This window comes from Monoglobus pectinilyticus (assembly GCF_002874775.1).
GTDB lineage: Bacteria > Bacillota > Clostridia > Monoglobales > Monoglobaceae > Monoglobus > Monoglobus pectinilyticus.
In genome coordinates this window covers 1,170,238-1,227,908 of the sequence record NZ_CP020991.1, presented here as the reverse complement: position 1 = coordinate 1,227,908, position 57,671 = coordinate 1,170,238, and the positions used below count along the sequence as shown (strand labels likewise).

60 protein-coding genes, 4 tRNA genes, 1 pseudogene and 1 other annotated feature (2 of these 66 only partly in view) are annotated in these 57,671 nt (G+C 35.0%); of the genes and pseudogenes, 37 read left to right on the top strand and 28 right to left on the bottom strand.

All coding sequences use genetic code 11. The annotated features are described in order from the left end of the window. The 3 genes from B9O19_RS05515 to B9O19_RS05505 all read left to right on the top strand — a co-directional run. Nucleotides 1-97 carry the 3' end of a PolC-type DNA polymerase III gene (locus tag B9O19_RS05515; protein ID WP_102365470.1) on the top strand. 4,157 nt of this gene lie to the left of the window's left edge, so 97 of the gene's 4,254 nt are visible here — the last part of the coding sequence; its start codon lies beyond the left edge, outside the window; its stop codon occupies nucleotides 95-97. Between the two features lie 28 nt (nucleotides 98-125). Then, nucleotides 126-2,270: a Tex family protein gene (locus tag B9O19_RS05510; RefSeq protein WP_102365469.1), complete on the top strand. Its 2,145-nt coding sequence runs from the start codon at nucleotides 126-128 to the stop codon at nucleotides 2,268-2,270. Between the two features lie 147 nt (nucleotides 2,271-2,417). Continuing rightward, entirely contained in the window at nucleotides 2,418-2,825 is a 408-nt protein-coding gene (locus B9O19_RS05505) for a VOC family protein (protein WP_102365468.1), read from the top strand. Between the two features lie 488 nt (nucleotides 2,826-3,313). Here B9O19_RS05505 and B9O19_RS05500 read toward each other — a convergent pair whose 3' ends face one another. Together B9O19_RS05500 and B9O19_RS05485 are read right to left on the bottom strand one after the other, a co-directional pair. After that, nucleotides 3,314-5,203: a sensor domain-containing diguanylate cyclase gene (locus B9O19_RS05500; protein ID WP_102366619.1), complete on the bottom strand. Its 1,890-nt coding sequence runs from the start codon at nucleotides 5,201-5,203 to the stop codon at nucleotides 3,314-3,316. 947 nt (nucleotides 5,204-6,150) lie between these two features. Next, complete coding sequence (locus tag B9O19_RS05485; protein ID WP_102365466.1) at nucleotides 6,151-6,474, bottom strand: helix-turn-helix domain-containing protein; 324 nt, start codon at nucleotides 6,472-6,474, stop codon at nucleotides 6,151-6,153. 1,829 nt (nucleotides 6,475-8,303) lie between these two features. Between B9O19_RS05485 and B9O19_RS05480 the strand changes: the two genes are divergently transcribed. From B9O19_RS05480 to B9O19_RS12270, 6 genes are all read left to right on the top strand, one after another. After that, entirely contained in the window at nucleotides 8,304-9,665 is a 1,362-nt protein-coding gene (locus B9O19_RS05480) for a vWA domain-containing protein (protein WP_102365465.1), read from the top strand. A 67-nt stretch (nucleotides 9,666-9,732) separates the two neighbouring features. Continuing rightward, nucleotides 9,733-11,142 carry a DUF11 domain-containing protein gene (locus B9O19_RS05475; protein WP_158648922.1) on the top strand — a complete coding sequence of 470 codons (1,410 nt, stop codon included), beginning with the start codon at nucleotides 9,733-9,735 and terminating at the stop codon, nucleotides 11,140-11,142. 848 nt (nucleotides 11,143-11,990) lie between these two features. Continuing rightward, nucleotides 11,991-12,119, top strand: a complete 129-nt coding sequence (locus tag B9O19_RS12275; RefSeq protein ID WP_102365463.1) for a hypothetical protein — start codon at nucleotides 11,991-11,993, stop codon at nucleotides 12,117-12,119. Between the two features lie 17 nt (nucleotides 12,120-12,136). Next, on the top strand, nucleotides 12,137-13,420 hold the full coding sequence (locus tag B9O19_RS05465) for a M16 family metallopeptidase (protein WP_102365462.1): 1,284 nt from the start codon (nucleotides 12,137-12,139) through the stop codon (nucleotides 13,418-13,420). A gap of 2 nt (nucleotides 13,421-13,422) precedes the next feature. Then, entirely contained in the window at nucleotides 13,423-13,566 is a 144-nt protein-coding gene (locus B9O19_RS11645; protein ID WP_154058629.1) for a DUF4176 domain-containing protein, read from the top strand. Further along, on the top strand, nucleotides 13,520-13,684 hold the full coding sequence (locus B9O19_RS12270) for a DUF4176 domain-containing protein (protein WP_102366618.1): 165 nt from the start codon (nucleotides 13,520-13,522) through the stop codon (nucleotides 13,682-13,684). Before B9O19_RS11645 ends, B9O19_RS12270 begins: the two co-directional genes overlap by 47 nt. Nucleotides 13,685-13,724: 40 nt before the next feature. Here B9O19_RS12270 and B9O19_RS05455 read toward each other — a convergent pair. After that, nucleotides 13,725-13,801 (bottom strand) — tRNA-Arg (locus tag B9O19_RS05455). A 231-nt stretch (nucleotides 13,802-14,032) separates the two neighbouring features. Here B9O19_RS05455 and B9O19_RS05450 point away from each other — a divergent pair. Both B9O19_RS05450 and B9O19_RS05445 read left to right on the top strand, forming a co-directional pair. Next, nucleotides 14,033-14,287, top strand: a complete 255-nt coding sequence (locus B9O19_RS05450) for a hypothetical protein (RefSeq protein ID WP_102365461.1) — start codon at nucleotides 14,033-14,035, stop codon at nucleotides 14,285-14,287. Between the two features lie 112 nt (nucleotides 14,288-14,399). Then, entirely contained in the window at nucleotides 14,400-15,014 is a 615-nt protein-coding gene (locus B9O19_RS05445) for an epoxyqueuosine reductase QueH (RefSeq protein WP_102365460.1), read from the top strand. Nucleotides 15,015-15,198: 184 nt separating this feature from the next. Here B9O19_RS05445 and serS read toward each other — a convergent pair whose 3' ends face one another. The 6 genes from serS to rsmA form a co-directional block, all read right to left on the bottom strand. Next, entirely contained in the window at nucleotides 15,199-16,473 is a 1,275-nt protein-coding gene (gene serS, locus B9O19_RS05440) for a serine--tRNA ligase (protein ID WP_102365459.1), read from the bottom strand. Between the two features lie 23 nt (nucleotides 16,474-16,496). Beyond that, the gene (locus B9O19_RS05435; protein ID WP_102365458.1) at nucleotides 16,497-17,024 is read right to left on the bottom strand and encodes a hypothetical protein; all 528 of its coding nucleotides are present in this window, start codon (nucleotides 17,022-17,024) and stop codon (nucleotides 16,497-16,499) included. Nucleotides 17,025-17,193: 169 nt separating this feature from the next. Further along, nucleotides 17,194-18,108, bottom strand: coding sequence for a ParB/RepB/Spo0J family partition protein (locus B9O19_RS05430; RefSeq protein WP_102365457.1), 915 nt, complete (start codon nucleotides 18,106-18,108; stop codon nucleotides 17,194-17,196). Between the two features lie 44 nt (nucleotides 18,109-18,152). After that, nucleotides 18,153-18,920 (bottom strand): ParA family protein, encoded by a 768-nt coding sequence (locus tag B9O19_RS05425; RefSeq protein ID WP_102365456.1) that lies wholly within the window; start codon nucleotides 18,918-18,920, stop codon nucleotides 18,153-18,155. Between the two features lie 138 nt (nucleotides 18,921-19,058). Next, the gene (locus B9O19_RS05420) at nucleotides 19,059-19,646 is read right to left on the bottom strand and encodes an XTP/dITP diphosphatase (RefSeq protein WP_102365455.1); all 588 of its coding nucleotides are present in this window, start codon (nucleotides 19,644-19,646) and stop codon (nucleotides 19,059-19,061) included. A 6-nt stretch (nucleotides 19,647-19,652) separates the two neighbouring features. Next, entirely contained in the window at nucleotides 19,653-20,519 is an 867-nt protein-coding gene (gene rsmA / locus B9O19_RS05415; protein ID WP_102365454.1) for a 16S rRNA (adenine(1518)-N(6)/adenine(1519)-N(6))-dimethyltransferase RsmA, read from the bottom strand. Between the two features lie 271 nt (nucleotides 20,520-20,790). Between rsmA and B9O19_RS05410 the strand changes: the two genes are divergently transcribed. The 5 genes from B9O19_RS05410 (at nucleotide 20,791) to B9O19_RS05390 (ending at nucleotide 23,408) form a co-directional block, all read left to right on the top strand. Continuing rightward, nucleotides 20,791-21,477: an amino acid ABC transporter permease gene (locus B9O19_RS05410; RefSeq protein ID WP_102365453.1), complete on the top strand. Its 687-nt coding sequence runs from the start codon at nucleotides 20,791-20,793 to the stop codon at nucleotides 21,475-21,477. Nucleotides 21,478-21,491: 14 nt separating this feature from the next. Then, nucleotides 21,492-22,214 carry an amino acid ABC transporter ATP-binding protein gene (locus B9O19_RS05405; protein ID WP_102365452.1) on the top strand — a complete coding sequence of 241 codons (723 nt, stop codon included), beginning with the start codon at nucleotides 21,492-21,494 and terminating at the stop codon, nucleotides 22,212-22,214. Between the two features lie 33 nt (nucleotides 22,215-22,247). After that, on the top strand, nucleotides 22,248-23,018 hold the full coding sequence (locus tag B9O19_RS05400; protein ID WP_102365451.1) for a basic amino acid ABC transporter substrate-binding protein: 771 nt from the start codon (nucleotides 22,248-22,250) through the stop codon (nucleotides 23,016-23,018). Nucleotides 23,019-23,226: 208 nt separating this feature from the next. Further along, nucleotides 23,227-23,315, top strand: a tRNA-Leu gene (locus B9O19_RS05395). Between the two features lie 16 nt (nucleotides 23,316-23,331). After that, nucleotides 23,332-23,408: transfer RNA gene (locus B9O19_RS05390), tRNA-Met, on the top strand. A gap of 81 nt (nucleotides 23,409-23,489) precedes the next feature. Here B9O19_RS05390 and B9O19_RS05385 read toward each other — a convergent pair. The 3 genes from B9O19_RS05385 to B9O19_RS05375 form a co-directional block, all read right to left on the bottom strand. After that, complete coding sequence (locus B9O19_RS05385; protein WP_154058627.1) at nucleotides 23,490-23,714, bottom strand: hypothetical protein; 225 nt, start codon at nucleotides 23,712-23,714, stop codon at nucleotides 23,490-23,492. Between the two features lie 629 nt (nucleotides 23,715-24,343). Next, complete coding sequence (locus B9O19_RS05380) at nucleotides 24,344-24,823, bottom strand: hypothetical protein (RefSeq protein WP_102365449.1); 480 nt, start codon at nucleotides 24,821-24,823, stop codon at nucleotides 24,344-24,346. A 326-nt stretch (nucleotides 24,824-25,149) separates the two neighbouring features. Then, nucleotides 25,150-26,004, bottom strand: coding sequence for a tyrosine-type recombinase/integrase (locus B9O19_RS05375; protein WP_102365448.1), 855 nt, complete (start codon nucleotides 26,002-26,004; stop codon nucleotides 25,150-25,152). A gap of 340 nt (nucleotides 26,005-26,344) precedes the next feature. On the opposite strand from B9O19_RS05375, the gene B9O19_RS05370 reads away from it, so the two are divergent. The 4 genes from B9O19_RS05370 to B9O19_RS05355 all read left to right on the top strand — a co-directional run bounded on the left by B9O19_RS05370 (nucleotide 26,345) and on the right by B9O19_RS05355 (nucleotide 29,887). Beyond that, nucleotides 26,345-26,755: an RrF2 family transcriptional regulator gene (locus B9O19_RS05370; protein ID WP_102365447.1), complete on the top strand. Its 411-nt coding sequence runs from the start codon at nucleotides 26,345-26,347 to the stop codon at nucleotides 26,753-26,755. A gap of 113 nt (nucleotides 26,756-26,868) precedes the next feature. Further along, nucleotides 26,869-28,164: a cytochrome c biogenesis protein/redoxin gene (locus B9O19_RS05365; RefSeq protein WP_102365446.1), complete on the top strand. Its 1,296-nt coding sequence runs from the start codon at nucleotides 26,869-26,871 to the stop codon at nucleotides 28,162-28,164. Between the two features lie 78 nt (nucleotides 28,165-28,242). After that, a complete protein-coding gene (locus B9O19_RS05360; RefSeq protein ID WP_102365445.1) occupies nucleotides 28,243-28,974 on the top strand; it encodes an ABC transporter ATP-binding protein in 732 nt (243 codons plus the stop codon). Further along, nucleotides 28,967-29,887 carry a SufB/SufD family protein gene (locus tag B9O19_RS05355; RefSeq protein ID WP_245863030.1) on the top strand — a complete coding sequence of 307 codons (921 nt, stop codon included), beginning with the start codon at nucleotides 28,967-28,969 and terminating at the stop codon, nucleotides 29,885-29,887. Before B9O19_RS05360 ends, B9O19_RS05355 begins: the two co-directional genes overlap by 8 nt. A 310-nt stretch (nucleotides 29,888-30,197) precedes the next feature. Here the strand turns inward: B9O19_RS05355 and B9O19_RS05350 are convergent, their stop codons facing one another. After that, entirely contained in the window at nucleotides 30,198-31,241 is a 1,044-nt protein-coding gene (locus B9O19_RS05350) for a YkvI family membrane protein (RefSeq protein ID WP_102365443.1), read from the bottom strand. A 205-nt stretch (nucleotides 31,242-31,446) separates the two neighbouring features. On the opposite strand from B9O19_RS05350, the gene rpmG reads away from it, so the two are divergent. The 7 genes from rpmG (at nucleotide 31,447) to rplL (ending at nucleotide 34,882) form a co-directional block, all read left to right on the top strand. Continuing rightward, nucleotides 31,447-31,596: a 50S ribosomal protein L33 gene (rpmG, locus tag B9O19_RS05345; protein ID WP_102365442.1), complete on the top strand. Its 150-nt coding sequence runs from the start codon at nucleotides 31,447-31,449 to the stop codon at nucleotides 31,594-31,596. Between the two features lie 16 nt (nucleotides 31,597-31,612). Next, on the top strand, nucleotides 31,613-31,822 hold the full coding sequence (gene secE, locus B9O19_RS05340) for a preprotein translocase subunit SecE (protein WP_102365441.1): 210 nt from the start codon (nucleotides 31,613-31,615) through the stop codon (nucleotides 31,820-31,822). A gap of 15 nt (nucleotides 31,823-31,837) precedes the next feature. Further along, a complete protein-coding gene (nusG, locus tag B9O19_RS05335) occupies nucleotides 31,838-32,365 on the top strand; it encodes a transcription termination/antitermination protein NusG (protein WP_102365440.1) in 528 nt (175 codons plus the stop codon). 111 nt (nucleotides 32,366-32,476) lie between these two features. Next, the gene (rplK, locus tag B9O19_RS05330; protein WP_102365439.1) at nucleotides 32,477-32,902 is read left to right on the top strand and encodes a 50S ribosomal protein L11; all 426 of its coding nucleotides are present in this window, start codon (nucleotides 32,477-32,479) and stop codon (nucleotides 32,900-32,902) included. A gap of 79 nt (nucleotides 32,903-32,981) precedes the next feature. Beyond that, entirely contained in the window at nucleotides 32,982-33,677 is a 696-nt protein-coding gene (rplA, locus tag B9O19_RS05325) for a 50S ribosomal protein L1 (protein WP_102365438.1), read from the top strand. 67 nt (nucleotides 33,678-33,744) lie between these two features. After that, nucleotides 33,745-33,864: a sequence feature (ribosomal protein L10 leader region), on the top strand. Nucleotides 33,865-33,875: 11 nt separating this feature from the next. Further along, the gene (gene rplJ / locus B9O19_RS05320; protein WP_245863028.1) at nucleotides 33,876-34,454 is read left to right on the top strand and encodes a 50S ribosomal protein L10; all 579 of its coding nucleotides are present in this window, start codon (nucleotides 33,876-33,878) and stop codon (nucleotides 34,452-34,454) included. Nucleotides 34,455-34,510: 56 nt separating this feature from the next. Then, nucleotides 34,511-34,882 carry a 50S ribosomal protein L7/L12 gene (gene rplL, locus B9O19_RS05315; protein WP_330400573.1) on the top strand — a complete coding sequence of 124 codons (372 nt, stop codon included), beginning with the start codon at nucleotides 34,511-34,513 and terminating at the stop codon, nucleotides 34,880-34,882. A gap of 476 nt (nucleotides 34,883-35,358) precedes the next feature. On the opposite strand, the gene dtd is transcribed toward rplL, so the two are convergent. The 10 genes and pseudogenes from dtd to B9O19_RS12260 all read right to left on the bottom strand — a co-directional run. Further along, nucleotides 35,359-35,808 carry a D-aminoacyl-tRNA deacylase gene (gene dtd / locus B9O19_RS05310; protein WP_102365436.1) on the bottom strand — a complete coding sequence of 150 codons (450 nt, stop codon included), beginning with the start codon at nucleotides 35,806-35,808 and terminating at the stop codon, nucleotides 35,359-35,361. 17 nt (nucleotides 35,809-35,825) lie between these two features. Then, nucleotides 35,826-36,152 carry a cupin domain-containing protein gene (locus B9O19_RS05305; RefSeq protein ID WP_102365435.1) on the bottom strand — a complete coding sequence of 109 codons (327 nt, stop codon included), beginning with the start codon at nucleotides 36,150-36,152 and terminating at the stop codon, nucleotides 35,826-35,828. A 1,494-nt stretch (nucleotides 36,153-37,646) separates the two neighbouring features. Beyond that, nucleotides 37,647-39,080 carry a glycogen synthase GlgA gene (glgA, locus tag B9O19_RS05300; RefSeq protein ID WP_102365434.1) on the bottom strand — a complete coding sequence of 478 codons (1,434 nt, stop codon included), beginning with the start codon at nucleotides 39,078-39,080 and terminating at the stop codon, nucleotides 37,647-37,649. A 71-nt stretch (nucleotides 39,081-39,151) separates the two neighbouring features. Beyond that, nucleotides 39,152-40,285 (bottom strand): glucose-1-phosphate adenylyltransferase subunit GlgD, encoded by a 1,134-nt coding sequence (gene glgD / locus B9O19_RS05295; protein ID WP_102365433.1) that lies wholly within the window; start codon nucleotides 40,283-40,285, stop codon nucleotides 39,152-39,154. A 49-nt stretch (nucleotides 40,286-40,334) separates the two neighbouring features. After that, nucleotides 40,335-41,552 carry a glucose-1-phosphate adenylyltransferase gene (locus B9O19_RS05290; RefSeq protein ID WP_102365432.1) on the bottom strand — a complete coding sequence of 406 codons (1,218 nt, stop codon included), beginning with the start codon at nucleotides 41,550-41,552 and terminating at the stop codon, nucleotides 40,335-40,337. Nucleotides 41,553-41,610: 58 nt separating this feature from the next. Further along, the gene (gene glgB, locus B9O19_RS05285) at nucleotides 41,611-43,671 is read right to left on the bottom strand and encodes a 1,4-alpha-glucan branching protein GlgB (protein ID WP_102365431.1); all 2,061 of its coding nucleotides are present in this window, start codon (nucleotides 43,669-43,671) and stop codon (nucleotides 41,611-41,613) included. Nucleotides 43,672-44,052: 381 nt separating this feature from the next. Beyond that, nucleotides 44,053-45,033 (bottom strand): glycosyltransferase family 2 protein, encoded by a 981-nt coding sequence (locus tag B9O19_RS05280; protein WP_102365430.1) that lies wholly within the window; start codon nucleotides 45,031-45,033, stop codon nucleotides 44,053-44,055. Then, entirely contained in the window at nucleotides 44,996-46,057 is a 1,062-nt protein-coding gene (locus tag B9O19_RS05275) for a glycosyltransferase family 2 protein (protein WP_102365429.1), read from the bottom strand. Before B9O19_RS05275 ends, B9O19_RS05280 begins: the two co-directional genes overlap by 38 nt. 4 nt (nucleotides 46,058-46,061) lie before the next feature. Continuing rightward, a complete protein-coding gene (locus B9O19_RS12265) occupies nucleotides 46,062-46,532 on the bottom strand; it encodes a Wzt carbohydrate-binding domain-containing protein (RefSeq protein ID WP_407937703.1) in 471 nt (156 codons plus the stop codon). Nucleotides 46,533-46,733: 201 nt separating this feature from the next. After that, nucleotides 46,734-47,180 (bottom strand): annotated as a pseudogene (locus tag B9O19_RS12260) (ABC transporter ATP-binding protein); the annotation flags it as partial. Between the two features lie 248 nt (nucleotides 47,181-47,428). Here B9O19_RS12260 and B9O19_RS05265 point away from each other — a divergent pair. Next, nucleotides 47,429-47,504: transfer RNA gene (locus B9O19_RS05265), tRNA-Thr, on the top strand. A 109-nt stretch (nucleotides 47,505-47,613) separates the two neighbouring features. On the opposite strand, the gene B9O19_RS05260 is transcribed toward B9O19_RS05265, so the two are convergent. Next, nucleotides 47,614-48,834 carry a copper amine oxidase N-terminal domain-containing protein gene (locus B9O19_RS05260; protein WP_102365427.1) on the bottom strand — a complete coding sequence of 407 codons (1,221 nt, stop codon included), beginning with the start codon at nucleotides 48,832-48,834 and terminating at the stop codon, nucleotides 47,614-47,616. A gap of 335 nt (nucleotides 48,835-49,169) precedes the next feature. On the opposite strand from B9O19_RS05260, the gene rplM reads away from it, so the two are divergent. Both rplM and rpsI read left to right on the top strand, forming a co-directional pair. Beyond that, entirely contained in the window at nucleotides 49,170-49,604 is a 435-nt protein-coding gene (rplM, locus tag B9O19_RS05255) for a 50S ribosomal protein L13 (RefSeq protein WP_102365426.1), read from the top strand. A gap of 20 nt (nucleotides 49,605-49,624) precedes the next feature. Further along, entirely contained in the window at nucleotides 49,625-50,020 is a 396-nt protein-coding gene (rpsI, locus tag B9O19_RS05250) for a 30S ribosomal protein S9 (protein WP_102365425.1), read from the top strand. Nucleotides 50,021-50,212: 192 nt separating this feature from the next. Here rpsI and B9O19_RS05245 read toward each other — a convergent pair whose 3' ends face one another. Then, nucleotides 50,213-51,265, bottom strand: a complete 1,053-nt coding sequence (locus tag B9O19_RS05245) for a tyrosine-type recombinase/integrase (protein WP_102365424.1) — start codon at nucleotides 51,263-51,265, stop codon at nucleotides 50,213-50,215. 45 nt (nucleotides 51,266-51,310) lie between these two features. After that, a complete protein-coding gene (locus B9O19_RS05240) occupies nucleotides 51,311-51,952 on the bottom strand; it encodes a helix-turn-helix domain-containing protein (RefSeq protein WP_102365423.1) in 642 nt (213 codons plus the stop codon). Between the two features lie 168 nt (nucleotides 51,953-52,120). On the opposite strand from B9O19_RS05240, the gene B9O19_RS05235 reads away from it, so the two are divergent. The 7 genes from B9O19_RS05235 (at nucleotide 52,121) to B9O19_RS11640 (ending at nucleotide 55,558) form a co-directional block, all read left to right on the top strand. After that, nucleotides 52,121-52,357 carry a hypothetical protein gene (locus B9O19_RS05235; protein WP_102365422.1) on the top strand — a complete coding sequence of 79 codons (237 nt, stop codon included), beginning with the start codon at nucleotides 52,121-52,123 and terminating at the stop codon, nucleotides 52,355-52,357. 45 nt (nucleotides 52,358-52,402) lie between these two features. Further along, complete coding sequence (locus tag B9O19_RS05230; protein ID WP_102365421.1) at nucleotides 52,403-52,768, top strand: helix-turn-helix domain-containing protein; 366 nt, start codon at nucleotides 52,403-52,405, stop codon at nucleotides 52,766-52,768. 50 nt (nucleotides 52,769-52,818) lie between these two features. Continuing rightward, the gene (locus tag B9O19_RS05225; protein WP_102365420.1) at nucleotides 52,819-53,172 is read left to right on the top strand and encodes a hypothetical protein; all 354 of its coding nucleotides are present in this window, start codon (nucleotides 52,819-52,821) and stop codon (nucleotides 53,170-53,172) included. Between the two features lie 98 nt (nucleotides 53,173-53,270). Continuing rightward, the gene (locus B9O19_RS05220; RefSeq protein WP_102365419.1) at nucleotides 53,271-53,627 is read left to right on the top strand and encodes a TnpV protein; all 357 of its coding nucleotides are present in this window, start codon (nucleotides 53,271-53,273) and stop codon (nucleotides 53,625-53,627) included. A gap of 88 nt (nucleotides 53,628-53,715) precedes the next feature. Then, nucleotides 53,716-54,066 carry a ribbon-helix-helix domain-containing protein gene (locus B9O19_RS05215; protein WP_102365418.1) on the top strand — a complete coding sequence of 117 codons (351 nt, stop codon included), beginning with the start codon at nucleotides 53,716-53,718 and terminating at the stop codon, nucleotides 54,064-54,066. Nucleotides 54,067-54,188: 122 nt separating this feature from the next. After that, nucleotides 54,189-55,397 carry a relaxase/mobilization nuclease domain-containing protein gene (locus B9O19_RS05210; RefSeq protein WP_330400571.1) on the top strand — a complete coding sequence of 403 codons (1,209 nt, stop codon included), beginning with the start codon at nucleotides 54,189-54,191 and terminating at the stop codon, nucleotides 55,395-55,397. A gap of 8 nt (nucleotides 55,398-55,405) precedes the next feature. Beyond that, a complete protein-coding gene (locus B9O19_RS11640; protein ID WP_158648921.1) occupies nucleotides 55,406-55,558 on the top strand; it encodes a hypothetical protein in 153 nt (50 codons plus the stop codon). A gap of 231 nt (nucleotides 55,559-55,789) precedes the next feature. Here the strand turns inward: B9O19_RS11640 and B9O19_RS05205 are convergent, their stop codons facing one another. Together B9O19_RS05205 and B9O19_RS05200 are read right to left on the bottom strand one after the other, a co-directional pair. Next, nucleotides 55,790-56,770, bottom strand: a complete 981-nt coding sequence (locus tag B9O19_RS05205) for a helix-turn-helix transcriptional regulator (RefSeq protein ID WP_102365416.1) — start codon at nucleotides 56,768-56,770, stop codon at nucleotides 55,790-55,792. Between the two features lie 22 nt (nucleotides 56,771-56,792). Next, nucleotides 56,793-57,671 carry the 3' portion of a cysteine desulfurase family protein gene (locus B9O19_RS05200; protein ID WP_245863026.1) on the bottom strand. The gene runs 249 nt beyond the window's last position, so only the last 879 of its 1,128 coding nucleotides appear in the window; its start codon lies beyond the right edge, outside the window; it ends in the stop codon at nucleotides 56,793-56,795.

The following is a 57,671-nucleotide window of genomic DNA, read 5'->3' as shown; positions in this document are numbered from 1 at the left end:
GAAAAACAGAGCCGGAATAACTAAAACGGTTATAGAAGTTCTCGGCGAAAACGGGGTCCTTGACAGTCTACCTGACAGTTCGCAGATTTCGTTTTAAAATATAGATATTAAGGAGAAATTGATACATGGATATACTAAAGAAGCTTGCAGAGGAGTTTAAACTTAACGCTTGGCAAGTAGAAAACACTGTAAAGCTAATTGATGAGGGGAATACTATCCCATTTATTTCGCGTTACAGAAAAGAAGCCACCGGTGAGCTTAACGATGAAATACTCCGCGACTTAAACGAAAGGCTCAGTTATCTGAGAAACATGGAGGAACGCAAGGCGGACGTCAAGCGCATTATTGAGGAACAGGGCAAGCTGACTCCGGAACTGGCTGCGGCAATCGATAAGGCAGAAAAGCTCACAGAGATTGAGGATTTATACCGCCCATACAGACCCAAGAGGAAAACCAGGGCTACTATAGCCAAAGCGAAAGGTCTTGAGCCTCTCTCAGTGCTGATATACTCACAAATGCTGAGTGATGAGGAACTCGAAAAAAGAGCGGAAGACTTTGTAAGCGAGGAAAATGAAGTATTATCAATTGAAGACGCTCTGAACGGAGCTATGGACATCATCGCCGAACAAATATCAGATAATGCTGAACATAGGAAAAAAATCCGAGACATAACCTTCCAGACGGGCGTGATTACTTCAAAGGCAACAGACCCCGAGGCTGAAACAGTATATGAGATGTATTATGATTTTTCTGAAGGGGTATCAAAGATAGCTCCGCACAGAGTTCTCGCAATGGATAGGGGCGAAAAAGAAAAAGTCTTAAATGTATCAATCATACCGGACGCAGAGAAAATAATCAATTACTTAAAACGGAAAGAACTTGACGGCGGCGAACACAAATATTTTGGCGCCGCTGTGGACGACTCTTATAAGAGACTGATTGCCCCGTCTATAGAAAGGGAAATACGAAACGAACTGACTGAAAACGCTCAGGAACAAGCGATAAAAATATTTAAAACAAATCTGCACAATCTTCTTATGCAGCCGCTTATCAAGGACAAGGTGGTTATCGGCCTTGACCCGGGTTACAGAACCGGCTGTAAAGTCGGAGTAGTCGACGGAACAGGCAAGGTTTTAGACACAGGGGTTATTTATATTACACATTCGGAAGCGCAGAAAAAATCAGCCGCCGAATTTATTAAAAACCTTATAAAAAAACATGATGTGGACTTGATTTCCATAGGAAACGGCACGGCTTCAAAGGAGACTGAGATATTTACAGCAGAACTTTTAAAGACCATACCCGGTACAAAAGTTAAATATCTTATAACAAATGAGGCAGGCGCCTCAGTGTATTCTGCTTCAAAACTGGCAACCGAGGAATTCCCGGATTTTGACGTCACCCAAAGAAGCGCTATATCTATTGCCAGAAGGATTCAGGACCCGCTGGCTGAGCTTGTAAAAATCGAACCTAAAGCGATAGGCGTAGGACAATATCAGCATGACATGAACCAAAAACGACTGGCTGAAGCGCTCGGCGGCGTGGTCGAGGACGCGGTAAACAACGTCGGTATTGACTTAAACACCGCATCGGCACCTTTGCTCAGTTATGTTTCCGGCATAAGCTCGGCTATAGCCAAAAATATAGTCAGTTACCGTGAGGAAAACGGAAGATTTACTGACAGAAAACAGCTGAAAAAAGTGTCTAAACTTGGTCCTAAAGCCTTCGAACAGTGCGCCGGATTTCTCAGAATAACAGACGGAAAAAATATTTTGGACAACACGTCGGTCCATCCGGAAAGCTATGACGCCGCCAAAATGCTGCTTTCTGAGTGCGGTTTCAAGGATATAAGCAGCGATGGTCTGAAAAACCTAGATGAAGCAGTAAACAAGCACGGCCTTAAAAGTCTTGCGCAAAAGTTAGATATTGGAGTCCCCACATTAAAAGATATAATAAAAGAGCTTCAAAAACCCGGCCGCGACCCGCGTGACGATATTGAACAGCCGTTGCTCAGAAGTGACGTTATGAGTATAGACGACTTAAAACCCGGCATGATAATGACCGGAACTGTGAGAAATGTAATTGATTTCGGCGCTTTTGTGGATATAGGCGTTCATCAGGACGGTCTTGTTCATATATCCCAGCTGTCCGAAAACTATGTTAAGCACCCGACCGACGTTGTTTCTATCGGAGACATTGTTCAGGTAAAAATTATTGATGTTGACACCAAAAAGAACAGAATCAGTCTGTCAATGAATTTTAAAGATTAATATAATTGAACCACAGTTATATATTTTACTATTTATAAACAATATTCGAAAATTACCAATGCACATGGGTATCAAATAAAAACCACGAAATATTTAGGACAAGCCTTAACTAATATCTAAATAAAAAATATATTGGAGGTAAAACAAATGCGGTTTGATAATACTACAATCAGAATTTTGGTTCGGAAGAATTATGGAGAATGTTTTGACTTTTACACGGATAAAATCGGCTTAACTCCGGTATGGGGTGACAGAAACGGTCCTTATACCTCTTTTGCCGTAGAAAAAGACGCTCCGCCTTGCTTTGCAATTTTTAACGGAGAAAATATGAGTATGTTTAAAGGCTATAACCAGCCCGACTGCAATTCACAGCCTGATACCGTTGTAGCCGTTATCCCCTCAGATGACCTTGAAAAAGACTATAAACGTCTGAAAGAGGCAGGAGTGCAGTTTTTAGGAGAACCACAGACTATTGAGGATTGGGGTATGCGCTGCACCTATTTCAGGGACCCTGAAGGCAACCTGTTTGAACTCAATGATGCCAGCGGAATATAAAAAATTATATAAATATAACAGACAATAATAGCAGTTATGGAAATTCAGAAATATAGAAGTAATTATTAAAATTTTTATTCGCAGTCTTGACGCGATAATATTTCTGTTAAATTAACTTGTTCTTAAAATATAAAACAATAGACTAAATACCCTATGCTTTCAATAAATTGTATACCAAAAGTCAGAACTATTTGGAAATACAACATGAACGTATACGGTGTTTTCATATTACAGTATAAATAAATCAGCTTATTAATTATTAATCAACGTATAAATTCAGCGTAAACAATAAAAAAATTTATATAGTTTCTTGCATATAGGCAATAAAAAATAAAACTTCTTTATAATGATGTGACCCACGAAAGTTAGACCAAAAATCTAACTTTTTTGTGGGTCACCATCATTATTTAAAATCCTATTATTATACACCGTCAAAATAAATTAGATGAATCTCCCAAACTTGCGGCAGTCTCCTCTTTATTCTGCTTTTAATATATGGTGTATCCGTTCTTTCCTCTCTGCTTGGTACGGTACAGAGCAGCGTCCGCCTTCTCATACAATGTTTTAAAGTCGTTTCCGTCTTCCGGAGCAATCGACACGCCTATACTTGAGGACAGCTTCCACTCCTTTTCCTCTCTTACGCAGTTGAAGTTTAAAGCTGCTGATAACTCTCTCGCTTTGCTTTCCACCCATCTGGTATCAGGAATCGGTATAAACGCCACAAATTCGTCTCCGCCGATACGTCCCAATATATCGCCGTCCCTGAAATGGTTCCTTATAACCTCAGTAAACTCTTTAAGGCAGTAATCCCCAAATGAGTGACCAAATTGGTCGTTTGCCTGTTTAAAATTATCTATGTCAAAGATAAAGAACGCATATAAGTCCTCCGGCTTTTCAGATAATTCAGACATAATAGAATGCTCAGTCGCCGTTTTAGTAAGGAATCCGGTCATCTCATCTGTCGACGCCCGACGCTCTATTTGTTTTTCCGCGTCTATATTCTTACGATATGTGAACATGTGAATACAGTTATCCTCTTGTGACAGGAATATATATGCGTCAATACGCATCCAAAAATAGTCCATATCATTCTGAGTAATCAAAAAGTCATAACTTAAATGATTATTTCCGCTCTCAAATTCTTTAATGACGTTTTCGGGCGAAAACGTTGAAATATATCCCTCTCTGTATTCTTTTTTAATCTGCTTCTCAGCCACAACTTTAAGCGCCTTGTTATACGGCAGACCCTTTGCGCCCAAACTCTCAAAGTACTGTTTTGTGGGAGCGTTTGCATAACCATTTTTAGTTATATTCAATTCATAAATATTGTCATAAAGTTCCTCAGTAGCCTTTTTAAATATTGCCTGACGTTCCTCCATGAGTTCTGATATTTGCTTTATAAACTTAAATAATACTAAACTTATTATTATCAATACAATAATAATGATTCCGATAATAATAACTGCTGTCAAATAAAGTCTTATTTTCATCTGACCGATTATACTTCCGGTGTCCTGCTCAACTACCAAGTGCCATGACAGCTCCGGAATATAACGTGAAGCCACAAAACTTTTTTCCTGACTGTTATCCTCGTTTTCAGTCCAAAATTCTAAATTACTCTTATCGCTCTTCCAGTCAAGCACCTGACTGCGTATAGATTCCCTGCCGTATTCGCTAAACCAATCGGTTCTGCCATAACCTGTATGTGTAGTGGATATTTCGATTATGCCGTCCTCATTTACCAAACAGGTTCTCAGATGATATTTTTCCTCATAGGTCTTCAAAAAGTCCTTAAGATAGCTTATTCTTATTCCTACTCCGACTACTCCCAAAACCTTGTTATTCTCTCCGTATATCTTGCAGTTTACAAAAACAGTTATGGCGTTGTCTGCGCCGTCAACTTCATCGTTATCAACATTTAACGAATATTCCTGCCCGCTTTTCATCAAATCATAATACCAAACGTTTTCAGGATTATCCTCAGTCAGAACGCGGTCTACGCCGTTAAAGTTATAATACCGTTTAGTCGCTTCGGAGACAAGAAAGACAGAGTCAAAATTATATTTTCCGCGGTATGTCTCAAGGTAATTTTTCAGTGTTGAGATATATTCCTCATTATTCATCTGCTTTGTTTCTTCATTAAGCTGGGTAACCAGGAGAGTGTCTCTCGACATAGTAAGCGAGATGTTAACAGGACGTGTGAACATAGTAGTCAGCTGATAATATATACTTTCGGCCGTCAGAGACGACACCTGCTCCACATTACTGAGAGAGGTTCTGTAATTGGCATTATAACTCAAAAATGAAGTTATAATGAAGCCAAATACCAATATAATACTTACCAGCAGGTTAATTTTTAAAAGTTTTCTCCCTTTCAACATCCTGCGCCCCCAATTCTGATATACTGCACCAATTTTTTAAAACTATTATAATAACAGTATAGCATATATCAGTAAAAAAGTCACTAAAAATAAACAAATAAAAACTTATATTAAATTTATTTTTTGCTGACAGCACAATTTTAATCATCGATATTTTCACGCTCGAACAGCGGAAAGTTAAAAAATTTCTCAAGGCTTATATCAAAACCTTCACAAAGTTCATATATAATACGTATTTTTACACTTAGATATGAACAATTTAATATTGTACTTATAGTAGATTGCGGCACACCGCTTTTCTTAAATAATTGATATTATGTCATACTTCCTATCTTTTTTTAATACTTTTAATTATAGTTAAAAAATATAACCACTATATAACAATGGATATAGTATGTTGTATAAACCATATAATATTATATAAACCATATATTTACTTTGTATATGACCCCATATAAAAAATTTTATTATTACATAATAAGGTGTTTGAACCATTTCTTTTTCTGGCAAGAAAAAGAAACGCTTCACCTGTGACCGCACCTGTATGGTGCGTGTGATACAAAGTTACTTGTTTTAAATAACCTACAATGTCATTATTATGAATACTCAAATAAAAGAAAAAGTGCTTGCTCGCTTAGGTCGCCTAACGGCTCCAAGGGGCGCTCGCTCCCCGCTCATTTCACCATGAAGCATGGCTTCATGATGAAAAAAGCCCTGTTTCTTTCCCGTTGACTTTGTAAACTACCGTGAATAAAGATATTCCAAGTTCCTATTTATTTCATTTGATAAAAATTGTTGTTTTGGAAAATTTCGGTAGCTGTGACCACACTTTTAAAAAAAGTGTGTGTGATACATTCTAACTTATTTTACCATTACCTGCAATATCATTAATATGTATCAATGCAGATGAAATCTGCCGCGTGAGGAGCGCAGTCCCCGATTTGTTAATATTTTTTATTACTATCTTTATAACTTTCTATTAAATTAATTATCAGCTCTGTATCCTTTTCATTTAGTTTTTTTATTCCTTTTATTATTTTATGTATTTTTTCAGGATACTTCATATTTTCATTAAAAAATTCATATGGCGTTATCCCAAAATATCTGCATATTTCAAAAAATTCACTCATTGACGGCATTGCTTTTCCTGATGTTATATGATTTATATATCCTTCCGAATGTCCCATATCTAAACTCATACATCTTTCTGATATGTTTTTTCTCATTCGCAATTCTGTTATTCTTTCCCTTATATATTCCTCATACATTTTCTTCTCTCCTCAAGCTACTTTTAAATTATTTATATTATATTTGATTATCTTTTCATATTTATTCATGGTAGTACACAAAGTCAACGTGAAATAAACAGGGCTTTTTCTTTTGTGTACAAAGCACAAAAGAAATTATCGGGTCGTTTACATCACAATTTCCTAATCTCTACAAAGTCTCCTAATACTGCTTCGATTGATTTCATAATATCTCTCCTATAAATACTTCATTTACGCATTATTATAGAAGAATAATTTGCAAATATACTTCGGGTACTTGATATTATGCAAATTGTAATATAATTGTATTATATCTTTGTATGGTGGGACAATTATGTTGTGTGAGAATTATCTTTGTATTTATTGGCTCAAAAATTATTGCACATTAAAAAATATTTTTTTAGATATTCAAGGAAATTGTTTAGCTTGTATATATAAATATTAAAAAAGATCTTTTAGAAAAACTTAGAAATGATACATAAAAAAACTTGAAGATTACGATAATTATTAACTATTTATATATTAAAAATTTTTTGGGGTTTTTGGGGGGGCAAACCTCGGTAGGGTGGTCTCAGACCACCTCGTTAGGTGCGTAGGCGTGGGATAGTATATTAGTTTACATTTTTAGTTTTATATCCTGTCCACACGGCTCGCCTTACGTGCCGCATGAATGCGGCCTGCCGACGCTCACTATTTCCACTTTCTTTATTAATATTTTTTTAGATATTCAGGGAAATTGTTTGGACTGTATATATAAATATTAAAAAAGATCTTTTAGAAAAACTTAGAGATGATACATTAAAAAAACTTGAAGACTACAATAATCATTAACTTTTATCTTATTAATATTTGAAGGGGTTTTCAAACTTCGGTAGGGTGTGACCCCACTTTCTATGAAAGTGGGTGTGAGCAACAAAAGGTATTTAATTTCAACCTACAATGTCAATAATATGTATACTCTATGTGGTCGCAGACCACCTCGTTAGGTGCGCAGGCATAGAATAGTATATTAGTATAAACTTTTAGTTTTATATCCTGCCCGCGTTGCTCGCCTTACGCTCCGCATAAATGCGGCCTGCCGACGCTCACTATAAACCTCTTTATTTGTTAATATTTCTTTAAATATTCAGGGAAATTGTTTAGATTGTATATATATAAATATTAAAAAAATCTTTTAGAAAAACTTAGAGATAATACATTAAAAAAACTTGAAGACTACGATAATCATTAACTTTTATCTTATTAATATTTGAAGGGGTTTTCAAACTTCGGTAGGGTGGTCGAAGACCACCTCGTTAGGTGCGTAGGCATGGAATAGTATAAACTTTTAGTATTACTTCCTGCCCGCGTTGCTCGCCTTACGCGCCGCATAATTGCGGCCTGCCGATGCTCACTATTTAACCCTTTTTTTGTTAATATTTCTTTAAATATTCAAGGAAATTGTTTAGATTGTATATATATAAATATTAGAAAAATCTTTTAGAAAAACTTTGAAATGATACATTAAAAAAACTTGAAGACTACGATGATCATTAACTTTTATATATTAAACTTTTTTAGGTTTTGGGGACAAACCTCGGTAGGATGGTCGCAGACCACCTCGTTAGGTGCGTAGGCACGGAATAGTATAAACTTTTAGTATTACTTCCTGCCCGCGTTGCTCGCCTTACGCTCCGCATAAATGCGGCCTGCCGACGCTCACTATTCACATACTTTTATTTTATTATTTATATGATTTTCACCTGCTATAATATATTAACATATATGATTTTTCGACATATATTGATATTGAGCGTAATGCTCAAATTATTATAAGGTAGGTTATAGAAATGGGAATAATTAGTTCAAATAAATCTATAGGCGGTGTTAGCTCCATCAATTGTCAGGGTTCTTTAAATGTTACAATTGGAATCACCGCCGCACCGGATATCACCACCAATCCAACAGATATTGTTTTAGTCCTTGACCGTTCCGGAAGTATGGAAGGTCAGCCGCTCGCTGATTTGAAAACTGGCGTTAATACTTTTATAGATATTATCTCCGACGCTACCGACGGAAGTCCCGGTCAAATTGGTTCCGGCAGCCGTATTGGTATAGTTAGTTTTGCAGATACGGCGGTTCAAAATACCGGACTTATCACTTCTGTATCAAATTTGAAATCAGCTGCAGCGTCACTGACTGCCGACGGACTAACAAACCATGGCGACGCTTTCACACAGGCAACGTCGCTTTTGAACTCATCAACCAACAACCGCGTCATTGTTATGTTTACTGACGGTGAAACCACAACCGGTCCAAATCCGTCTCCAATTGCTGCCGCTGCAAAAGCCATGGGAATTACAATTTACGCAATTGGTCTCGTTGGCAATGGCGGAATCGATATTGACGCTCTGAATAATTGGGCGTCAGACCCCGATATAACACATGTTTCTATTGCTCCGGACAGCTCCGAACTGGAACAATTATTTGCAGATTTAGCGGCAAATATATCAGTCCCCGGTGCAACTGATATAGTAATAAATGAGGTAATAAATCCTGATTTTATTATTACCGGCACTCCAACAGCTTCGGTGGGCACTATATCAATGCTGACAGGAACATCATTCCGATGGAACATTAGCCAGCTTGGCTCAACTTCTACCGAAAGCGCAACGGTTAGATTTACTATCAAGCATAACGCCACTACTTCAGGTATTAAAAACATTGACCAATCTATTTCATATACAGATAATGAGGGAAATACTGCCAGCTTTGCTAATCCTTCTGTTTTTGTAGATTGCCAGTCTGTAGTCCCTGTTGACTTATGCTCTACACCGATAGACATACCGCTGACCGGATGCAACGAGTTTATACAGTTTGACGCAGGTAATTTGGAGCTAAATGACACAGGCCGAATTTTACAGCTGGATGTTAATCTGCTAAATGTTTGTCCTGACAGGCGCGTTGCTTTAGCGGTCATTTTGACAGAATTAGATCCAAACAACGAAATTCAGCCCCGTGGTATGAAAACCTTTGTCATTCCGCCGCACGGATTGCCAACTTGTTCAGATGTGCTTGTTTCATGCATACAGTTCATTCTGCCGGACGAGGGCTTTGGACTTTGTTCAGAACGTGTTGTCAGAGCTCAGTTTGTAGCAAATTATATTGACAACAATTATTCGTGCTGTTCCGGTTTTACGACAGCTTCTTAGAAAATAGGATATTATGAAAAGGGAACGGTTATCCCGTTCCCTTTTTTTGAAAGGAGACAAATATGCAATGCCGACAGACCTTTCCTGCAAAGCATTAAATAATTGTAATAATACTGACGCTAAACTGGACTATAAATTATTTTGCACGAATAGCATTCGTATGTATGATATTACTTACGGCGGCTGCAGCGGACTATCGCTTGTCCCCGGTTCTGCAACAGACATCAGCAATCTAATTTGCTGCCGTGACGGTGATGAAATCATTTTACCGGGATGCGAATCATTTGTAACTAAACAAAAGACAGTTCAGATAGATAACCCTTGCCAAACATTATGTGTGAACAACTGTGCATGTGATAGTTGTTTGATTTGGACCAGTACCAATAAAAGAGCCAGCGTATCAACTGCTCAAATAGGAGATACCATAACCTATACAGTAGAGTTTACAAATCACTCGGCTGTATTGCTGGACTCAGTTCAAATTTTTGACACGCTTCCGCCCGGAGTTTCCGTAATCCCCGGTTCTATACAGCCAGCGCCAAAACCGCAGGAAACACTGCAAACCGGAATTTCAATCGGCAGTCTGCCGCCGGGTCAAACAGCCGAACTAAGATACAGCGTGTCTGTAAACTATGCTGTATCCTGTGATATAGTAAACCGAGCTTTCGTCAGGTATTGCTATTTAGACTGCAGCAATTGCTGCAGATATGGATTAGGAAGCTGTAAATGCAGCTCTGTTAGAATTGTTAATGCCGGACTTAAAATCACAAAGCACGCCGACAAGACCTCCGTGTGCTGTCTCTGCGAGGAAATAGTCTACACTCTGAAAATATCCAATCCCTGCAGTACAGCGCTTACTAATGTAGTTGTCTATGATAATATTCCGCAAGGATTATGCTATAAAACAAGCTCAACAATAAAAGACGGATGCGGACCAACAAATGAAAACCCACAAAGTGGTATTTATATTGGAACGTTATGTCCCGGTCAAATTTACACAGTTTCATTTGTATTATATGTTTGCTCAGAGCCATGCTGCAAACAAACTCCTGTCACGTTTGACAACACAGCATACGTATACGGAAACACCTGTGATGACGTCATATGCGCGGAAAGCAATTCCTGGTCGGTTGAGATGAATAGCCGATGCTTGTGTCAATGCATACAAAAAAATATTTCAGTCTGCGATTTAAAACGTTTCATACTATGCTATGTTTATAATACAAATATGGCCTGTTATGACATTGGCCGAACAAAAAGGGTTGTTGCAGGATTTGGAATATGCGTAAAATATATTGACTGTAATGGAAAAATAAAAAAAGAATGCTATGAAGACCACATATCATTTAATAATTTGCCGAATCGTTTTAATCCTCACAGTTACAACGTAAAATTTAAAAATCTAGTTTGCAGCCTTGATTGTGACGGAAAATTAAATACAAAATTTGAAGCGAAACTGCGTTACTGCTTGATATAGAATTATAATTTGAGGAGCAATTTTATCTGGTGTAAAAATTTATATAAAAATTTTCTATTAATTTGCAGCAAATAATAACGGTTTTAAACATTGCAACCTTATAAAGCCAAAATAAAATTATTATAAAATCGAACCCATAAACAACAGAGGTAATCTGCCGTATGCGGTTCGATTTGTTATAGCTTGGCCAGCGTGAATAATTTAAATATATTTTGACTTACCCGATAACTCCTAGGCTCTCAAAATCTGCTGTTTTTCTTAAAAAGAAGAAGTAATAAAGAATATGTAAATTTTTGAATAAAAAACGCAGCAAAGTTCTCTTTGCTACGGTATGGTGCGAGTATACTTACAGAACTTAGCTAAAAATACAGTAAAAACAAATAATTCCGACTTTCAATAATCAGTATTAACATCAAAATTATATAATCCGACACAATAACTCTGTATCTACTTATTCCCAAAATTGATGATATAAAAAGATACATTATGTTAGTACAATGATAAAACATTGTTGTTATAATAATGATATGATATAATAATAAATGGCACGCTATGTCACTTTCGTTTCTGATATAATGATTATGAAAAGAAATAAAATAATTTATTATATCAGAAAGGCGTGGTGTAAATTGATTGTAAAAGAAAATACACATTAAAATGCTGCCGGTAACAACAAGTTAATGTGTAATTCCGGATATGCAGATACCCATTTGCATATTTGTATCTTACAGATCCGTAAGTAAAAATCAAGTGATATTGATAATTTTATTTACGGAGGTAAAAAAATTTATGAATTACAGTAAATTAAAAGCACACGCCCTTTAAAGTGATGTTACCAAAAACGCACTGTGAGCAAAGGGTTTGTCATCTGCGGTTTCGCTGCTGCAGGATATGCCATATACAGAGGGTTAAGAATGCTTCCATCTCTTGCTCCGCCGCTTTGGTGGACGATTCCTGCAAATATTGTTACACCTTAGAAAAAGAAGGTATTTAAATGAACACAAAATTTGAAACAAATATCTTAAATAACGGTCTTACGGTAAAGCATTTAAAAAATGAACACCTGCACAGTGTGAACATTGGAATATATGCGCGAAAGCTGCCGGAAAAAATCTGCGGAATTGCACACATGACAGAGCACATGTTCTTTCGTCGCCTTTGCGACATACCTCAAAGGCAGCTGTATTTTGAAACAGACAAAATAGGCGCAACGCTAAATGGGGCAACATACGCTGATTTTATCTGCCTTGACATTACGGTTTCACCGTCAAAAATCAGAGAGGCATTTTTGCTTATATCAAAGGTGTTCAAAAGCTTTGAGTGGCGGCCGCAGGAGGTTGAGGCAGAGAAGCGTGTTGTCAAGCGGCAGATTGAGGACAGGTATAATTCCTTGTACTCAAAGGCAGACATTAAGTATTACGAGAGTACGCCCAAGGGTTCTTTTATAATGGGGAATATATCCGATATAAACAGAATGAGCGTAAAATCTGTTAATGAATATCGCAGGAGCGTTTTTGTGCCGGAGAACTGCTGTGTGGTTTTAACCGGAAATTTCAGCTGTAATGATTTATCGCACTTTACAAATGAATTAGAGCAACTTCCGATGACTGATACGGGAACAAATCTTATGCTGCCCAAATACACTGTTAAAGAATTTTGTAATCGTAGTTCAGCATCGGACAGAATTTATGGCTCAAGCGACGGGTTTTCGGATGTTAGTATTTCATTTGATGTAGACGGAGCATCCGTAAACCGTTATGCGGCTGAAATTTTGCAGAGTATAATCGGATACGGTGTCACCTCCAAGCTGTCACAGGTTTTAAGGGAGAAATTAGGATTTACAAGTGAAATTGGCGGGAGTATTGAGTTTACGGGATACTCGGGAAGAATGTCGTTTGAATTTGAAGTACATAACGAAAATATTGAAGAGAGCTTGACGGCGGTATTTGATATATTACAACAGTCAAAATACGGCTTGACAGAAAATGATATGCAGTCAAACAAGGTTTTCTATACTGACAATCAATACAGGTTGCTTGACGATGTGCATGAACTGAATTTTTTAATAGGATGGCGTACATTTGTTGAAAATGAGCCGTTTTGCTCCATAGATGAACTAATTAGTAAGTACGATGATGTAACAGTTAGAGATATAAATGAGGCGGCGGAGAAAATTTTTCGTTCACAAAATTTGGTTATATCAGTATCGAATGATAACAAAATCTATCGCAAAATTAAGCTTAATAACTTATTTGATAATTTGAGAAAGGAGTTATGATTATGAAATACTATCCAATAGGAACGGTTGTTGTATTAAAGAATGGAACTTGGCCGTTTATGAGTTACGAAAGACAGCAGATAACAAAAAAATCCTGCTATATTATACGATTATGTTGGATGCCTTTATCTACAAGGTTTCATTGATAAAGATTATATTGCCCTTTTTCAGCATAATGATATTGATAAGATTCTACATAAAGGGATGGCTTCGTCAGCCGAAACAGATATGGAAAAATTGTTACATATTCCCGAAATAGTATAAAAAGAATAAAAATAGGAACGGACCAAAGTCAGTTCCTATATGGTGCGCCTGGAGGGATTCGAACCCCCGACCTAACGGTTCGTAGCCGTTCACTCTATCCAGCTGAGCTACAGGCGCATACTCTTTATTCAAACAACCATATTATTATAACACCTTTTTCTATTAAAATCAAGTTCTTTTAATTAACTTTTATAAATTAATTTTTCACAATTATTTAACTAATATTAACCTATCGTTCATCAATTATTAACAATAAAGTGTTATGATATAGGTGTAAAGAAAAATAATACATTTTATTAATAAGGATAAGCCAACTTGAATATACTACTTGAGAAAGGAGTGAACTATATGTTAGTTGATGTTGAAAGCGGTAATGTAACTCTATTACTTTCGTTGATTACAGGAGCCGAGGAATCTGTTATCGAAGAAATGCTTATGAACGGTATTATGCCGGCGGATGTGGCTAATCAATTTGGTAAGTATGAAGAGTATCGTGCTTTTTTGAAAAGTAATATTGCCGCAAGGCTTCAGGTCTTGATTGATAACGACGAAATAACTGTCAAAGAAGCCAATGAACTATTTAACCGAATCAGTGAAAATTGAAACCTAACCTATGACAATATTTGATAACAACATCACGGATTATATAAAAATATAATATAATGTACCGGTGATTTTACATATATAATGATTTAAACATACTACAGGTGAAAACATGAATAAGATAAATTATCAACTGGAACTTGATAAGATAATTAATAAAATTGAAGGTGAAAATACAACAAAATCGCTGTTATTGCATAGCTGCTGCGCCCCCTGCAGCAGCTATGTTTTGGCGTATTTAAATAAATATTTTAATATAACGGTTTTTTATTATAACCCAAACATAACAAATAAAGAAGAATATCTAAAACGCAAACAGGAACAAATAAGACTGATTTCTGAACTTCCGGCGATAAATAAAATCAATATATTAGACGCTGATTACAAACCGGAAAAGTTTTTTGAAATTTCAAAGGGTTTGGAGGACTGCCGCGAAGGCGGCGAAAGATGTTTTAAATGCTACAAGCTGCGGCTAGAAGCTACAGCTAAGGCAGCAAAAGAAAATAATTTTGATTACTTCTGCACTACCCTCACTATAAGCCCTCTTAAAAATGCACAGAAAATTAATGAAATAGGCCATATGCTCGGTGATGAGTATCAAATTCCATTTTTACCTTCTGACTTTAAGAAGAAAGAGGGATTTAAAAAGTCAATAGAGCTTTCATCCCAATATAATCTTTACAGGCAAAACTACTGCGGCTGTATATATTCAAAACCAAAAGAGTAATTTTGTTTTACGTGAAACATTTTGTCGGAAATTTATAATGACTTAATAAAATCTATAGTCCAATTTTTATATAGAAAGAAAATATAAAAAACCATTGTATTTAAGCTGTGATAAGCCTTTTACAATGGTTTTTTATTAATCTTCCATAACAATGACTTTTTAAGCCCATTTTGCAGCTATACTACTAGTCCGGCTTAATTACTGTCTCGCCGCCCATATACGGACGCAATATTTCAGGTATTGTAACCGTTCCGTCCTCATTCTGATAATTCTCCAGTATTGCGGCTGTTGTTCTTCCTATGGCAACTCCGCTGCCGTTAAGCGTATGAACATACTGAGCCTTCTCTTTAGGTGAGTTTTTAAACTTTATGTTCGCACGGCGCGCCTGAAAATCTTCAAAGTTTGAGCACGAAGATATCTCCACATATCTGCCGTAGCTTGGCATCCAAACTTCTATGTCGTACTTCATTGCCGCTGTAAATCCCAAATCTCCTATACATATTTTAACTACTCTATAAGGAAGTTTAAGTCCCTGAAGAACATACTCCGCCTCGGCTGTCAGCTCCTCCAGTTCCTTATATGAATCCTCGGGTTTTGTGAACTTAACTAACTCCACCTTATTAAACTGATGCTGTCTTATCAGACCTCTTGTATCCCGTCCCGCGCTTCCTGCCTCTGCTCTGAAGCAAGCTGTATATGCGCAGTATTTAAGGGGCAGGTCATCGCCGTTTAATATCTCATCCCTGTGCATATTTGTCACCGGAACCTCGGCTGTCGGTACTAAGAAATAGTCGGTATCAGCAACTTTGAATGCGTCCTCTTCAAACTTTGGAAGCTGACCTGTTCCCAGCATACTGTTTCTGTGAACCATAAAAGGAGGAAATATCTCATCATATCCGCGGCTTGTATGTGTATCAAGATAGTAATTCATAATAGCTCTTTCAAGTCTCGCTCCGCCCTTTTTATAGATATGGAACCTTGCACCGGTAATCTTTGCCGCGCTCTCCGGATCGAGAATACCTAAATCCTTGCCTATATCCCAGTGAGCTTTTGGCTCAAAATCAAACTTCGTCGGCTCCATAAACTTTCTGATTTCAACATTGTCCTCATCGGTGTCTCCGTCAGGAACAGTCTCATTAGGAATATTAGGGATTGTATACATTATTGTCTGAATTTTTTCGTCCAGCTCACGAACTTTTTCATCGTCTGCCTTGATACTATCCGATAATTCTTTCATTTGGGCAAAAATTTCGGTTGTATCCTTTCCCTCTTTTTTGAACTGTGGTATCTGTTTAGATACTACATTCTGCTGAGCCTTTTTTTGTTCCACGTCAAATAATAACTCGCGGCGCTTATTATCAAGCTCCAGCAATCCATCTATGTCCACCTCTTCTTTTCTTCGTGCCAAAGCCTTTTTGATCCTATCGGTTTCTGTTCTTATTAACTTAATATCTAACATTTTTATCCTCCATCTTTACATTATTACTGAGCGTTATTTTCTGTTATAGGCTGCTTTGTAGTGCTGTCAATACTTAAAATTTTACACAAAGCCTCATAGTATCCCCTTTGAATATCATCAAATGATGAAGAATCCAAAGAAATAATATCCTGTTTTGCGCCTTCCGTATCTCCCATATTTATTTTTGTCCAAATATTGCTCATTACCTCAAGCACTGCTTTATACTTTGTCTCTTCCTCCATCTTGGAAACATTTTTTTCCTGCTCTTTTTTCAGCTTATAGTTTTCTTCACGCAAATTTACAAGTTCATTTTCGAAGCTTGCGTTTGTCTGTTCAGTTTCCATAACCCTATTTCCTATTTCTTCTTCGCGGTTATCAGCCATAGCTGCTATTAAAATAATAATAATAACACAAATTATCATAACAACTGCATATGTTGCAATATTACTCTTCTTTTTTGGGTTAGTATTCTTTTCAGACTTTATAACCTTCTCACTTTTAGAACTTTCAGATTTTATAACATCTTCCTTTAATTTATTCTCTTTTTCCAATGTCATTCCTCCTCTCAAAAACCAATTGCTTATATAACAGCTAAAAACATGTCCAGAATCAATTTTGCCTTCTTTTAATATAATTACTTAGGACATTATTCAAATTTACAAATTAGGTATAAATTTTTAAGTCGGTTTTTAAAGTAAATCTACTATATTTCATATATAACTACTTTTTTAGTTCAAATAATATTCTTTCCAAATCGTCCTTAGAATAATACTCTATTTCTATTTTTCCCTTATTTGCACCTTCACTAATTTTAACTTTAGTGCCCAATCTGGAACCCAGGTCATTTTCTACCTCAGAAAAATATTTTTTCATCATTCCGGTTACTTGTTTAGTTTTTGGTTTCTTTTTATTTTCTGAAGTATCAGACACAAGTTTTTCAACCTGTCTTACATTCAAACCCTTTTCTATTATAAATTTGGCTAATTCAAACTGTTCATTATCATCAGTTATAGATAAAAGTGCTCTTGCATGCCCCTGTGATAGTTTCCCATCAATCACCATTTGCTTTACTCTTTCTGATAAATTATTCAGTCTGAGAGAGTTAGCGACCGCACTTCTGCTTCTTCCCACTTTCTCCGCTACCTCTTCCTGCGTAAGTTCACAAGTCTCCATCAAACGTCTGTAGCCCTCCGCTTCCTCAATCGGATTTAAATCCTCACGCTGCAGATTTTCTATCAATGCAATTTCCATTACAGCCGGCTCGTCCAATTGACGTATGACACACGGAACCTCTTTTATTTTTGCTAATTTTGCAGCTCTCCAGCGCCTTTCACCGGCTACTATCATATAAGTTCCGTTTATATTTGGCTTAACTAAAATTGGCTGTACTATACCGTGAGTGGCTATAGAACTGCTCAGTATTTCCAATTTTTCTTTATCAAACGTTTTTCTCGGCTGATTTTTATTTGGCTCTATATCACGAACTTTTATCATTTTTATACTATCGCTGTCTGCGATTTCTGTATCGGATAGATCGGATAAAAAATCAAACCCTTCGCTGCTCTTCTCCGACTTACTGTCATCAAAAAGCGCTCCAAGTCCTCTCCCAAGCCCCTTTTTAGATTTTGAAGCCATCTGCTCACATCCTTATAATATTTTGTTTCACGTTAAACAATTCATTATTTCTTATTTTTTTTAATTACTTCGGCAGCCAATTTTTTGTAGCACTCAGCTCCTTTTGAATTTTTATCATAAGCGATAACAGGCATACCGTAACTGGGCGCCTCAGACAGTCTCACATTCCTGGGTATAACAGTATTGAATACAGTTGAAGAAAAATATTTTTTCACCTCTTCCACTACCTGAACTGACAGATTTGTCCTGCTGTCAAACATAGTTAAAAGAACTCCTTCAATACTTAAATCCTTATTAAGACTTTTCTTAACACGCTTAATTGTCTTAGTAAGCTGTGATAATCCTTCAAGCGCATAATATTCGCACTGAATTGGCATAATCACACTATCACAGGCGGTAAAAGCATTTAAAGTTATCAGACTGAGCGACGGCGGACAGTCAATAATAATAAAATCATATTTTTCCTTTACACTTTCAAGTGCTTTTTTCAACTTATACTCACGATTATCCTGTTCAGCCAAATCAAGGTCTGCACCGGCCAAATTCATATCTCCCGGGCATATCCACATATTTGTATATTCTGTCTCTATTATAACGTCTTCAATAGGTGTATCATTTACTATAAAATCATAGCTCGAATATTCAGCGTCCTCAGGTTTTATACCAACCCCGCTTGTAGCGTTTGCCTGTGGGTCAGTATCAATCAGCAAGACTTTTTTTCTTTTTAATCCTAAACATGCGCTAAGATTTATAGCAGTAGTCGTCTTCCCAACTCCGCCTTTTTGATTTGCTACCGCAATAATTTTTCCCATAATATGTACCATCCTTCTTCACTGTCACTTTATTATAACACACCTGGTTATATTTTCAATAGCGTAAAATTAAAATTTATATAGATATATGGCGAATTTTTATTTATTTTGTTTCATATGAAACATTTTATATCATTTTCATATAGATTCTGCAAATTTTTTCAGAGCTTTGTACCTATGACTAATTTTATTTTTTTCATTTGAACCAAGTTCTGACAATGTGCACTGTTTTTCAGGATAATAAAATATCGGATCGTAACCAAACCCGCTTGTTCCTGCTCTTTTTTTAGTTATATACCCATTGCATTCACCGCGGAAAAACTGTGTATTTTCTGATATATTTTTATCAATTACCGCTATAACGCAGACAAATTTTGCAGTCCTGTTTTCCTCATTAACTTCTGACATTTCAAGCAGCAATTTATCTATATTTTCATCATCTGTCGCATTTTCTCCGGCAAAACGAGCCGTAAAAATTCCTGGTTTCCCTGACAGCGCATCAACACATAACCCGCTGTCATCCGCGATAGTGGGCAAACCTGTGGCTTTAAACACCTCAATAGCCTTCTTTTCAGCATTTTCTTCAAAAGTACTACCGTCCTCAATAATTTCTAAATTTCCTATTCCGGCCTCATCCATAGTCTGAATTTCAAAATTTTCACCTAATATTTCTTTTATTTCATCCGCTTTATGCTTGTTTTTGCTTGCTAAAACATATTTTTTCATTTTATATTACTCCTGTGTTTCATAAATTATATTCGATAGTTCAGTTATTTGTTCTATATTTAGTTTTTCACCGCGTACTTTCTCATTCAATTCCATTTGTTTTAAAACGTCGATTATTTTATCTTTGCTAAGATCTAAATATGGGCTGCCTGATAACGAGTTTACCAGTGTTTTTCTGCGCTGTGAAAAAATAGATTTTACAATTTTAAAAAATTGTTCCTTATTTTTCACATCATATTTCGGCTTATCATATAATTTAAGATTGACAACAGTCGATGTCACCTTTGGCTGAGGTGTAAAACAATGAGGCGAAGCCGAGCAGATTACTCCGGGCTTAGCATAGAACTGAACAGCAACCGAAAGAGCCCCGTAATCCTTTGTTCCGGGCTCGGCAAGAATACGGGCTGCAACTTCTTTTTGTATCATTAGAGTCATTGAATTGACAGGAAGTTCACTTTCAAGAAAATTCATAATAATTGGAGTTGTTATATAATAAGGCAGATTTGCAACTACAGTAAAGCTTTCATTGCCGAATTCATCTTTTATCAACTCATTAATATTCAGCTCCAAAATATCACTGTTAATGAGATTAAAATTATCAAAATCGGACATTACATCATTTAAAATTGGGATAAGAGCTTTATCTATTTCAACCGCTGTAACTTTCTTTGCTTTTAAACAAAGTTCTCTTGTAAGAGTTCCTGCTCCCGGTCCCACTTCCAGTACATTTGTATTCTCATTAATACCTGAACCGCTGACAATTTTGTTTAAAATATTCTGATCAATTAAAAAGTTCTGTCCCAAACTTTTTGAAAAAGAAAAATTATATTTATTGAGAACTGACATCAGTTCAGATTTTCCGGATAGCTTCATATAATACCTCAATATTATTTAAAATTTTTATTTTATTTTAGAAAATAAATTTTCGAGTTTAATTTAATAATTATAACATATATATATTAAATATGCAATTCCAAACTCTGTTTAAGTCATATAAACGAACACGTGAATCAAAGATTTATTACATAAAATAATAAAAATACTTAAATTTTGATTATTATTCAAATTTATTATTGCTATTTTGGGAAAAGTTTGCTATCATAATTAAATATAAGAGTTTAAACAGGGAGGGGGAAGATATAAAATGAACTTTATTACTGAGCTCGGAAATTCTTTGTATTCAACATTTGTATTGGATAACCGGTGGCAATGGTTTTTGAGCGGTCTTGGCTACACGCTTTTAATTTCATTTTTTGCTGTTTTGGTAGGTCTGGTCATTGGTGTTGTAATGGCCTTCGGCAGATTATCAAAAAATAAATTATTCCGCGGTATCTCTGGTTTATATATTGATATTATCCGCGGAACTCCAACAATGGTTCAGCTCCTGATAATTTACTTCATAATTTTTGCTAATGTCAATATTGACAGATGGATGGTCGGTGTTATTGCATTCGGTATTAACAGCGGCGCTTATATTGCTGAAATAGTAAGAGGAGGAATCCTATCTATCGACCAGGGACAGACTGAGGCCGGCAGGTCGCTGGGACTAACGCAGCGCCAAACAATGACTTACATAATAATACCTCAGGCGGTCAAAAATATACTTCCTGCGCTGGGAAATGAATTTATTGTACTTATAAAAGAGACTGCTGTTATCGGTATGATAGCCAATATAGACCTCGTAGGCGCCGCCAGAAAAGTACAGAGTTTAACCTATGATTATGTAGTGCCTATGCTTTCAATTGCACTTATTTACTATGTAGTTATTAAAATAGTGAGCACATTGCTAAAAGCATTTGAAAATAAATTGAGAAAATCCGATATACGATAGAGGAGGGCTGCAGATTGATAAAAGTAAGCGGTCTAAAAAAAAGTTTCGGTGATTTGAAAGTTTTAAAAGGTATTGATCAGCATGTACGCAAAGGTGAAAAGATAGTGCTTATTGGCCCGTCCGGGTCAGGCAAATCTACTTTTCTTCGGTGCCTGAACCTTTTGGAAACTCCAACGGAAGGCGAAATACTTATTGAGGGTGAAAGCATAACAGCCCCCAAAACCAATGTTAATAAACTGCGTGAAAAAATGGGAATGGTTTTTCAGCATTTCAATCTTTTTCCGCATCTCAGTGTAATTGAAAATATAACTTTAGCTCCAATAAAAGTTAAGAAAAAAAATGCCTCTGATGCAAATAAAAAGGCTATAGAATTATTAAATATTGTCGGTCTTTCTGATAAAGCGGATTCATATCCGGGTCAGCTGTCAGGAGGACAGAAACAGAGAATAGCCATAGCAAGAGCTCTTGCAATGGAACCGGATATAATGCTTTTTGATGAGCCAACCTCGGCTCTTGACCCGGAAATGGTAGGAGAGGTTTTAGAGGTAATGAAAAATTTAGCTAATGCAGGAATGACTATGGTAGTAGTAACTCATGAAATGGGGTTTGCGCGTGAAGTTGCCTCCAGAGTATTATTTATGGACGACGGAATGGTAGTGGAGGAAGGAAGCCCGGAAAAATTATTTGGGAATCCGCAGAATCAGCGCACTAAGGATTTCTTGGGCAAAATTTTGTAAATAATTATAAAATATAAATTAGGAGGAAGAAGAATGAAACAATTTTTTAAAAGAGCAGCTGCAATAGCTGCAGCAGCAGTAATGACAATGGGGGTTCTGTCTGGCTGCGGAAGCAAAGATGACAAATTAACGCTTGGCACAAACGCCGCTTTCCCGCCGTTTGAATTTACAACAACTAATGGAGTAGTCGGAAATTATGACGGTATTGATATATGTATAGGCAAGGAAATTGCCGGCAGCATGAACAAAGAGCTTCAAGTTGAGGATATGGAATTCGACGGTCTGATTGCCGCAGTAAAATCAGGCAAAGTGGATATGGCTGTAGCAGGAATGACAATCACAGAAGAAAGACAGCAGAGCGTTGATTTTTCAGATACATATTACACAGCTTCACAGGTTATTATTACCAAAGCTGACAACACTGATATAAACAGTGCAGAAGATTTAAAGAATAACAAAACAGTCGGCGTTGTTCTCGGGTACACAGGCGACAGCATAGTAACAGAAGATCTTGCAATCGACGACAGTAAAATAACAAGAGCAAACAGAGGAATTGATATAGTTCAAGACGTTAAAAACGGTAAGCTTGATGCTGTTGTAATCGACAAAGCTACAGGAGTTGCCCTGGCACAAAAAGAAGGTCTCAAATTTGTTGAAGACCCTGAGGTTTTTGAAACAGAAGAATATGCAATAGCTGTAAGGAAAGATAATAAAGAGCTTCTAGACCAAATCAACAAAGTTTTGGCTGAAATGAAAGAAAGCGGAAAGATTGACGAGCTTTCAAAGAAATACAATCAGGAATAAAACAGCTAATATCAGACCAAGATGTCGCGGCTTGCCGCAGACATCTTGGTTTGTAGTATAAAATAATTTATTTTGGCAAAAATATAAAAGTTGAACAGTGCATTTTATTTATTTAAAAATATTTACTTATAAAATATAAATAAATTAAAAAAACACTTGACAATATGATTTAACAGTGATATAATTTAAAAGCTGTGTAAGTAGTCACGCCGGAGTGGCGGAACTGGCAGACGCCCGGGACTTAAAATCCCGTGGGAAGTAATTCCCGTACCGGTTCGATTCCGGTCTCCGGCACCACACAGTAACAATATATCGCGGGGTGGAGCAGTCTGGTAGCTCGTCGGGCTCATAACCCGAAGGTCGTTGGTTCAAATCCGGCCCCCGCAACCACTAAGAACACGCTTACCAACAAAGGTAAGCGTTTTTTATATGTTGCCAAATTAATTCAAAATAAAAACATTTTATTTTATATTAACAAAAATCACACCAGATATTATTCCATGAAATTAAGGATATTCTCTGAGCATATATCTGCGGCGGCATACTGTTTGTCATAATACCGTCAAATTCAATCCGAACAAAATTTCCAGGTCTAAACCGGCGTGCTCTGCGCGTTATCACAACAACTCTCTGACGGTTTTCTATGTCTAATACAAACAAACGGTCATTTTGTACGCCTATTACTATAGCCCGCATAATCAATTTTAACACCTCCTTTGCCCATAATATAATTATGCTGCTTGAAGGCTTATTGAACCATGTCCTTAAATATATTAGATAAATATGATTTTTTATATATAAAACAAACTTAATAGTTAAATTACTTAAAAAACAATCCACTATGACAATAAAGGTAATGCACATATTGTACCAGCAATGCCAAAATGAATGATGAAATTAAAAAAAATAAAAAGGAGAGTTATATATGAAAAATAAACAATATAATAAATTATTACCTATATTTAAACATTATTTTAAACAGATTATCGAATAGGATAATGGACTTAAAGTCAAATGCAGATCTTTTACAGGTATATTTGAGACTGATACTGAGCCTGAAGATGATGATTACATTGGTGAGTATGCTGCCGTCGTTCACGAAGTTAAGATATTGCATAAAGGAAACGATAACTCTGTTAAAATATATAATAACTGTATAGAAATAACATTAAAAAATATTCCTGAAAAAATTTCTAATGAAAATGGCACAATTATTTGGAATAGACCTTCCGAACTAAAGTCTCTTTAATAGATTAAGCAAATAATTTGCTGATTACTATTGATTGAGTTTTAAAAAACCGCACCAAATTTATTTAATTATAAAATTATTTATTTTTTAATGGTATGCTTAGCATAAAAGTATATCCACTGTTAAGTCCTTGTTTTATATTAACATTACCATCTAATTTTTTTAAAGAATCTTTTATAGAATTTAACCATTCATAATTTTTATTGTAATTCTTATTTTTATTACTTGTTTCTATACCTTTTATTATAAAATAGATTTCATCTTTATTAGTTGTAAACTTATTTACACCAATACTAAAAACAAGATATTCCGCTTCTTTTAAATATTTTACAGCTCCTACAAAAAATTTAATAAGCACATGTTCCAGTTCTTTTTCATTCCCTATATAAAAGTCATTAATCTTTGAAGAAACTTCTATTTTATAAAAATTTTTTTGTTCTTCAGATATAATTTTTATAAGATTTTTAAGTCGCAGAATAAGTTTTTGCATATCAAACAAATTTTCTTTTATTTCAAGTTTATTAACCTCTAAATCTTTTTTCTCTTCAAAATTCATAATATCCATCCCTTTATACTTTTAAATAATATAACTACATAATTTTGATTATGTTGTAATAACTTGCCATAAAGTATTATTTTTTATAACAAAAATTATTATTATTTTTTATAAATAATAATTTAGATACAATTTAATAAATTTTTGCATAACAAACAAGCGGAATAAAAATATATATTCATTCTGCTTATTTATGTTGTCTATTTTAAAAAATATGTAAAATTTTATATTATTAACTTGTAATCAAATAAACAATTATGTTATAATAATATTGAAATTAGTCACATAGTTATTCAATTATTTAAATAGATACAACATAATCAAAATTATGTGATAACTAAGTTCATCTTATCAAGCTGTCTTAGATGAACCGAACCACTTTCCATGGTATATATCCGCGTTGTATTTATATTTGTATGTCCTAAAATGTCGGCTAACCTTGATAAATCCTTTTCTTCTGAATAATATATTTTTGCAAAAAGATGCCTGAGATTATGTGGAAAAACCTTTTCTGATTTTACTCCTGACTCTTCACATAAATTTTTCATCTCTCTCCATATATTTGACCGGTCTATTGGTTTTCCGCTCTTTGTTATAAAGATACATCCCTTTGAAATGCTTTGTCTTTTTATATATATTTTTAAAATTTTACAAAGTTTTACAGGAATAAATATTATTCTTCTTTTTCCTTTATTGTTAATTTCTGCTTTACCTTTATAAACGGCTTCAACAGTTATATAACTTAACTCAGAGACCCTAATTCCTGTAGCACATATAGTTTGTATAATAAGAGATAGTCTTTTATTATTTAATTTTTCAGCAGTCTTAATTAATCTAAAATATTCGTTTTTAGATAATTCTTTTTTCTCATCGCAAAATATATTTTTCTGAATCTTTAACGGTTTTATTTTTAAATCGACCCAACCGTTATATTCTAAAAAACCGTTAGCAGCAGCTAATATTGTATTAACGCTTGAAGCGGAATAACTTTCTGCCAATAGCTTTTTCCATTCAATAAGCAGTATCTTACTCAATTCTTTTTCTTCAAAATATTTATACATTCTTTTTATATCTTGTATATACTTTCTTATTGTTGACAAGCTTTTTTCTTGTTCCATTAAATAAACTTCATATTCTTTAATTTTTTCTGACCTTATTATTCTTTCCTCAGCAGTTATCATATTTTTTACCTCCTTAAATACTTATTTTATCTAAAATGATTGAAATACATACTAAAGATCTATTATGAAGTCAATTTCATACTAAAATTTTTATTTTGTCAAAAAACTAAACTTAAAATTTGATAATTTTTAAAAAAACTAATATAAAAAAAACAATTATTTAATTTGAAATACAAAACATACTGTTCTTATACAACTTAATTCAAAACATAAAAATTTTTTATTAAATTATGAAATTTTTTAAAAGTACTATTGACAACACTAACTGTATATGTTATAGTCACAGTATAATTGTATTTCAAAAAGTCACAGTTTATAAATAATGAATAGGAGTAACGAAATGACGGGAAATTTCTGTGTAGCTGTTCACGCATTAGTCTATCTAAACCATAAAGGTGAAACTGTATCAAGTGAAAAATTAGCTGAAAATATCTGCACTAATCCTACGCGCGTCCGAAAAGTTATGTCAATGCTTAAGAAAAAAGGTCTTGTAAAGTCTCAGGAAGGCCTTGACGGGGGTTATATTTTATCAGACAAAAAAGAAAATATATCTCTAGGTCAAATACTCGACGCTATAAATGAAAAAACTGTCTGTCTTAATTGGCACAGCGGCGATGATGATATGGATTGTTTAATAGCCTCAGGTATGGCCGGAATTATGGACGACATTGTTGAAAACTTAAATTATTCATGTAAAGACTATCTGGATAAAACAACAATAAAAACAATTGACAGCAAAATATTTAAATAAAAACACGGTATGTTAGTCCATTTAAGTATAATTAATTATAACTAAGATAACAATATAAAATGTTATGCTAATTTAATAAATTAACTTTAAAAATTATAATAAGAGGTGAATTTATGCCATTTTCATTAGAGCAGGGAATTTCAATTATAACTGTATTTTTTCAAGGTATTATAAGTTTTTTCTCTCCGTGCACACTTCCGCTAATACCACTTTACATAAGTTATTTGGCAGGAGGAAGCAAATACACCGACAGCGATGGAAAAATAATTTATCCCAGAAAAAAAATATTTATTAATACTATATGTTTTGTATTAGGAATAAGTTTTACCTTTTTTCTGCTGGGCTTTAGTTTTTCTATGCTGGGTCAGTTTTTTAATAAATATAAATATGTTTTTATGATAATAAGCGGATTAATAATGATAATATTCGGATTATACCAATTTGGAATATTTAAACGCCGTAATATTATAGAATCAGAACACCGCCTGCCCTTTAATATCGGAAAGTTTGCCATGAACCCGCTGACCGCGTTTGTTTTAGGTTTCACTTTCAGTTTCGCATGGACGCCGTGTATAGGTCCTGTACTCAGCAGCGTATTATTAATGGTATCGGCTTCCGATTCAAAACTTATCGGCTTTTTACTAATAGGTGTATATACGTTAGGATTTATTATACCATTCCTGCTTGTCGGTCTTTTTACCGGCACTGTACTTGATTTGTTTAAAAGACATCAGAACATAGTAAAATATACCGTTAAAATAGGAGCCGTTTTGTTAATTTTAATGGGAATAATGACAATAACAGGATTCATGAACGGTATTAACAGTTATATAGCATCTGTCACAAATACAAGCAGCTCAGAGAAACAAACCGAAAATAATAATTCTGCTGAAAATAATATAACCTACCAAACACCAAATCCTGAAATAACTCCTGCTCCTACAAAAAAACCTAAAAAGAATACCTCACTGGCTCCTGACTTTGAATTAACTGATCAATATGGGCAAACTCACAAACTGTCCGATTATAAAGGAAAAGTAGTATTTATAAATTTTTGGGCCACATGGTGCGGATATTGTAAAGAAGAAATGCCTGATATAGAAAAATTATATTATGAATATGGAGAAAACAGTCAAGACGTTATTATATTAGGCGCGGCAAATCCGCGTTCAGAAAAATACCCTAATAATTCAGATGTCAGTCAGGAAGAAATTCAAGAGTTTCTTGATGAGTATAACTTAACTTTCCCGGTTCTCATAGATAAAACAGGAGATGTTTTTAAATCGTACAGTATCATGAGTCTTCCTACAACTTTTATAATCAATAGGGACGGAAGCGTTTTTGGATATATACCCGGCGCTATGTCGGCTGATAATATAAAAGATGCTATAAGTAAAGCAATGCAATAAATAAAATTCATAAACTTTACAATATATCTTTGATATGATATAATTCACCATAATATAACAATATATGGAAGTGATAAAATGTTAAAACTACAAAATATAAATTGGACCCTAGAAAACGGAACTCAAATAATTAAAGATATAAATCTTGATATACCTGATGGCAAGCTGATAGTTATAACCGGACCGAACGGCGGCGGAAAAACAACGCTGGCAAAAATTATTGCCGGAATAGAAAAGCCGACTTCAGGAAAAATATTTTTAGATAATACAGATATTTCCGACTATGATATAACTGAACGTGCAAAAGCCGGAATAAGCTATGCTCTGCAGCAGCCTGTCAGGTTTAAAGGCATAACGGTCAAAAATCTGCTTGAACTCGCTTCAGGAAAAGATTTGTCAATAGATGAGCTCTGTGAACTTTTAGGAAAAGTAGGGCTTTGTACTTATGATTATATAGACAGGGAAATTAATTCTTCACTTTCAGGAGGAGAGATAAAAAGAATTGAGATAGCCAGCGTACTGGCAAGAAAAACTAAGCTGACTATTTTTGACGAGCCTGAGGCAGGTATAGATTTATGGAGCTTCACCGGACTTATAAAAGTTTTTGAAGAACTAAAATCAAAACATAAAGGCACGCAGATAATAATTTCACACCAGGAAAGAATTTTGGAAATAGCAGATGAAATTATAGTTATTGCCGACGGACTTGTCAGAACAAGCGGTCAAAAAGATGAGATAATGCCAATATTGCTGGAAAATGAATATGGACAGCACTGTCCTGAAGGAAAGGAGGAAGTGTATAGTGAATAAAATTACTGATGAACTTTTAAAAATTGTTTCAGACTTTACAGGTGAATTTAAAGGCGCGTTCAATATCAGAGAAAACGGTGAGTGTGCAGGAAGACAATCAAGTAAAAATATTCAGATTGAATCCAAAAAAGATGCTCCCGGTCTTATAATAAAAATCGCTGAAAATACAAAAGATGAAACAGTTTATATACCCGCCTGCGTAACGCACGGAAACTTTGACGACTTAGTTTATAATGATTTTTATGTAGGGAAAAATGCTGATGTCACTATAGTTGCCGGATGCGGAGTTCATACTGATACAGAAGAAGACGCAAGACATAATGGTATACACAAGTTTATTCTTGAGGAAAATGCAAAAGTTTTATATCAGGAAAAACATATTGGAACCGGAAAAGGTACAGGAGCTAAGAAAATAGACCCTGTAACCGAATGTGAATTAAAAAAGGGTTCTTCATTAACTATGGATACAATTCAAATAGGAGGAGTGGATAAAACTACCCGTAAGACTACAGCAAGCCTGGGTGAAGATGCAAAACTGATAATCCGTGAAAGAATCATGACTGACGGTGATGAAACAGCTGATACTGATTTTACAGTATCTCTGAACGGGAAAAATTCAGCTGCTGACGTAGTTTCACGTTCTGTAGCAAAAGGAAATTCAAAACAGAGTTATATTTCTAATATAATTGGCAATAATATATCTAAAGGACATACTGAATGTGACGCTATACTTGTTGATAATGGTACAGTTACAGCTTCACCGAGACTGACGGCAAATAACTGTGATTCTGAATTAATTCATGAAGCGGCAATTGGAAAGATAGCGGGAGAACAATTACTTAAACTCAGAACTTTAGGATTAACGGAAGAAGAAGCTGAACAGAAGATAATTCAAGGTTTTATAGGTGAATAATAAACGACCATACTATTATTGTTATTTTTATAATGATTTTAGTATGGTCTTTATAATAATATATAATATATATATTTATAGTTGAAGATGCTGTTGTTGGTACGGTGAGAAATGTAGATAACTTATTTTTATAAACGCTGTAACTTAATTTTAACATGTTGATAAAGTGTTTGTAAACGAATTGAAATATTAACATTTTATACCACAAAAAAGTGGGTTTAATGTTACACACATTTTACCAACATATTACAAATATTACAAATGTGTATAACTTTGATTATATTTATGTAATATTTTATTTAATTTAAATCTAGTGTTTTAAATCTCTTAAATAGTCAATTAATACAACTAACATCCACAGCATTCCAAGGGAACCTAGGATATAGTAAAGGTGTTTTACTAAATATGCAAAGTTTATCATAGAAAACGGCAGGATTATTACAAAAAGTAATATGGATATTATTATTCTTCTTTTTAGAGTTATTATGTTAAAATAAGATAATATTCCATATCCTTCTGATACAGCGGTGGTAAAGATAGACATCATCAGACAGATTGAGTAGATACTTTCGAAATTTTTGTCTATTAAACCTGCAAGTTTTTGCAGAGGAAAGCTTTCATACCAAACAGTGCTGAAATTCATACCGATAGCAAACCAAACCAAGAATATAAGCAGACCGATTATAGAACCTGCTATTGCTGAACTTATAAGTATTGTTTTTCTGTCTTTTACCTCTTTTGTCAGCGGTGACAGTACAGAAGCCGCTGTCAGGGTATTATAGCTTACATAGCACACAGCAAGAAAAATCATATTTCTGCCTGAACCTGATAAAAAGTCTGTTAAAAAAAATGTTGGGGAGTATATTTTAGACAGTATTGAGAAAATTGATATAAAAAGTATAGTTACCGTGATAATAGGAACTAAAATAATATTTATTGCCGCAATACCTTTAATGTCAAAAATAAAAACTATAAAACAAAGTGCAGACAGGATAACAGCCCCTGCAAGTTTTGGGATACCAAAAACGTTTGTAAATATTTCTCCGCATGATGAAAGCATGACAATAAGACCGCATGTCAAGTCGAAAAATATTAATACAAGAAAGAACTTTTGAAGTATCTTAGAGAAACTCAAAGTATGTTTTACATAGTCTGATATAGTATAGAGTTCATACTTCATTGACTTTTTTAATATAGCGTAACAAACAAATATAAATAAAATGGACGCTATACATACACCTGTATAGTCAGTATTTGAACAAAAGTTGAAATATTCACAAATTTCTCTGCCGGAAGCAAATCCGGCTCCAATTATAAGGCCTATATAAACAAAAATAATTTTAAGACAATTCATATTATCACCACTTTGTATAAAGTTAAAATCAATATATTTTGTATGAGCTTTTATAATATAACTATATATAGTGGACATGCTTTTATATGAATAAATATGGGAATTTTTTTAAAAAATATTATTGACAAGCGTAGAAATTTGTGTTATTATTGTATTTGCCTCGTGAAAGAGGCTTTATTTGTGTTAGGAATTTGAGGTGATAATTATGCAAACAAAGATTACATTAGCTTGTACCGAATGTAAGCAAAGAAATTACGATACTACAAAGAATAAGCAGAACTGCCCTGACAGACTTGAGCTTAAAAAATACTGCAGATTTTGTAGAAAACACACTGTCCATAAAGAAACGAAATAATTAGAGGTGTAGAGAAATGGAACAAACCAAACCGAGTTTCTTCAATAGAGTTGCAAAATACTTTAAAGAAGTTAAGTCTGAAATGAAAAAGGTTATCTGGCCTACATTTGCAAAAGTTAGACAGAATACTCTTATTGTTATGCTCTATGTTGTTATAGTTGGTATAGTTATTTGGGGACTTGACGCTCTCTTTACTTGGGGTATGTCACTTATCATTAGTAGATAGCAAAGGTGATTTTTTATGTCAGACAAAAATAAAGCGAAATGGTATGTTGCCCATACATATTCCGGTTATGAGAATAAAGTTATGGACGATATTTTAAAGACCGTAGAGAACAGAGGAATGGAAGATGTTATCCAGGAAGTCCGCGTTCCTATGGAAGAGGTTATCGAAATAAAAGATAACAAAAAGAAAGTCTCAGAACGTAAAGTATTTCCCAGCTATGTTATGATTAAGATGATTATGAATGATGACAGCTGGTATGTGGTTAGAAACTGCCGCGGTGTTACTGGATTTGTAGGACCCGGATCTAAACCGGTAGCTCTCACACAGGAAGAGGTTGAGAGTATGGGACTTGAGCATACAGTGATAAAATTTGACTATAACGTTGGCGACAATATTAGAGTAAAATATGGAGCTCTTGAAGGATTTTTGGGTGTAATCACTGAGATAAATCTTGATAAGAAGAAGGTTAAAGCAACTGTTTCAATGTTTGGAAGAGATACGGATGTTGAACTTGAGTTTAACCAAATAGAATCAATAGCATAAATTTGTTACCCACACGGATTATTCCGTTTATATATACCGAAATTAATCGGTCTGTGGGAGGGGCCTAGTCCCGATAATACCACGCATGTGTACAAGGAGGTGTAAATCACAATGGCACAGAAAGTTACAGGTTATATTAAATTGCAGATTCCTGCAGGAAAAGCTACTCCTGCACCGCCGGTTGGTCCTGCACTTGGACAGCACGGTGTAAATATTATGGATTTTACAAAGCAGTTTAATGAGAAAACAAAAAATGACGCTGGCATGATTATCCCTGTTGTTATAACAGTATATCAGGATAGATCATTCACATTTATTACTAAAACTCCGCCGGCACCGGTTTTAATTAAGAAGGCCTGCGGTCTTGATAAGGCGTCTGGCGTTCCGAACAAAACAAAGGTTGCAGAACTTAAAAAAGCAGATCTTAAAGATATTGCTGAGAAGAAGATGCAGGATCTTAACGCCGCTTCTGTTGAAGCCGCTATGTCAATGATTGCCGGAACAGCTCGTTCTATGGGAATCACTGTTGAAGAGTAATTATTAGTTCCGAATAAGACGGATAAGTTTGGTGGGAGGAATATTATTATTCTGCTGAACCACAATAGGAGGATATAGAATGAAGAAAGGCAAAAAGTATCAAGAAGCCGCTAAGCTTGTTGAAAAGGGTAAACTTTATGACCCTCAGGAAGCTTTAAGCGTTGTTTGTAAAACCGCAACGGCTAAGTTTGATGAGACAATTGAGCTTCATGTTAAGCTCGGTGTTGATTCAAGACATGCTGATCAGCAGGTTAGAGGTGCTGTTGTACTTCCTAATGGTACCGGTAAAAAAGTTAGAGTTCTCGTGTTTGCACGTGACGATAAGGCTGAAGCTGCAAAGGCAGCCGGAGCTGATTATGTCGGTGCTGAAGAACTGGCTCAGAAAATCCAGTCTGAGAATTGGTTTGATTTTGATGTAGTTATTGCAAGCCCTGATATGATGGGTGTTGTTGGTAGAATAGGTAGAGTTCTTGGTCCTAAAGGACTTATGCCTAACCCAAAAGCAGGTACGGTTACTCCTGATGTTGCTAAAGCTGTTGAAGAGGCTAAGGCAGGTAAGATTGAGTATAGACTTGATAAGGCAAACATTATTCATTGTCCTATCGGAAAAGCTTCTTTCGGACCTGAAAAGCTGGGAGCTAACTTTAACGTATTGATGGGAGCTATTATAAAGGCTAAACCGTCTGCTGCTAAAGGTACCTATTTGAAGTCAGTTACTATTGCTTCTACAATGGGTCCAGGAGTTAAAATAGCTGCAAATAAGCTTGAAAACTAATTTATTTTAGGTTGACAAGTTATAGATATTGTGTTAAAATATCGACTTGTCAGAATAATTAATTTGTAAAATTATCTTTTATATTCCGTAGACAGCAGGTGGCAGACGCCATAAATCCTGCCGAGGATGATATGATTATGTATAATTATGTCCCTCGCATGTCTGCGAGGGATTTTTTTACGGAAGGAGGATTTAAAATTGCCAAGTGAGAAAGTTTTAGAAAATAAAAAAGCGATGGTAAAACAGCTGACAGAGAGACTGCAAAATGCACAGGCCGGAGTTTTGGCCGATTATAGAGGTCTTACTGTTGAGCAGGACACAGAACTTCGCCGTAAGCTTCGTGAGGCAAACGTTGAGTATACAGTTTTAAAGAACAGTATTATCCGTTTTGCTGCTAAAGAAGTTGGTCTTGAGGATTTAGACAGCGTTTTAGAAGGTCCTACAGCTATTGCTACAAGTAATGACGACGTTATTTCTCCGGCTAAGGTTCTTTGTGACTTTGCTAAGGGAAATGATTTGCTTGAAATCAAAGCCGGTTTTGTTGAAGGAAAAGTTATTTCAATTGATGAGGTTAAGCAGTATGCTTCAATTCCATCAAAGGAAGTTCTCATTTCAAAGATGATGGGTTCATTGCAGTCACCTATCAGCAAACTTGCTCGTACATTGCAGGCTATCGTTACAGAAGAAGCTGTACCGGGCGGAAAAGCAGAAGAAACAGCAGCACCTGCTGAAGAGGCTCCTGCTGCAGAAGCGGCAGAAACACCTGCCGCAGAGTAGTAAATATTAATTTGTATAAAATAAGCTATTAAATTTAGATAATGGAGGAAAATAAAATGGCAGATATAACAAAAATTCTTGATGAAATAAAAGAACTTACATTAATGGAAGTAAACGATTTGGTAAAGGCTTTAGAAGAAGAATTCGGCGTTAGCGCTGCTGCTCCTGTTATGGTTGCAGGTGCTGCCGGAGCTGCTGAAGGCGGAGCAGAAGAAAAGTCAGAGTTTGACGTAGTTCTTGCTGGAGCAGGCGCCCAGAAGATAAAGGTTATTAAGGTTGTTCGTGAGATTACAGGTCTTGGTCTTGCTGACGCAAAGGCTTTAGTTGACGGAGCTCCTAAGACAATTAAGGAAGCTGTATCTAAGGATGAAGCTGAAGAAATGAAGACAAAGCTCGAAGAAGTTGGAGCACAAATCGAACTTAAATAATTAAAAAATTAAGTTTATACCGCTGTGAAATTAATCACAGCGGTTTTTGTTTGATGAGTTATGGTATAAAAAAATTTATTAACAAAACTTTTAGAAGAAATCATAGTAATAGTAAAAAGGTTAAGGGTCGAAAATATATCATTTAATAAAAAAACATTTATATCAGAATCTCAATTACATGATAATTTGCTATTCATATTTCACCTGCTTGAATTTTGATTTAAAATAATTTTCTACATTTTTATAACTTATATTTTAGTTTTATTCTTAATTTGTTTACCAGATGTATCAACTGGATTTTTATCATTTGTCCATACTATAATAAGTAAACTAACTTTATTTTTAATAATTGCTACTTAAAATTCATAATGTATATACCATCATTTAAATTATTATTTAATAAAAACTTATATTATTATAGAGAAATAAATGTCATACAATAATTATTAAGTTATATTATATAGAAACATATTATTTTATAATCCGTTTCCATCTTCCAAAATTAGAGTAAATGGACCATCATTAATTAATTCTACCTTCATGTCGGCTCCAAAAATTCCGGATTCAACTTTCTTAAATTTCTGTTTTGCATATTCAATAAAATAATTATATATTTTTTCGGCATGAGATGGTGAACCTGCGTTTATAAAACTTGGTCTGTTACCCTTTTTGCAGTCAGCGTATAATGTAAATTGTGAAACAACAAGCAGTTCCCCATCTATCTCTATTGATGATAAATTTGTTTTACCATTACTATCCGGAAATATTCTCAGCTTTGATATTTTATCAACTGCTTTTTCAGCTTTTTCTTTATCGTCGTTATCAGAAATTCCCAAAAGCGCCAAATATCCGTTTTCTATCTTGCCTGTTATCTTATCTTCTACGGATACACTAGCTTTTGATACCCGTTGTAAAACTATTTTCATTTTATTTGCTCCTTCTGTTAATTAAAAAATATACAAAGCCAATTGCATTTTGTGGTTTTAATTACTCTATGTTTTGTATGTTTCTTTATAAGAATATTATCACCCGGAGATAGTTTAAGAATATTTAAATCTCCATCATCGCTCAATATTTCTAATTCTGCATATCCGGTAAGAAGACAAACAAACTCATCCTGATCTTGGTCATACCACCCGGTTGTATGGCCGTCTGATATTATTTTTTCTATTCTAATGTTTGTACTGTTTAATAGAGTATTAACTATTTCATTTTCAAACTTATATGTTGGCCGGTCAAATAAATTTTCTATACTACCAAATCCTCTCATATTAATAGATTATATTTTATACTTTTTTTGTCAATTTGTAAATATATTAAATTAGAGCTTTAATTAATGTTGTAGATTATTAAAGTTTATATACATTATTTTCTGCTTTTTGAGACTACGCACTTAAAGAGGTACCTATCGGAGCTCTTCCGATGTTTGCTGAAAACAATTTTAATATCTTTGAAATTAATTTATTATGGTTTTACATAAGCTATTTCTGTTTTCTGAGACTGAGCACCTAAAGAGGTACCTATCGGTGCTTTACCGATATTTGCTGATATAATCTTAATATATTTATTATTTATTGATTATGATTTTACCTTATAATTCTGTTATCCATGACTGCGCACCTAACGAGGCGTCTGCCGCCGCCCTGCCGATGTTTACTAAAAACATTTTATTTTTACTAATTAATTATATTTAGTAACAATTTTGGTTATACACCTATAATTATTAAATATTATTTATGTAATTAAACATCTAATATAAACAAATTAATAATTATAAAAATAATAATAAAGTTTTTTTAGCAAACATCGGCAGGGCGGCGACAGACGCCTCGTTAGGTGCGCAGTCATGGATAGTAAAATTATTAGGTAAAATTATAAACGATAAGAAAAAATATATAAGAGTGATTTCTAGCGAACATTAGCAGCTCTGTTTTAAATGAATAGTAATAAAAAAAATAATATAATTAAAAAGGAAAACTATAAAAAATAAGATAATTTTCAGCAAACATCGGCAGGGCGGCAGCAGACGCCTCGTTAGGTGCGCAGTCATGGATAACAGAATTATTAGGTAAAATCATAAACGATAAGAAAAAATATATAAGAGTGATTTCGATTTCTAGCGAAAATTATCAGCTCCGTTTTAAATGGATAGTAGTAAAAAAAAAAATGATATAATTAAAACTGAGAACTATAAAAAATAAGATAATTTTCAGCAAACATCGGTAGGGCGGCGGCAGACGCCTCGTTAGGTGCGCAGTCATGGATAACAGAATTATTTAGGTAAAATCATAATCAATAAATAATAAATATATGAGACTGTTTTCTAGTGAAAATTACTAGCTCCATTTTAAATGGATAGGAGTAAAAAGAAAAAATGATATAATTAAAATTGAGAACTATAAAAAAATAAGATAATTTTCAGCAAACATCGGCAGGGCGGCGGCAGACGCCTCGTTAGGTGCGCAGTCATGGATAACAGAATTAATTTAGATAAAGTTATAAAAATATGTTAATATAAAGGTTATATACAATAAAAGAAATTTTATTTAATGTAAGGTAGCTGTTTAATTATTAAACATATTAATAATTATATTTTATTATTTTCAAAAAACAATTAGAAAAAAATAAATTTATAATTTTTAATAATTTAGACTAATATATTAAAACATTATTATAATAAATTTTATATTATATTTTTATATAATACTAAGCCCGTAAGAATAAATTGATTCTTACGGGCTTAAAATAGATTTTAAATCAAAAATTAACCTAGCAGCCTATTATACATATCCTGATATTTCTTTGCCGATTCGTTCCATGAAAAATCTTGTCTCATAGCATTTTTAATTAAATCGGTCCAGGCTTTTTTATCACTGAAAATTTTAATGGCATATCTTAATGTATACATCATATCATGAGCAGTATACGGATAGAAACTAAATCCGTTTCCCTCTCCGGTGAATTCATTATACGGCATAATTGAATCCTTCAATCCCCCGGTTTCACGAACTACAGGAATTGTTCCATATGCAAGTGAAATCATTTGACTGAGACCGCAAGGCTCAAACATTGACGGCATTAGGAATATATCGCATGAAGCATATACTTTGTGTGCCAGCTCATTGCTGAACATTATATTAGCAGACATTTTTTGTGAATTGCACCACGCATTATGTCTAAACAGATTTTCATACTTTGCTTCTCCGGTTCCCACAACAACCAACTGAATATCCATATTCATTAGCTCGCCCATTGCCTCTGCTATTATATCAAAACCTTTTTGGTCAACAAGCCTTGATATGATACCAATCATTACTTTTTCGCCGTCTACGGTCAATCCAAGCTGTTGCTGCAGCTTCATCTTGTTTTCTCTTTTTTTATTTACAACGTTTCTTGCATCATAATTCTCAAATATATATTTGTCCGTTTTAGGATTATAAACATTGTAATCTATACCGTTTAAAATACCATACAAAGACTGTGATCTTGCAGATAATAATCCGTCAAGCTTTTCGCCGCCCATCGGGGTTTGTATTTCTGACGCATATGTCGGACTTACAGTAGTGATATAGTCGGAATAAACTATACCGCCTTTTAGTAAATTCGCACAGCCATGAAACTCCAATTTATCAGCTGTAAAAAAGTCACGGTTAAGTGAGAAGAAATCCGAAACGATGTCAATAGAGTAAATTCCCTGATAGCGCAGGTTATGAATAGTAAATACAGTTTTTATTCCCTGATAAAACGTGTCTTTATTATAATATGCGTTAAGCAGAACAGGCACCATACCGGTCTGCCAGTCATGGCAGTGTATGATATCAGGCTTCCAGTCAAGATGTTTTAATATTTCCAGCGCTGCTTTGTCAAAAAATGCAAATCTTTCGAGGTCGTTCCACTTGTATAGATAAGGGTCGCCGAAATAATATTCGTTGTCGATAAAGTAATATATAACGCCGTCTTTTTCAAGCTCAAATACTCCGCAGTATTTTCTTCTCCATCCGAGCGGTATATATATAAAAAACTTAAACTCCATTTGTTCCAGATATTCATGAGGAATACAGCCGTATTTGGGCATTACAACCCTGATATCATCTCCCAGCTTTCCGAGTGCTGACGGCAGGGAACCAACAACATCTCCTAAGCCGCCTGTCTTTGCAAACGGGGAAACTTCTGATGAAACCATAAATATTTTACTCATTTGAAAACACATCCTTTCACTAAGCTTTTCTTCAGTAACATTAACCGTTTATAAAAAAAGTGAGTTAATAATTACACTATAATTTCTTTACCGATTACCATTGGATATGTATCTTGACCCACAAGTTTCTTACCGCTTCTCAGGATTACACCCTTGTCAAATATGACGTTTTCCAGGAGACAGTTTTCCATTATCTCAGAGTTCTGCATAAGAATGCAGTTTTCAACAGTGGCGCCTTTTGCGACGTGAACACCGCGGAACAAAATACTGTTCTTAACCGTTCCTTCTATCTTACATCCATCCGCTATAAATGAGTTCGTTATTTCTGCGGATTTAGAATATTTAGTTGGAACGGTGTCTTTTATTTTTGTAAAGATAGGATTGTTTGTGTTTAGACCAAACAATTCATCTCGTATATCCTTTTTAAGAAGGTCCAGATTAAAACAGTAATAGGATTGTATACTGTCAATCTTCTTTTTATAGCCGCTGAACTCATATGTAGAAACTTTTAAACCTTTGGAAACAGCCGTAAGCAATATGTCTTTGGAAATTGTATGTCTTCCGTGTGTGACTGCATATTCTACCATATCCATAAGCAATTCGCGTCTGGTTATAAACATATGCATATATGAACAGTCTGTCTTTTGTTTGCTTGGATAAACGTGCATGTCAGTAACAATTTTTTCATCATTGATATCGAGCAAAATATGTTTTTTTACATCTTTAGCGCTCAAATGTTTAGCTTTTGTATAAACCAGTGTAAAATCAGCTTCATTTTTTAAATGTTCTTCAAGAACCATGTCGAAGTCTATATTACAGATTGTATTACAATCAGAAACAAGAATATATTCCTGGTTACTTTTAGCTAAAAATGAAGAAATACCATGTAATATATCCACACCGCCGTGTGTTTCAATACCTGACTCACCGGTGTCTTTCGGCGGCAGTATGTAGAGACCGTCGTCCTTTCTGTCCATATCCCACGCTTTTCCGGTGCCTAAATGGTCGGTAAGCGACTGATAATTAACAGGAGTTGTAATCCCCACTTTTATTATTCCCGAATTTACCATATTTGATAATATGAAATCTATAATTCTGTATCTCCCTCCAACCGGAACAGCGGCAAGAGCTCTAAGACTTGTGAGTTCGCCCATACTGGCTTCCGGGTTTTCAGAAAATATAACGCCCAGCATATCGTTTTTCATCTATATCACCTCTACTAAATTTCTATTTCTACTTTTCTTCATGCACGGATTATACATTTTCTGTAACCATTGAGCATACGCCGATTTCAATCTTGTCTCCTATCTCTATGCCTGGTCCTATCAATGTAATGTCATCGCTGCATATTTTAGTATTATAAAATGATTTGTTTGCGTTATCGGCAGTGCTTCCTATTGTGGCTTCTTCACCTATTACGGCGTCTGAACCAATAATTGATTTATTCACAACAGCGCCCGGTTTAACAGCCGCGCCCGGAAGGATAATAGAGTCTTTAATAACAGCCCCGTCTCCGATAGTTACGCCTTCAAACAAAATGGAATGTTCAACCCGGCCGTAAATTTCACAGCCCTCCGTAGTATAGCTATTCTTAAGAGAACCGTTTTCGCCCACATATTGAGGGGGCTTTACAGGATTTCTGCTGAATATTTTCCATGTATCATCATCCAAATCACAACCCGGCTGGTCATCTAAAAGTTCCATATTAGCTTCCCATAGGCTCTGTATGGTTCCAACGTCTTTCCAGTATCCGTCAAATCTGTGAGCCATAAGCTTTAGTCCGTCATTAAGCATAGCAGGAATAATATTTTTTCCAAAATCGTTTTCTGATTCGGGGTCGTTTTCATCCTCTGTTAAATATTTCTTAAGAACATCCCAAGAGAAACAATAAACTCCCATAGAAGCCAAATTGCTTTTAGGCTCTTTTGGTTTTTCCTCAAATTCAACTATCTGCATATCGTCGCTTGTGTTCATGATACCAAATCTGGGAGCTTCATCCCATGGAACTTCAATAACTGCTATGGTTGCGTCAGCATTTGCCTTTTTGTGCACCGACAGCATTTTATTATAATCCATTTTATAGATATGGTCACCCGACAAAATAATAACATATTTAGGATTAAACTGTTCCATAAACCCTAAATTTTGATATATTGCGTTTGCTGTTCCTTTATACCATTCGCCCTTTTCTGCGGATGTGTATGGAGGAAGAACAAAAACACCTCCGTTAGTACGGTCCAAATCCCAAGGCTGTCCATTTGCAATATATGTGTTCAGCTCAAGGGGCTGATACTGCGTCAGAACTCCCACTGTGTCAATACCCGAATGAGAACAGTTACTGAGCGGAAAATCAATAATTCTATATTTACCGCCAAATGGTACTGCGGGTTTTGCTACATTTTGAGTGAGTATTCCGAGCCGGCTTCCCTGTCCGCCGGCAAGAATCATAGCAACACATTCTTTTAACCTCATTTTATCTCCTCCTATTTTACAATTAACGTTCGCTTTACTTCCAAGAATAAATATAGATTTATTTTTCAGATTTTTCTGTTTCTGCAAGCGCTTTGGTTTTATTTTCTATTGTTTTTATTTCGCTCGTCTGTTTTTTAACTAAGCCTACAACTTTTTCTTTCTTAACCTTTTTAGTTGGAGGCAGCTTTTGTATATAAAGTGCTGTAAGCGCCGGCAAGGTTATATCTATTGAATAATCAAACTCGTCGCATGGTATTTTTTTAGCATGATATGTTTTACTGCCGCTTCCATCCCCACCAAACTTTTTGTCATTACTGTTTAATACAACTTTGTAATCACCGTTTTCAGGTACTCCTATAGTGTAAATAGCGTGGTCTATAGGAGTAAAGTTTATAGCGACCAATATCTCGTCTTTCTTGTCTTTGGAAAGTCTCAGATAAGCGAGAACGCTGTTTTCGCAATCTTGAGCTTTAAGCCACTTAAAACCTTCCCATTCGCCGCCTGAAAGCTCGCGTTCAATTTCAAAGAAGGCAGGATGTTCCTGATAAAAATGTCCTAAAGCTGTGGAATATTCCCACATCTTTTTATGGTTATCATATTCTTCAAGCCCCCAGTCAAGCTGTTCGGCAAAACGCCACTCTATAAACTGACCAAATTCACCGCCCATAAACAATAATTTTTTCCCGGGGTGAGAATACATATAGGCGTATAATAGTCTCAGTTCGCTGAATTTTTCTTCATATGTTCCCCACATCTTGTCAATCAGACTGCGCTTTCCATGAACAACCTCATCGTGTGAAAGTGCAAGAATATAATTTTCAGCAAAAGCGTACATCATCGGAAATGTAAGTTTATAGTGGTTTCCTTTCCTAAAGTATGGGTCGCACTGCATATAGTCAAGAACATCGTGCATCCAGCCCATATTCCATTTAAAGTTAAATCCCAGACCGCCTTTATTCACCGGAGATGTTACTCCTCCCCAAGCGGTTGATTCTTCTGCAATCATCATAACGTTCGGCAGGCGTTCAAATACTGCCATATTCAGTTTTTGAAGGAATTCTATAGCTTCTAGATTCTCTTTTCCGCCGTATTTGTTTGGCAGCCACTCTCCGTCATTGCGGTTATAATCAAGATATAACATGCTGGATACGGCGTCAACTCTCAAGCCGTCGAAATGGAATTCCTGCAGCCAAAATAAGGCGTTGGAAATTAGAAATGACCAAATTTCTGTCTTTGTCCAGTCAAATACTAAGGTGCCCCATTCTTTATGTTCGCCTCTCCTGCTGTCAGGATGTTCAAACAGGCATTCGCCGTCAAATTTGGCAAGGGCAAAGCCGTCTTTCGGAAAATGTGCCGGAACCCAGTCCATTATTACCCCAATATCATTTTGATGGCATTTGTCGATAAAGTATTTGAGTTCTTCAGGTCTTCCAAACCGGCTGTTTGCGCTGTAATAACCTGTAACCTGGTATCCCCATGATGCGTCAAACGGATATTCTGAGAGAGGCATAACCTCAATATGCGTGTAGCCCATCTTTTTCACATACGGAATAAGTTCGTCCGCCATTTCGGTATAAGTTAAATAGCTTCCGTCCTCGTGCGTTTTCCATGATGAAAAGTGCATTTCATAAATGTTTATAGGTTTGTCATAAGGCTCTGTTTTTGTCCGTTTATCTATCCATTTTTTGTCATTCCATTCATAGTCAAGTTCAGTTGTGATAGATGCGTTGGCCGGTCTGACTTCGCTATAGAATGCGTATGGGTCTGATTTAAGAAATATATCTCCGCGGAATGTTTCAATACTATATTTATAGCACTGTCCCGGTTCAATTCCTTCCAAAAAAACTTCCCATATCCCAAAATCCATATGTTTGTACATTCTGCCCTTGTTTCTGTCCCATCCGTTTCCGTCACAAACTACGGATACGCTTTTTGCATGAGGCGCCCAAACAGCAAACAAATAACCGTCTTTTCCGGAAAATGACTTGCCCCTGTGGGCTCCCAGCATACGGTAGGATTCGTAGTTTACTCCCTGGTTAAACAAATACATTGGAGCATCGTCTATATAGGTTCCGGCATCCCTCTTTTTTCCGTTTTTGTAAATGTCAAAATCATTCATAATTGTGTTCTCCTAAAAATTTATTCTGCTCCATATTAAAACAATACTTATAGAATTATTATATATTTTATACAAGTTTATTTTATCATAATTAGAAATTTTTGTCTATTTTAAATGCTCAGAAAGTTGCACAAAATATACTTTTCATTTTTGTACGTATTGATAAATAATATTATTTAATATGAGCAAAAAACGTCATATCTTGTGGTTGGAGAAACTTTTTTTTAACTTTTGCCAAAATCAACAAAAAATTTGAGATTTTAAACAGAAATTTATATTTAATACAGTAAAAATTATTTGACAATTCTGTATCAATAATATTATGACCTAAATTAAAATATGTACAAATAAAAAAATTAATTTCAAATATTTTCAAAATAGTTATAAAAGTTTTTTTAACTCGTCCAAAGTTATTGAATTAAGTTTATCAATCTTTGATTTAAGCAGTTCTTTCCCATCTAAAGCGTCCTTCTGATTTTGAAGAAGCAGGAAGTTTCGTCTGAGTTCATCAAATTCCATGAGCTTAGGCCGGTTCAGTGTTATTCCCAACTCTTCGTCTTTGGAAGTCAGCGAATCGTCATGAAATCGATAAAGATAAAGAGGTTCTGAGAACTCAGTATGCCTTATGGGGAAAATTTCATTTATTCTCATCCAGTAGTCATAATCTTCTATACCAAACCTATCGTCTGAATACTCGCCGATTAAATCCGCAACAGATGCTCTGTACATAAATGCCGCGCCAATAGTATTATTGGCAGTTATATTTAGATTATCCGTTCCGGTTGGAAGTATTACATTGCCGCTCATGGGCGGATACTCATACCAGCCTTTCCCTCTTAATACGTTTCCATTTTTGTCAATCAATTTCATATTTCCGTAAACCATAGCGGCGTCTTTATAATAATCAAGTTCCTGTACCATTTTTTCTATGAATTTCGGAAGCAAAATATTGTCATGGCTTATCCATGTTAAATACTCGCCTTTTGCCATTTTAAAACCTGAATTAAGTGCGGCCGGAAGGAGGCGGTTAGCATTATGAGAAATAACAAATATATTGTTATAATTTTTTGCGTATTCTTCGGCAATACTGCCGCTTTTATCATCTGAACCATCATCGACAATAATTAATTCTATTTTTTTATAGCTCTGTGATATTACTGAATTTATTGCATGTTTTAGGTATTTTTCACCATTATACACAGGTAACACAATTGAGACCAGCCCAGTTTCTCCTAAGTTTTTAAGGTCTCTTACAGAAATATTATAAATATTATTAAATTTGTTTTTATACTCGGAGAAAGTTAAATGATGTATGTCATTATTCTTATTCGCAAATCGAGTCAGCCAATTCAATAAAGCCATTTTTTTCACATTCCTTATAGTATAATTCCAGCTCGTCAGCGTTGCTTTTAATTAATTTTTCAATTTCACATTCTGCTATTTTTATTCTTTCCAACGCATAGCTTTTATCCCAAGCCGCCGGGCTGTATCCATCTTTGTACAGACGGTAAGTGGTAAATATTCCGGCTTTTATGGTCTCTTTTATGTGTTCTTTGGTATAACGGGTTTTATCAACGTCATGATAGACAACTGCTTTTGGCTCTATGCCTATTTTGCAGCCGCAGTTTAATACTTTAAAGCATAGAACGGTTTCCTCTCCTCCTGCATAGTTGTTCCCCACACGCCCATAGCTTTCATCAAAACCGCCGACAGCATTAAATATATTGTGTCTAACTGAAAAGTTAGCCCCGAACGGAAATTCATATTGCTTGTTTATCTCACGGTATTTGGTGTAAGGAACGGTGTATTCACTCCATAAAGTTTCTTTTCCCTCAAGTATAATATTTGGTTTGGGTTCCGGTGTTTTAAGAATTATTTGTCCTCCGATTATTCCGGCATTGCTGTGTGCGTCAAAAGCATTTTTTATTGTTTCAAGCAGACGCGGTTCTGCAATAGCGTCGTCATCAATATAGACAAGGTATTTTCCGTTGGATACTGACGCACCCAAATTTCTTGCATAAGTCAATCCTTTTCGTTCTTCTTTAATTATTTTTATATTGCAGTCATTGTATTCTTCAAAGGTATTGTTAAGTTCCTCGCCGTTGTTTACAATAATAATTTCATATTTCTCCGACGGAAGGGTTTGACCGCAAAGTGACTTTACAGCATTGGCAAGTTTTTTAGGCCGATTGTATGTGCACACAATAACGGATATATCCAGTGGGTATTTGTTATCGGCAATAAGCCGCGGCGGCGTCGTTTTGATGTTACGGCGCTTATAGCTTTTAAGATCGCATATAAGTTTTTTAATCCATAAACGAATATTGATAATTTTTCCGCCGGCGGCGTTTAACAAAGTCATTGTGGGCTTCTTTCTGCGTTTCAAATTATCACCTCACATAAATTTTGCATGGAGCGGATATTAATCCAAAAGTTTGCGGAGGAGCAATTGATTTAATTTCCGCTGCTCCTTCAATATACTCGTAATAAGTGATGGGGAGACTGTTCTTGTTTTCAAGACCTGCCGCTATTGTGTACTTGCCTGAGTTAAGGCGGTTTTCAAAACAAAAATTTATTTGATTGGTTCCGTAATGAAGCGGTTCGTCAGTTTGAAAAACTATCAAATCAAGACCAAATTTGTCTTTTAGCGCTATAGACACGCCAAGACTATCAAGGCTTATATCATCGGAAATATATACATCGACTGTAATCCTAACGTTTTCATGCAGATAAAACTCCACGTTTTTTGGTATAGAAATGTTTTTTATTGCTCCAATATGGCTGCCGTAATGGTTTAAGGCACCGGTGAGTCTCTGTTTTTGACCGTGAGCTTTATTGCCGGGATTTACGCAGCTTTCAATATATTTTGATGTAACAGTTGCAACGTCGCCGTTTGCAATAATTTTACCGTTATCTAACCAAATTGCTCTGGTGCAGAATCTGCGGACTGAATCAATGTCGTGCGAAACATAAAGAATTGTCTTGCCAATTTTCTTAAGCTCCTCAAATTTTTTAAAACATTTTGTTTGAAAACGGTAATCACCGACAGCCAGGGCTTCATCAACTAAAATAATATCTGTATCTAGCCATATCATGGACGCAAAACCCAAACGCACCAGCATTCCGGAAGAGTATGTTCTAACAGGCAATCTGGCAAATTCAGGTGAGATTTCCGCAAAATTCAAAATTTTATCAATATCTCGGGTAATAAAATTTTTACTGAGACCATTAACAGTACCGTTTAAGTATATGTTTTCTATGCCTGTATATTCCGGGTTGAATCCAACGCCGAGCTCCAGCAGGGAGGAAACTGAACCTTTTACTTCGCATGATCCATTGTCATAGCCGGAAATTCCTGATAAGATTTTCAGCAGTGTGGATTTGCCCGAGCCGTTTTTTCCAATGACTCCGACGCATTCTCCGGGTTTGACACAAAAATTTATATCGTTGAGAGCATAAAAAAGTTCTGCAGAGTTAAGTTTTTGAGAACCAAATAAAGAACCAAAAATTTTTTTAAATGGACTTTTGGATTTTATAAATGACTTGTTTAAATTTTCTATCTTGATAATATTCATAAATTTTGTCCTAAGTGTAAAGAATATAATTGTATTTTAAAATTATACTATATTAAAAATTCTCATGCAACACTTGCCAAAAATATATTTTTTAAAAAATTTTAAAAAAAGTGTTGACAAGCATTAAATTCTGTGGTAATATATCATTCGTTGACGCGTTAAAATATTTTAACGGCAGCTGTGCTGGTGTAGCTCAGTTGGTAGAGCAGCTGATTTGTAATCAGCAGGTCGCGGGTTCGAGTCCCATCACCAGCTCCAGAAATTTAATATTAAACCGCTGCTAAAAAGCAGTGGTTTTTTGTTTAATAATCTTTTTTACTCTTCGCCGAATAGATTTATACGGAGACTTTCAAGCTGTTCATAAAGTTCAAAAAAACTGCCGCTTACAGGCGTCCAGCGGTATGCCATAATAATTTCCATTTTTTACTGCTTCAATTATTATATCCATCCCATCAGCTCCGCTGCGGTGAACCTTTAGCGGCATATTCCAAAAATCAGTTTCAAAGAATTTTTTCGTTACTAACTGAGTTTCTTCTTTAGTCAATGTTTTTTCTTGGATTTCATTTGTATTATCAATTTTTGACAAAGTTAAATTATAAACATATTTTACGGTTGAAGTACCGTCAGAATTGAGGTTGATTCTTAAAACATAATTGCCGCTAAAGGTGCCGAAATATGATAGTCGGTAAACTTCTCCATTATTTTGGCGAAGATTATCCTCCCCCAAACTTTTGAGTATGGAAGAGATAGCAGGATCTGAATTTTCACCTATCCCTAAGATTATCATATCAGAAGAAGAACTATCACCAATCCATCTTTCAGTTAGTATTGGATTATAGTTTTGGTCACGTAAATTCTGCATTAATTCTCCCCAATATCCACATGGCACTCTATAGCCTTCTGTTTGATAAAGAGAGTATAAATTAACTAATGAACCTTTTTCAATATTTAATATATTAAATATATCTTCTTTGTTAGAAGTTTTTCTATTATATATATCAGTTATGTTTGTTTGGCTGTCATTATGTTGAGTAACAGCATATCGTATACCATCTACAGATGAATTAGGATCTTCATTCCATATATAAACATCTGCAAGAATATAATTTAACTGAATAGAGTCTTTAGCAACATTCTTAGATGCCGCTTTATCAAAATAGATAATTTCATTATAATATACTTTGTATCCCAAAGCTTCGGCTATAGAACTTAAAGGAATATAAATTTCTCCGTCAATAGTTAATGGCTCATAATCAATCTTTGTTTTTTTGTTATTGACAAAAATCGTATTGCGGTTAACTCCGGCAGTTAAAGTTGTATCATATTCTAAGCCTTTTTGTATAAGCTTAATAGTTTCATCTGTTATTTCATATGAAAAACCGGAATTAAAAATCTTATTACAACAAGAAGCAGGGACATACGTTATACCCGGTTCTATAATAAAAGGCTTTATATCGGTAAATTCAGTTTCAAGACCGTCTTTTATAAAAATCGGTTCTTCTTTTTCTACTGTATCTGCATTTGCGGTATAGCTCCATAAAAAAGTTAAAACGATAGTTAAAGCAAAAATAAAAGCCATTTTTTTCATAATGTGTTCCTCCTAAAAGGATATTCATTTCATACTTATTATACCATACATCATTCCTAATAACAATATAGCAGTATAAATATAAAGCTTTTATTATGTTTGTATAAATTATACAAAATCGTAAATGGCAAATGAGCAAACACGAGATAAAGAGAGAAAATAGCTAAAATAAAGAGTTTGTGTTTAGCTAAATTAATTTTTTGCAAAAAAGTCTTGACAAAATTATGAAACCGTATTATAATAGCTAAGCAAGTTAGAGAGGACGTCTTTAAGGAGACGTCATTTATTTTGTAAACTTATTAACTTAATTATAAATTTAGGAGGTATTCATTACTATGTCAACTTATATGGCTAAAGCTAATGAAATCGAAAAGAAATGGTACATTATCGATGCTGCCGGCAAACCTCTGGGTAGAGTTGCAGCTCAGGCTGCTACAATCCTGAGAGGAAAACACCGTCCGGAATATACTCCGGGTGTTGACTGCGGCGAATATGTTATCATAATCAACGCTAAAGACGCTGTTCTTACCGGAAACAAGCTTCTTCAAAAGAAATGGTACAGACATACCGGTTATATTGGTCACCTTAAAGAAGTTTCTTATAAGGACTTAATGGAGCAAAGACCTGAAAAAGCTATGGAATTAGCTGTTACAGGCATGATTCCGCATAACAGTCTTGGCAGAAAAGAATTAAAGAAACTTAGAATTTACGCAGACGACAAACACGAACATGCTGCTCAGTCACCGATTGAGTGGACACGTGAGTTTTAAGAAAGGGGACTTATATAATTATGGCAGATTCAGTACAGTATTACGGAACAGGCAGAAGAAAGAGTTCTGTTGCCAGGGTTAGATTGGTGCCCGGCACAGGTAAGATTACAATAAACAAGAGAGATATTGACGATTACTTTGGTCTTGAAACTCTGAAGGTTGTAGTTCGCCAGCCGCTGGACGCTACAAAAACCTTAGGCAAGTTTGATGTTTTGATTAATGTTAACGGCGGAGGATTTACAGGACAGGCCGGAGCTATCCGTCATGGTATAGCAAGAGCTCTTCTTGAAGTTGATGATGAGTTCAGACCTGTTTTAAAGAGTGCAGGATACCTCACACGTGACCCACGTATGAAGGAAAGAAAGAAATACGGACTCAAAGCAGCCCGCCGTGCACCACAGTTCTCAAAGAGATAACATTCAAACTTCTCACGACTATTGAAAGCCTTTATTTACGGGGTTTTTGGAGTTGTCAGATGTTGTGAAAAGTTGCAAAAAGTGTGAGATAAGTAACACACAAGCAACACATATGCAACAAAGTTATCTGAAATACAAAGATTTTAAAAGAGATGTTTTTCGTAAAAGAAAGACATCTCTTTCTTTGTTTTCTCAGATTTTATTAATTGCATCTATTAACTCCCTAACATCTAAATGAGTATAAACTTTTTCGGTGAGCGTCATAGCACCGGAATGTCCTACAATTTTTTTGATTGTGGTTTGGGAAACTTTTGCTTCTGCAAGCATTGATATACAAGTATGACGGCAACAATGTGTGGTCTTGTCAAAGCCTAAGTTTACCATTAAAGGTATAAAATAGCTGTCGTAGTAATTACGATATTTGAATTGTTCTCCATTTTCAGTATGTAAAAGGTATTCACTATCGGTATCATCATACCAAGCTTTAAAGAATGGTAATACCTTATCTGCAATGGGGACTTTTCTTGTGCCATTTTCTGTTTTACTGTCAATGACATCAAAGTATTGTTCATCCAAGTAAACATCACTTTTCAGTAAATCAAGCATTTCAGAAATACGGACCCCCGAATAAATCAGCATAAGAACAATTTGATAATATTTATCCTCTTGCTGCATCCAAATGCGGTCAAGCTCATATTTGTCAAATTTATTCCTATCTCTCCTGTTAGGATTGCGGTCTTTGTATTTTAATATATCTACAAATTCAGCGTAATTCTTATTGCACACATCATTTTTTAATGCGTATTCATACATTTGACCGAATAATACCTTTAGCTTTCTTAATGTAGGGAAATTCTTACCACAAGTATCTACTACATACTGCAAATCTGCAAGCTTAATTTCTTTAAATACTTTGTTATATAATGTTCCGCATAGTTTATATGAAGCCTTATACCCTTTTACATTAGAATCTGATATTGTGGGAAATTTGCTTGCGGACCACTTTTCAAAAATCTCTTGGAAAGTAATTTTTGAGGAAGATACATCAAATGGATTTTTGTTATACTCTGCAAGCATTTGAAGTCCGTCTGCCTTTGTAGGCGCATAACCTATTATAATATATTCCTGCACCTGTTTGTCCTTTTCCTTATCGTATCGCCAGCCTGCCGTCTTTCTGACTACATAAGGATTTCTTCTTTTGCCGGATAGTTTTACGACGCTCCCATATCCGTTGGGGAATCTCAATTCTCCTAAACCTCCTTCTAATTAAGATTATTTATGATAAAGAGCTTATTGCTCGTCATCATCATTTTGTAGTGCTTTTTTTGCCTCTTCTTCACGAAGCTTTTGTAATTTTTGCCTATCCAATTCATTACGGCGTTCTATAAATGTTCTTCTATCCAATTTTTCATATACCTTATCTGTAAGGGTGCATTTACTGTATGATTCAATTTTCATATCTTCCCATGCTTGATATGCTTCATAGTCCATCCAATAAGTTTTTAACGCCTCTCTGTTATTTAAAAATGTTTCCATAACAATGCAGAAATCAGCGTTGTACATAGCTTCCTCATCTTGACCATCAAATGTAAAAGAGCATTGCCATTTCCCGTCTTTACCAACTCTTTTAATTTCCATATTATAAGAAATTTCATTTTTTCTATCCATTTCAAAGAAAAATGCAAGAACATCAGATAAGGTTTCAACTTTTATATGAGATGCATCATACCCTATCAAATAATTAAGTGTAGTATTCAATACTTCCGCAATTTCTGCTAATGTCGAAAGAGGAATGTCAATTTCTCCGCTTTCGTACTTTTGAACCGTCCTTAGTGATTTACCAAGCTTATCCGCTAAATCTGATTGATTTATTCGATTATACTTACGAATTTGGGCAATTCGTTCGCCAACAAGTTTATTTAATTCGTTCACTTTTAATCACCTCTGAGGACATTATAACACATCTATTTATGAATTTCAAGTACATTTACGAATTTTAATTGCATATTTTTATTAAAAAGGTATTGACAAGTCGTAAAAGTTCGTGTATAATGATAATGCGTATTGAGAGTACGTAAATTTTATAAGAAGGTAATACGTATGAACGATCAAAGAACATTTATTGAAATCCCTAATTTTACGGGAAGAAATGTTCCTATAACAGAAATAGCAAAAGCAATAGGAAAAGATGCTCAGTATATACGCATCGGTTTGCAGCAAGGTATCTTAAAATTCGGTTATGCAATGAAGCTTGAAAATTCAAGTGAATTCAACTACTATTGCCCCGATAAAAAGGTTTGGGAAGAAACGGGATATTTTAGAGATACTGCAAAGTAAATTTATTCTGAAAAACTTTATATATAGGTTAGGAGGTGGTTCTATGTGAGTGGTAATTTCTTTATGATGAGTAATGATATTTTTAATGGTGATATAACCCCCTACGAGTTTACTGTGTATTCGTACCTTATGATGAAAGCGGACAGAAAAACCATGAACTGTTACCCGACTGTGGGAACAATCGCTTCGGCTTGTAATATGAGCAAAGCTCAGGTGCATAAGGTTACAGCCTCTTTAGAGGAAAAAGGGTTGATTACAAAAATCAAGCGATATAAGAATACGCAAAATGGTAAGAAGCATCAAACAAGTAACATCTATGTCATAGAGCCACTGCCTACACAATATAGAGGGAGTGCCTCTATAATAGATACCCACTCCCTATCTGACAAAGAGGGTAATAATCAAGAATAAATATATCAATACTCATTTATCAAAAACCACTACAACAAGAAGGTGAGGTTGTGGATTACAGCACAAAAAACTTTTACTATTATCTTGATGAATGTTATTTTCATCCCGAACGAGATAAGGAATTTTCTTCTGAAACCGAAAAGAATTTAGTAAGAAAGGCTATGGAGCTACTTTGGAACAAGGAAAGCATAGTTATTAACGCGATTACATACCAAAATCAAGAGATTCGACAAAAACTCATAGACAAAATGATGCCTGAAATTTTAGATAGAGCCGTAGAGGTTTATCGTGAAGCTAAAGACGTAAAATCTGAAACAGCATATCTTGCAAGTGTTATTTTGGGAACTCTTATAAACTACAATGCGTACATAGAGCGGTTATTCAGACAAACATTCAGAGGGTAAGTAAAGGAGAATTATACTAATCATTTTCACAGAGCCGTACACGGCTCTGTGGAGATGGTTAGAGAAAATAAATAATAATTTTAAGGAGGAATCTATCAATGAAAGAAAGATTTATAGAAAACGGAATTGAGTATGTAAAAAAAGGAGATTATTATATCCCCAATTTGAAAGTTCCTGAGTGTAAGTACGAGATTGGAAAGTACGGAAGATTAAGAAAGCAATATTTGAAATCAAACAAACCTTGTCAATACAGCATGCTTCTTATAACCGGAAAACTGTTTGACCATTTGCATGAGGTTGATGAGCAGGCACAGCAAATTTTAGACCAATTTATTAAGTCGGCAGAGCTGACTGCTCCCGACAAGGCTACACATCAAATGGAATGGATTGGACATTTTAATAACGCAAAGGCATATGCAGAGGAAATTATCTTTAGCGAGATAATTTATATTTAATGTTATAACAAGCACTGAATTTGGCATTACAAATTCGATTTTTAAGGGATGCCCCTAACACCCCAAACGTAGAAAGGCGGGTGAAATTATGAGGAATAGAACAAAGACTTTTTCTGTAAGATTAAGTGAAAAAGAATTTGAAAATCTTGAAAAAGCAATCAAAAAATGCGGTATAACTAAATCTGAATTTGTAAGAAAAACAGCCAACCGATATTTACCAAAAGAGCGACCGCCAAATGAATACAATAAATTCATAACACTTTTAACGGAAATCGGAAATGAGCTGTATGGAATTTTAGGTATAGCAAAATCTACGGGCAAGCTTGATGTAGATAAGCTTGAAAAACAAGTAAAAAAATTTGACGAAGCAATTTTAATAATAAACAAATTTTATACCGTGCCGGATAAAATCAAATTAAAAGAAGGTGCTTTGAAATAGCTACAACAAAAATATGGGATATAAAAGGCAGACTTGACTCCCTTATCAATTATGCAGCAAATCCTGAGAAAACAGACAATAATAAATTTTCAGAAAAACAGATACAAGCTTTGCATGATATTATGGAATATGCTTCGGATGATTATAAAACGGAAAAAAGATTGTTTGTATCGGGTGTCAATGTTACACCCGATACTGCAACACATAAAATGCAACAAACGAAATTAAGATTTGGTAAAACGAATGGTATAATTGCATTCCATGCCATACAGAGCTTTAAACCTGGCGAGGTAACTCCTGAAATTGCTCATAGTGTTGGTGTAAAGCTTGCAAAGGAAATTTGGGGAGATAGATTTGAGGTGGTAGTTGCAACTCACCTTAACAAAGAGCATATACATAATCACTTTGTAATTAATTCTGTTTCGTTTGTTGATGGCAAGAAGTATTACGATAATACTGCTAATTATAATCGTATGCGAAAGGTGTCGGACAGACTTTGCGAGGAACATAATCTGTCAGTAATACGAAATCCAAAAGGTAAAGCCAAACATTATGCAGAGTGGTATGCCGAAAATAATGGATATCCCACAATACGAGGTCAGGTAAGAGATGAAATTGATGAAATAATCAAGATGTCGTATACAATGGATATATTTTGGAAAACGCTCAAAAAGCGAGGTTATGAAATTAAAGATTGCAGAAAGTATATTGCTGTTAAGCCCACATTTGCAGAAAGATATTTACGAATTGATAACCTTGGCGAGAGATACACAGCAGAAGCAATAAAACAGCGTATATCCAATGCTCGTAATGGTATAAAAGAATTTTATGCACCTACACTGGATTATAATTTTTGGCTTAAGAAATATGAACCTGTAAAGCTTAAAGGATTTAAGGCCTTGTATTATCATTATCTGTATCTGTTTGGACGAATACGCAAAAGAGAAACACCGCAGAGAGTATCGTTTTATATGCGTGATGAACTCATCAAATTTGAGCGTTATCAAAAGCAGTTTCGTTTTCTGTATGATAATGATTTGGAAACAACGGAACAGCTGCAAAACCGAAAAATATCTGCACAAGCTGAAATTGAAGAATTGATAAGCAAACGAAAAACAATATATGGCAATCCCGAAAAGGACAATGAGAGATCCAAAATCAACAAAAGACTAGAGAAACTTCGCAAGGATGTGCGTATGTGTAAAAATATTGAGGTTGATTCAAAGCGTATAAGTGAAAGATACAAAAGAGCTTTAGAGCTTGAAGAAGATTCAAAGCGAGAAAACGAAAATAAAAGAAAAGGCATAGCCTATATGACAAAAAATAGGTAATTACGAAAGTGTTTAAATCTATAATTGTAATACTTGGAATTACTTTAATCACTACGTCAACTACAAATGCTACAGACGTACCGATAGAGTCGGAAGTTCTGCACCTTTCGGAAGATTGTGTGCTTGTTGCTGAAATTTTTATATCTGATGTGCTTACATAAGCGCAAAACAGCTTATGATATTACGAGGCAAGAGCAAAATCAAATCGTATAATATTCGGTGCTTGGCTTGGCTATTAAACAAACTGATATTTTTGCTGGAATTTATCCGTTATAACAATAACGCAAGGATCTAGAGATACTGACATAGCCGATTTGCTAAAAAAACAACTCCAAGATTATGTCCGCACCCCTACTCCAGCTAGTGAAACTTTAATACGCTGTGATTTTCTCTCACTCAAATTCTTCTGCTGTGTGAATAATCATTTGTCTATACTGCTCTTTGACTTCTTTAGGTGCAAGTATCTGAACCTTGCCACCGAAACCAAACACCCATCCGAAAAAGTTAGGGCTGACAGAAATATCTGTAAGAAGCCTGAATGAAGTCATATCATAAGCAAGAATTTTAACATCTTCCCCGAAACGATCAATCATCTTTTTCATCAGACTGTTATCACAGCGCAGGTCAACGGTTACTTCCTGACCATCATACATATTAAACACTTTTTTGATAACATCAGCAAGCTCAAAGTTATCCGGCTGAGGTACAATATCCGCTTCTATAATTTTCGGATTTGCAGCAATACGGTCTACTCGGAAGGTGACAACCTTATTCTTCTTATCGGAGTAGCCCATTACATAATAGTAATCTCCGCTCCAAACAAGGTGATATGGACTGAGGGTATAGATTTCGCCTTTATTTTTCAGTACCTTTTTCTTCAGCCCGGTATAGTCATAATATTGAAATGAAATCTTTTTTCCTTCATTGATTGCGTCATTTATGGTATCCACTATGTAATAAATCTGCTCATTATCCGGTTTAATCCGTTCGGCTACATAGTTGTTTCTTTTGAGTTTAGATACTTGACCTTCGCTTGTCAAAGAATGAATTTTGTCAATTAACGCTCTGCTTTTCTTTTCTGTAATAAACTTTGAAGATTCAACTGCATCAATCAACAGCTTCAACTCCGGCAACTCAAACTTACGGCTTGCAACAAAATATTTGCTTTGAGTCGAATGAATGGTCACGATGTCCATCCCAAAGTCTACGAGGGCAGCAATATCTTTTGATATAGTGGTTCGATGGGCATAGATACCAAACTCTGTATTTAATATTTCTATAAGCTGACTTGTAGTTAGCGGATGTTCCTCGTCAGTTTTTTCTTCTAATATTCTTTTGAGATATAAAATTCTTGGTTTATTATATTCTGCCATATTTGTACCTCAATATCATTTTCTATTTTTGCAGAATTCTTTTAATTTCTTCATAAATTATCATAATTTCATCTTTTGTGTTATTTTTACTCAAAGAAATTCTAATGGTGCCGTTCGCATATTTCTCGTCTAATTTTATTGCTTTTAATACGTGAGAAATATTAGTATCTTTACCATCACAAGCTGAACCAGTAGAAACACATATTCCCTTTAAGTCTAAACGATGGAGCATAGCTTCACCATTCTGATTTTTAAATGAAAGACTAATAGTCCCCGGTAGTGTATTATTGCCACCATTTTTTATGATTTCCTTATTATTTGAAACTCCAAGTAAATCTAATAAATCTTTTTCCAGTTCCCTTACCTTACTCGTGTTTTTTTCTATTTGTTCACAGTTCTTCTTTAATGCATAAGCCATACCAACAATAGAGGCAATATTTTCTGTACCTGCTCTTAATGATGATTCTTGAGCTCCGCCGTCAATATAGGGGATAAGCGGAGTTCCGTTCTTTATGTATAGAAATCCTATTCCTTTAGGACCGTTAAATTTATGGGCAGATGCAGATAACATATCAACATCTAAGTCTTTCACATCGAGCTTTATATGTCCAACAGCTTGTACAGCATCAGTGTGAAACAACGCCCCCGACTTATGTGCAATTTTCGCTAATTCTTTAATTGGTTGTATAGTACCAATTTCATTATTTGCAAACATTACAGATACTAAACTTGTTTGTTTTGTAACTGCTTTAGACAATTCATCTATTGTTATTAAACCTTCTTTTGTTGGTTTGAGATAGACCACTTCACATCCCATACTCTCAATAGCTTTAGTGCTGTTTAAAATAGCGTGATGTTCTATTTCAGATGTAATAATTCTACCTTTATTATTTAAGAAAAA

Bases quoted from the DNA above. Each gene is read 5' to 3' on its own strand.
- glgD (WP_102365433.1), bottom strand. From the start codon at position 40,285: ATGAAAAACGATATGCTGGGCGTTATATTTTCTGAAAACCCGGAAGCC.
- B9O19_RS05505 (WP_102365468.1), top strand. From the start codon at position 2,418: ATGCGGTTTGATAATACTACAATCAGAATTTTGGTTCGGAAGAATTAT.
- B9O19_RS05365 (WP_102365446.1), top strand. From the start codon at position 26,869: ATGCCATTTTCATTAGAGCAGGGAATTTCAATTATAACTGTATTTTTT.
- B9O19_RS05465 (WP_102365462.1), top strand. From the start codon at position 12,137: ATGAACACAAAATTTGAAACAAATATCTTAAATAACGGTCTTACGGTA.
- B9O19_RS05380 (WP_102365449.1), bottom strand. From the start codon at position 24,823: ATGAATTTTGAAGAGAAAAAAGATTTAGAGGTTAATAAACTTGAAATA.
- secE (WP_102365441.1), top strand. From the start codon at position 31,613: ATGGAACAAACCAAACCGAGTTTCTTCAATAGAGTTGCAAAATACTTT.
- B9O19_RS05215 (WP_102365418.1), top strand. From the start codon at position 53,716: ATGAGGAATAGAACAAAGACTTTTTCTGTAAGATTAAGTGAAAAAGAA.
- B9O19_RS05235 (WP_102365422.1), top strand. From the start codon at position 52,121: ATGAACGATCAAAGAACATTTATTGAAATCCCTAATTTTACGGGAAGA.
- rpmG (WP_102365442.1), top strand. From the start codon at position 31,447: ATGCAAACAAAGATTACATTAGCTTGTACCGAATGTAAGCAAAGAAAT.
- B9O19_RS05305 (WP_102365435.1), bottom strand. From the start codon at position 36,152: ATGAGAGGATTTGGTAGTATAGAAAATTTATTTGACCGGCCAACATAT.
- rplA (WP_102365438.1), top strand. From the start codon at position 32,982: ATGAAGAAAGGCAAAAAGTATCAAGAAGCCGCTAAGCTTGTTGAAAAG.
- rplL (WP_330400573.1), top strand. From the start codon at position 34,511: ATGGCAGATATAACAAAAATTCTTGATGAAATAAAAGAACTTACATTA.
- B9O19_RS05385 (WP_154058627.1), bottom strand. From the start codon at position 23,714: ATGCGGGCTATAGTAATAGGCGTACAAAATGACCGTTTGTTTGTATTA.
- B9O19_RS05475 (WP_158648922.1), top strand. From the start codon at position 9,733: ATGCCGACAGACCTTTCCTGCAAAGCATTAAATAATTGTAATAATACT.
- B9O19_RS05430 (WP_102365457.1), bottom strand. From the start codon at position 18,108: ATGGCTTCAAAATCTAAAAAGGGGCTTGGGAGAGGACTTGGAGCGCTT.
- B9O19_RS05370 (WP_102365447.1), top strand. From the start codon at position 26,345: ATGACGGGAAATTTCTGTGTAGCTGTTCACGCATTAGTCTATCTAAAC.
- B9O19_RS11645 (WP_154058629.1), top strand. From the start codon at position 13,423: ATGAAATACTATCCAATAGGAACGGTTGTTGTATTAAAGAATGGAACT.
- B9O19_RS05375 (WP_102365448.1), bottom strand. From the start codon at position 26,004: ATGATAACTGCTGAGGAAAGAATAATAAGGTCAGAAAAAATTAAAGAA.
- B9O19_RS05280 (WP_102365430.1), bottom strand. From the start codon at position 45,033: ATGGCTTTATTGAATTGGCTGACTCGATTTGCGAATAAGAATAATGAC.
- B9O19_RS05450 (WP_102365461.1), top strand. From the start codon at position 14,033: ATGTTAGTTGATGTTGAAAGCGGTAATGTAACTCTATTACTTTCGTTG.
- B9O19_RS05485 (WP_102365466.1), bottom strand. From the start codon at position 6,474: ATGTATGAGGAATATATAAGGGAAAGAATAACAGAATTGCGAATGAGA.
- B9O19_RS05205 (WP_102365416.1), bottom strand. From the start codon at position 56,770: ATGGCAGAATATAATAAACCAAGAATTTTATATCTCAAAAGAATATTA.
- B9O19_RS05445 (WP_102365460.1), top strand. From the start codon at position 14,400: ATGAATAAGATAAATTATCAACTGGAACTTGATAAGATAATTAATAAA.
- B9O19_RS05210 (WP_330400571.1), top strand. From the start codon at position 54,189: ATGGAATATGCTTCGGATGATTATAAAACGGAAAAAAGATTGTTTGTA.
- dtd (WP_102365436.1), bottom strand. From the start codon at position 35,808: ATGAAAATAGTTTTACAACGGGTATCAAAAGCTAGTGTATCCGTAGAA.
- rpsI (WP_102365425.1), top strand. From the start codon at position 49,625: ATGGCAGATTCAGTACAGTATTACGGAACAGGCAGAAGAAAGAGTTCT.
- B9O19_RS05510 (WP_102365469.1), top strand. From the start codon at position 126: ATGGATATACTAAAGAAGCTTGCAGAGGAGTTTAAACTTAACGCTTGG.
- serS (WP_102365459.1), bottom strand. From the start codon at position 16,473: ATGTTAGATATTAAGTTAATAAGAACAGAAACCGATAGGATCAAAAAG.
- glgB (WP_102365431.1), bottom strand. From the start codon at position 43,671: ATGAATGATTTTGACATTTACAAAAACGGAAAAAAGAGGGATGCCGGA.
- rplM (WP_102365426.1), top strand. From the start codon at position 49,170: ATGTCAACTTATATGGCTAAAGCTAATGAAATCGAAAAGAAATGGTAC.
- rplK (WP_102365439.1), top strand. From the start codon at position 32,477: ATGGCACAGAAAGTTACAGGTTATATTAAATTGCAGATTCCTGCAGGA.
- B9O19_RS05290 (WP_102365432.1), bottom strand. From the start codon at position 41,552: ATGAGGTTAAAAGAATGTGTTGCTATGATTCTTGCCGGCGGACAGGGA.
- B9O19_RS05425 (WP_102365456.1), bottom strand. From the start codon at position 18,920: ATGGGAAAAATTATTGCGGTAGCAAATCAAAAAGGCGGAGTTGGGAAG.
- B9O19_RS05400 (WP_102365451.1), top strand. From the start codon at position 22,248: ATGAAACAATTTTTTAAAAGAGCAGCTGCAATAGCTGCAGCAGCAGTA.
- B9O19_RS05350 (WP_102365443.1), bottom strand. From the start codon at position 31,241: ATGAATTGTCTTAAAATTATTTTTGTTTATATAGGCCTTATAATTGGA.
- B9O19_RS05260 (WP_102365427.1), bottom strand. From the start codon at position 48,834: ATGAAAAAAATGGCTTTTATTTTTGCTTTAACTATCGTTTTAACTTTT.
- B9O19_RS05220 (WP_102365419.1), top strand. From the start codon at position 53,271: ATGAAAGAAAGATTTATAGAAAACGGAATTGAGTATGTAAAAAAAGGA.
- B9O19_RS05410 (WP_102365453.1), top strand. From the start codon at position 20,791: ATGAACTTTATTACTGAGCTCGGAAATTCTTTGTATTCAACATTTGTA.
- B9O19_RS05420 (WP_102365455.1), bottom strand. From the start codon at position 19,646: ATGAAAAAATATGTTTTAGCAAGCAAAAACAAGCATAAAGCGGATGAA.
- B9O19_RS05480 (WP_102365465.1), top strand. From the start codon at position 8,304: ATGGGAATAATTAGTTCAAATAAATCTATAGGCGGTGTTAGCTCCATC.
- glgA (WP_102365434.1), bottom strand. From the start codon at position 39,080: ATGAGTAAAATATTTATGGTTTCATCAGAAGTTTCCCCGTTTGCAAAG.
- rsmA (WP_102365454.1), bottom strand. From the start codon at position 20,519: ATGAAGCTATCCGGAAAATCTGAACTGATGTCAGTTCTCAATAAATAT.
- B9O19_RS05360 (WP_102365445.1), top strand. From the start codon at position 28,243: ATGTTAAAACTACAAAATATAAATTGGACCCTAGAAAACGGAACTCAA.
- nusG (WP_102365440.1), top strand. From the start codon at position 31,838: ATGTCAGACAAAAATAAAGCGAAATGGTATGTTGCCCATACATATTCC.